Source organism: Rhodococcus sp. IEGM 1372 (assembly GCF_030056835.1).
Taxonomy (GTDB): domain Bacteria; phylum Actinomycetota; class Actinomycetes; order Mycobacteriales; family Mycobacteriaceae; genus Rhodococcoides.
The window spans coordinates 1-57,671 of record NZ_JASHKS010000029.1 but is presented as its reverse complement, the minus strand read 5'-3'; the positions used below and the strand labels follow the sequence as shown (position 1 = coordinate 57,671).

The 57,671-nt window shown below is 65.9% G+C and carries 52 protein-coding genes and 1 pseudogene (1 of these 53 running past the window's edge); 22 read left to right on the top strand and 31 right to left on the bottom strand.

The genetic code is table 11. The features are described from left to right. From QM590_RS19670 to cobM, 16 genes are all read right to left on the bottom strand, one after another. On the bottom strand, positions 1-1,234 hold the 5' portion of the coding sequence (locus tag QM590_RS19670) for an acyl-CoA carboxylase subunit beta (protein WP_269596068.1). The gene continues 311 nt to the left of window position 1, outside the view; 1,234 of the gene's 1,545 nt are visible here — the first part of the coding sequence; it begins with the start codon at positions 1,232-1,234; its stop codon lies beyond the left edge, outside the window. A gap of 3 nt (positions 1,235-1,237) precedes the next feature. Beyond that, positions 1,238-6,346, bottom strand: coding sequence for a polyketide synthase Pks13 (gene pks13, locus QM590_RS19665; RefSeq protein WP_269596069.1), 5,109 nt, complete (start codon positions 6,344-6,346; stop codon positions 1,238-1,240). Positions 6,347-6,389: 43 nt separating this feature from the next. Beyond that, positions 6,390-8,288, bottom strand: a complete 1,899-nt coding sequence (gene fadD32, locus QM590_RS19660) for a long-chain-fatty-acid--AMP ligase FadD32 (RefSeq protein WP_149407724.1) — start codon at positions 8,286-8,288, stop codon at positions 6,390-6,392. Positions 8,289-8,469: 181 nt separating this feature from the next. Next, positions 8,470-9,468, bottom strand: coding sequence for an LLM class F420-dependent oxidoreductase (locus tag QM590_RS19655; protein WP_094687486.1), 999 nt, complete (start codon positions 9,466-9,468; stop codon positions 8,470-8,472). A 207-nt stretch (positions 9,469-9,675) separates the two neighbouring features. After that, positions 9,676-10,629: a cutinase family protein gene (locus QM590_RS19650; protein ID WP_094638929.1), complete on the bottom strand. Its 954-nt coding sequence runs from the start codon at positions 10,627-10,629 to the stop codon at positions 9,676-9,678. A 12-nt stretch (positions 10,630-10,641) separates the two neighbouring features. Further along, complete coding sequence (locus QM590_RS19645; RefSeq protein WP_094671290.1) at positions 10,642-11,190, bottom strand: DUF732 domain-containing protein; 549 nt, start codon at positions 11,188-11,190, stop codon at positions 10,642-10,644. Between the two features lie 83 nt (positions 11,191-11,273). After that, the gene (locus QM590_RS19640) at positions 11,274-13,175 is read right to left on the bottom strand and encodes an alpha/beta hydrolase-fold protein (protein WP_149407722.1); all 1,902 of its coding nucleotides are present in this window, start codon (positions 13,173-13,175) and stop codon (positions 11,274-11,276) included. A gap of 216 nt (positions 13,176-13,391) precedes the next feature. After that, positions 13,392-14,405, bottom strand: a complete 1,014-nt coding sequence (locus tag QM590_RS19635) for an alpha/beta hydrolase (RefSeq protein WP_068054320.1) — start codon at positions 14,403-14,405, stop codon at positions 13,392-13,394. A gap of 327 nt (positions 14,406-14,732) precedes the next feature. Next, the gene (locus tag QM590_RS19630; protein ID WP_176460222.1) at positions 14,733-15,743 is read right to left on the bottom strand and encodes an alpha/beta hydrolase; all 1,011 of its coding nucleotides are present in this window, start codon (positions 15,741-15,743) and stop codon (positions 14,733-14,735) included. Between the two features lie 219 nt (positions 15,744-15,962). Further along, positions 15,963-17,828, bottom strand: a complete 1,866-nt coding sequence (locus QM590_RS19625) for an arabinofuranosyltransferase AftB family protein (protein ID WP_269596070.1) — start codon at positions 17,826-17,828, stop codon at positions 15,963-15,965. After that, on the bottom strand, positions 17,806-18,711 hold the full coding sequence (locus tag QM590_RS19620; RefSeq protein WP_068054311.1) for a decaprenyl-phosphate phosphoribosyltransferase: 906 nt from the start codon (positions 18,709-18,711) through the stop codon (positions 17,806-17,808). Before QM590_RS19620 ends, QM590_RS19625 begins: the two co-directional genes overlap by 23 nt. Beyond that, positions 18,708-19,244, bottom strand: coding sequence for a phosphatase PAP2 family protein (locus tag QM590_RS19615; RefSeq protein WP_052047296.1), 537 nt, complete (start codon positions 19,242-19,244; stop codon positions 18,708-18,710). Before QM590_RS19615 ends, QM590_RS19620 begins: the two co-directional genes overlap by 4 nt. Beyond that, positions 19,222-21,129 (bottom strand): glycosyltransferase, encoded by a 1,908-nt coding sequence (locus tag QM590_RS19610; protein WP_269596071.1) that lies wholly within the window; start codon positions 21,127-21,129, stop codon positions 19,222-19,224. Before QM590_RS19610 ends, QM590_RS19615 begins: the two co-directional genes overlap by 23 nt. After that, the gene (gene glf, locus QM590_RS19605; protein WP_176460223.1) at positions 21,126-22,355 is read right to left on the bottom strand and encodes a UDP-galactopyranose mutase; all 1,230 of its coding nucleotides are present in this window, start codon (positions 22,353-22,355) and stop codon (positions 21,126-21,128) included. The genes QM590_RS19610 and glf overlap by 4 nt, the downstream gene beginning before the upstream one ends. A 67-nt stretch (positions 22,356-22,422) precedes the next feature. Continuing rightward, entirely contained in the window at positions 22,423-23,172 is a 750-nt protein-coding gene (cobF, locus tag QM590_RS19600) for a precorrin-6A synthase (deacetylating) (RefSeq protein ID WP_269596072.1), read from the bottom strand. Next, entirely contained in the window at positions 23,169-23,912 is a 744-nt protein-coding gene (gene cobM / locus QM590_RS19595) for a precorrin-4 C(11)-methyltransferase (RefSeq protein ID WP_094687481.1), read from the bottom strand. The genes cobF and cobM overlap by 4 nt, the downstream gene beginning before the upstream one ends. Positions 23,913-24,129: 217 nt before the next feature. On the opposite strand from cobM, the gene QM590_RS19590 reads away from it, so the two are divergent. After that, positions 24,130-26,364 (top strand): N-acetylmuramoyl-L-alanine amidase, encoded by a 2,235-nt coding sequence (locus tag QM590_RS19590; protein WP_269596073.1) that lies wholly within the window; start codon positions 24,130-24,132, stop codon positions 26,362-26,364. 79 nt (positions 26,365-26,443) lie between these two features. Here the strand turns inward: QM590_RS19590 and QM590_RS19585 are convergent, their stop codons facing one another. Next, entirely contained in the window at positions 26,444-27,280 is an 837-nt protein-coding gene (locus QM590_RS19585; protein ID WP_269596074.1) for an HAD family hydrolase, read from the bottom strand. Between the two features lie 75 nt (positions 27,281-27,355). Between QM590_RS19585 and QM590_RS19580 the strand changes: the two genes are divergently transcribed. The 6 genes from QM590_RS19580 to QM590_RS19555 all read left to right on the top strand — a co-directional run bounded on the left by QM590_RS19580 (position 27,356) and on the right by QM590_RS19555 (position 33,305). Beyond that, a complete protein-coding gene (locus QM590_RS19580) occupies positions 27,356-28,387 on the top strand; it encodes an NADP-dependent oxidoreductase (RefSeq protein WP_269596075.1) in 1,032 nt (343 codons plus the stop codon). 57 nt (positions 28,388-28,444) lie between these two features. Then, positions 28,445-28,957, top strand: a complete 513-nt coding sequence (gene msrA, locus QM590_RS19575; protein ID WP_068054290.1) for a peptide-methionine (S)-S-oxide reductase MsrA — start codon at positions 28,445-28,447, stop codon at positions 28,955-28,957. Between the two features lie 113 nt (positions 28,958-29,070). After that, a complete protein-coding gene (locus QM590_RS19570) occupies positions 29,071-30,342 on the top strand; it encodes a YhgE/Pip domain-containing protein (protein WP_269596098.1) in 1,272 nt (423 codons plus the stop codon). A gap of 19 nt (positions 30,343-30,361) precedes the next feature. Continuing rightward, a complete protein-coding gene (locus QM590_RS19565) occupies positions 30,362-31,105 on the top strand; it encodes a CPBP family intramembrane glutamic endopeptidase (protein WP_269596076.1) in 744 nt (247 codons plus the stop codon). Between the two features lie 5 nt (positions 31,106-31,110). Further along, on the top strand, positions 31,111-31,686 hold the full coding sequence (locus tag QM590_RS19560) for a DinB family protein (RefSeq protein ID WP_269596077.1): 576 nt from the start codon (positions 31,111-31,113) through the stop codon (positions 31,684-31,686). Positions 31,687-31,826: 140 nt separating this feature from the next. Then, the gene (locus tag QM590_RS19555; RefSeq protein WP_269596078.1) at positions 31,827-33,305 is read left to right on the top strand and encodes an HNH endonuclease signature motif containing protein; all 1,479 of its coding nucleotides are present in this window, start codon (positions 31,827-31,829) and stop codon (positions 33,303-33,305) included. Positions 33,306-33,369: 64 nt separating this feature from the next. Here the strand turns inward: QM590_RS19555 and QM590_RS19550 are convergent, their stop codons facing one another. Next, complete coding sequence (locus QM590_RS19550) at positions 33,370-33,984, bottom strand: hypothetical protein (RefSeq protein WP_269596079.1); 615 nt, start codon at positions 33,982-33,984, stop codon at positions 33,370-33,372. A gap of 127 nt (positions 33,985-34,111) precedes the next feature. Here QM590_RS19550 and QM590_RS19545 point away from each other — a divergent pair, with 127 nt between their 5' ends. Both QM590_RS19545 and QM590_RS19540 read left to right on the top strand, forming a co-directional pair. Then, the gene (locus QM590_RS19545) at positions 34,112-34,795 is read left to right on the top strand and encodes a response regulator transcription factor (protein ID WP_269596080.1); all 684 of its coding nucleotides are present in this window, start codon (positions 34,112-34,114) and stop codon (positions 34,793-34,795) included. Continuing rightward, positions 34,792-36,210 carry a sensor histidine kinase gene (locus tag QM590_RS19540; protein WP_269596081.1) on the top strand — a complete coding sequence of 473 codons (1,419 nt, stop codon included), beginning with the start codon at positions 34,792-34,794 and terminating at the stop codon, positions 36,208-36,210. The genes QM590_RS19545 and QM590_RS19540 overlap by 4 nt, the downstream gene beginning before the upstream one ends. On the opposite strand, the pseudogene QM590_RS19535 reads toward QM590_RS19540, so the two are convergent. Continuing rightward, a pseudogene (locus tag QM590_RS19535) lies at positions 36,211-36,697 on the bottom strand (GNAT family N-acetyltransferase). A 9-nt stretch (positions 36,698-36,706) separates the two neighbouring features. Further along, the gene (locus tag QM590_RS19530; RefSeq protein ID WP_068045361.1) at positions 36,707-37,447 is read right to left on the bottom strand and encodes a lysophospholipid acyltransferase family protein; all 741 of its coding nucleotides are present in this window, start codon (positions 37,445-37,447) and stop codon (positions 36,707-36,709) included. An 82-nt stretch (positions 37,448-37,529) separates the two neighbouring features. Here QM590_RS19530 and QM590_RS19525 point away from each other — a divergent pair, with 82 nt between their 5' ends. Continuing rightward, complete coding sequence (locus tag QM590_RS19525; RefSeq protein ID WP_269596083.1) at positions 37,530-38,408, top strand: hypothetical protein; 879 nt, start codon at positions 37,530-37,532, stop codon at positions 38,406-38,408. 7 nt (positions 38,409-38,415) lie between these two features. Here the strand turns inward: QM590_RS19525 and serS are convergent, their stop codons facing one another. Together serS and QM590_RS19515 are read right to left on the bottom strand one after the other, a co-directional pair. Continuing rightward, positions 38,416-39,669 carry a serine--tRNA ligase gene (serS, locus tag QM590_RS19520; RefSeq protein WP_269596084.1) on the bottom strand — a complete coding sequence of 418 codons (1,254 nt, stop codon included), beginning with the start codon at positions 39,667-39,669 and terminating at the stop codon, positions 38,416-38,418. A gap of 11 nt (positions 39,670-39,680) precedes the next feature. Continuing rightward, the gene (locus tag QM590_RS19515; protein WP_269596085.1) at positions 39,681-40,073 is read right to left on the bottom strand and encodes an ankyrin repeat domain-containing protein; all 393 of its coding nucleotides are present in this window, start codon (positions 40,071-40,073) and stop codon (positions 39,681-39,683) included. Between the two features lie 34 nt (positions 40,074-40,107). Here QM590_RS19515 and QM590_RS19510 point away from each other — a divergent pair, with 34 nt between their 5' ends. Both QM590_RS19510 and QM590_RS19505 read left to right on the top strand, forming a co-directional pair. Beyond that, positions 40,108-41,193, top strand: a complete 1,086-nt coding sequence (locus QM590_RS19510; RefSeq protein WP_094638530.1) for a septum formation family protein — start codon at positions 40,108-40,110, stop codon at positions 41,191-41,193. Between the two features lie 13 nt (positions 41,194-41,206). After that, the gene (locus QM590_RS19505; RefSeq protein ID WP_082073870.1) at positions 41,207-41,539 is read left to right on the top strand and encodes a metallopeptidase family protein; all 333 of its coding nucleotides are present in this window, start codon (positions 41,207-41,209) and stop codon (positions 41,537-41,539) included. 167 nt (positions 41,540-41,706) lie between these two features. Here the strand turns inward: QM590_RS19505 and QM590_RS19500 are convergent, their stop codons facing one another. Then, the gene (locus QM590_RS19500) at positions 41,707-42,498 is read right to left on the bottom strand and encodes a CbtA family protein (RefSeq protein ID WP_269596086.1); all 792 of its coding nucleotides are present in this window, start codon (positions 42,496-42,498) and stop codon (positions 41,707-41,709) included. Then, positions 42,489-42,683, bottom strand: a complete 195-nt coding sequence (locus QM590_RS19495) for a CbtB domain-containing protein (protein WP_032396459.1) — start codon at positions 42,681-42,683, stop codon at positions 42,489-42,491. The genes QM590_RS19500 and QM590_RS19495 overlap by 10 nt, the downstream gene beginning before the upstream one ends. A gap of 277 nt (positions 42,684-42,960) precedes the next feature. On the opposite strand from QM590_RS19495, the gene QM590_RS19490 reads away from it, so the two are divergent. From QM590_RS19490 to QM590_RS19475, 4 genes are all read left to right on the top strand, one after another. Next, the gene (locus QM590_RS19490) at positions 42,961-43,527 is read left to right on the top strand and encodes a histidine phosphatase family protein (protein ID WP_269596087.1); all 567 of its coding nucleotides are present in this window, start codon (positions 42,961-42,963) and stop codon (positions 43,525-43,527) included. Positions 43,528-43,615: 88 nt separating this feature from the next. Continuing rightward, on the top strand, positions 43,616-43,927 hold the full coding sequence (locus tag QM590_RS19485) for a PE family protein (protein ID WP_032381057.1): 312 nt from the start codon (positions 43,616-43,618) through the stop codon (positions 43,925-43,927). A gap of 76 nt (positions 43,928-44,003) precedes the next feature. Next, positions 44,004-45,179: a PPE domain-containing protein gene (locus QM590_RS19480; RefSeq protein ID WP_269596088.1), complete on the top strand. Its 1,176-nt coding sequence runs from the start codon at positions 44,004-44,006 to the stop codon at positions 45,177-45,179. Next, positions 45,176-46,000, top strand: a complete 825-nt coding sequence (locus QM590_RS19475) for an ESX secretion-associated protein EspG (protein ID WP_269596089.1) — start codon at positions 45,176-45,178, stop codon at positions 45,998-46,000. Before QM590_RS19480 ends, QM590_RS19475 begins: the two co-directional genes overlap by 4 nt. Here the strand turns inward: QM590_RS19475 and QM590_RS19470 are convergent. The 3 genes from QM590_RS19470 to QM590_RS19460 are packed head-to-tail and all read right to left on the bottom strand — an operon-like array spanning position 45,997 to position 48,323. Beyond that, positions 45,997-46,662: a histidine phosphatase family protein gene (locus QM590_RS19470; protein WP_269596090.1), complete on the bottom strand. Its 666-nt coding sequence runs from the start codon at positions 46,660-46,662 to the stop codon at positions 45,997-45,999. The genes QM590_RS19475 and QM590_RS19470 overlap by 4 nt on opposite strands. Next, positions 46,659-47,591, bottom strand: coding sequence for a prephenate dehydratase (gene pheA, locus QM590_RS19465; protein ID WP_269596091.1), 933 nt, complete (start codon positions 47,589-47,591; stop codon positions 46,659-46,661). Before pheA ends, QM590_RS19470 begins: the two co-directional genes overlap by 4 nt. 24 nt (positions 47,592-47,615) lie before the next feature. Next, positions 47,616-48,323, bottom strand: coding sequence for a hypothetical protein (locus QM590_RS19460; RefSeq protein ID WP_269596092.1), 708 nt, complete (start codon positions 48,321-48,323; stop codon positions 47,616-47,618). 133 nt (positions 48,324-48,456) lie between these two features. On the opposite strand from QM590_RS19460, the gene QM590_RS19455 reads away from it, so the two are divergent. From QM590_RS19455 to QM590_RS19435, 5 genes are all read left to right on the top strand, one after another. Further along, positions 48,457-49,224, top strand: a complete 768-nt coding sequence (locus QM590_RS19455) for a DUF2470 domain-containing protein (RefSeq protein ID WP_269596093.1) — start codon at positions 48,457-48,459, stop codon at positions 49,222-49,224. Positions 49,225-49,257: 33 nt separating this feature from the next. After that, positions 49,258-50,067 carry a CPBP family intramembrane glutamic endopeptidase gene (locus QM590_RS19450; RefSeq protein WP_032396467.1) on the top strand — a complete coding sequence of 270 codons (810 nt, stop codon included), beginning with the start codon at positions 49,258-49,260 and terminating at the stop codon, positions 50,065-50,067. 493 nt (positions 50,068-50,560) lie between these two features. After that, complete coding sequence (locus QM590_RS19445) at positions 50,561-51,817, top strand: LCP family protein (protein WP_411741367.1); 1,257 nt, start codon at positions 50,561-50,563, stop codon at positions 51,815-51,817. A 99-nt stretch (positions 51,818-51,916) separates the two neighbouring features. Beyond that, complete coding sequence (locus QM590_RS19440) at positions 51,917-52,477, top strand: ferritin (protein ID WP_149407697.1); 561 nt, start codon at positions 51,917-51,919, stop codon at positions 52,475-52,477. Between the two features lie 113 nt (positions 52,478-52,590). Further along, on the top strand, positions 52,591-53,145 hold the full coding sequence (locus QM590_RS19435; protein WP_032396487.1) for a ferritin: 555 nt from the start codon (positions 52,591-52,593) through the stop codon (positions 53,143-53,145). 104 nt (positions 53,146-53,249) lie between these two features. Here QM590_RS19435 and QM590_RS19430 read toward each other — a convergent pair whose 3' ends face one another. From QM590_RS19430 to QM590_RS19415, 4 genes are read right to left on the bottom strand one after another with little or no spacing between them, the layout of a single operon-like run. After that, a complete protein-coding gene (locus QM590_RS19430; protein WP_269596095.1) occupies positions 53,250-54,161 on the bottom strand; it encodes a DUF5926 family protein in 912 nt (303 codons plus the stop codon). Between the two features lie 10 nt (positions 54,162-54,171). Next, positions 54,172-54,942, bottom strand: a complete 771-nt coding sequence (locus tag QM590_RS19425) for a glycerophosphodiester phosphodiesterase (RefSeq protein ID WP_269596096.1) — start codon at positions 54,940-54,942, stop codon at positions 54,172-54,174. Further along, complete coding sequence (locus QM590_RS19420; RefSeq protein ID WP_269596097.1) at positions 54,939-56,000, bottom strand: DUF4328 domain-containing protein; 1,062 nt, start codon at positions 55,998-56,000, stop codon at positions 54,939-54,941. Before QM590_RS19420 ends, QM590_RS19425 begins: the two co-directional genes overlap by 4 nt. Beyond that, the gene (locus tag QM590_RS19415; RefSeq protein ID WP_411741366.1) at positions 56,001-56,351 is read right to left on the bottom strand and encodes a rhodanese-like domain-containing protein; all 351 of its coding nucleotides are present in this window, start codon (positions 56,349-56,351) and stop codon (positions 56,001-56,003) included. Between the two features lie 322 nt (positions 56,352-56,673). Here QM590_RS19415 and QM590_RS19410 point away from each other — a divergent pair, with 322 nt between their 5' ends. Further along, entirely contained in the window at positions 56,674-57,600 is a 927-nt protein-coding gene (locus QM590_RS19410) for an LLM class F420-dependent oxidoreductase (protein ID WP_269596101.1), read from the top strand. Positions 57,601-57,671: the final 71 nt, after the last annotated feature.

The window sequence follows — 57,671 nt, the reverse complement described above, 5'->3', positions numbered from 1 at the left end:
GCTTGGAGCCCATCACCGCGTATCCGCCGCCGTACGACTTACGAATCACCACAGTCAGTTTCGGCACCGTCGCTTCGACGAACGAGAAGATGAAGCGGCCACCACGATGGATGACGCCGAGCGTCTCCTGGTCGACGCCCGGCAGGAAGCCGGGTGTGTCGACGAGGAAGATGATCGGAATGTTGTAGGCATCGCTGAGCCGGATGAACCGGGCGCATTTGTCCGCTGCCTTGGCGTCGAGTGCACCGGACAGGTGCATCGGCTGATTGGCGACGATTCCCACCGGCCGGCCGTCGACGCGGGCGAAGCCGGTGATGACGTTCGGTGCCGTCTGGCCCGAGAGTTCGTGGAATTCACCGTCGTCGAAGATGCGCAGGATGATGTCGTGCATGTCGTAACCGGCGTTGTCGGCGTCGGGCATGAACGAGTCGAGCGTGCGATCGGATTCGGTGATCTCCGGCTCGAGCCCCGGGTTGATCACCGGCGACTCTTCCTGGCAGCTCGACGGCATGTAGCTCAGGTAGTTCCGGATCCACTCGAACGCAGCCTTCTCGTCCGCTGCCACGTGGTGCACGTTGCCGTTGACGGCCTGGACGCGCGCACCGCCCAGTTCGTCGAGGCTGACGTCCTCACCGGTGACGGACTTGATGACCTCCGGGCCGGTGACGAACATGTACGCCTCTTCGGTGGCGACCACGATGTCGGTGTTGATCGGCGCGTACACGGCACCGCCGGCACACTTGCCGAGGATCAGGGAGATCTGCGGGCACAGACCGGACAACGCCTCGTGGCGTCGACCCAGCTCGGCGTACCAGGCCAGGGACGTCACCGCGTCCTGCACACGAGCTCCACCGGAGTCGTTGATGCCGACGACCGGGCAGCCCATCTTGATCGCGAAGTCCATGATGCCGGCGACCTTACGACCGAACATCTCGCCGACGGTTCCGCCGAACACTGTCTGATCGTGCGAGAACACGGCGATCGGGCGGCCGTCGACGGTTCCGTGGCCGGTGACGACGCCGTCACTGTAGAGCGCGCCGGGATCGTTCGGGGCCTTCACCAGTGCGCCGATCTCGACGAAGCTGCCGGGATCGAGCAACGAGTTGACGCGATCGCGGGCACTGGGGATGCCCTTCTTCGCGCGCTTCGCTACGCCGATGTCGCCGGCCGGCTCCTTGGCCTGTTCGAGCTTCGTCCGTAGTTCGGCCAGCTTCTCCGCAGTGGTGCCACTCAAGATCTACGCTCCGGTTCTTGCAGACTCGATGTTCTCGAGCGTCTTCGACAAATGGGCCGCAATTTTTCCAATGTACGGCTCGTCGACGACGGCGAGGTGATCGCCTCCGACGTACACGATCTCGAGGTCCTCGACCACCGGTCCCCAGCCGCCGTGCTCTTCGCGGGTGGCGTACGCGGGCTCGAGGGCGATCGCGTCGTCGTGGTACTTGTCGGCCATGTACAGCGTCACGTGCCCGCCGTACTTCTTGAGCTCGGCCGTCTGGATCGCCCGATTGTCGAGCCACGACGTGCGCTGGTGCTCGATGATGCCGCCGGGGATCTTCGCGCCGCTGAGCTTCACCAGATCGGTGATGATGCGGATCTGCCCCTCGTCGTCCGAGTCCACCAACTTGTCGTACGGAATCGGGTAATCGACGTTGTACGTCTTCTTCGCGAACGCCGCGTACCGCTCCCAGCGCTTCCGCACCTCGTCCTTGGTGTCCGGGATCTGTGTGCCGGGCATGACGGTGTCGAGCAGCCCGACGTAGGCGACCTCGATGCCCTCTTCCTCCATCTGCCGCGCCACCTCGTAGGCGAGGATGCCGCCGAGTGACCAGCCGACGAACACGTACGGTCCTTCGGGCTGGATCGCCTTGATCAGCGGCACGTACTCCGCGGCTCGCACGGCGATGGGTCCTTCGACGCGCTCGAGTCCGTACATCGGAGTGCCCGCGGGCAGCTTCCTCAGCAAGGGCTCGTAGGCGACGGTGGAGCTACCGGCCGAGTGGAACGCGAACACCGGTGTGGCGGTGGATCCTTCGGGACGGGCACGCAGATTGCGTACGACGCCGTCGATCTCACCGTCCTCGAGGTGCGGGCGAACCTTGTCTGCGAGCTGCTCGATGGTCTCCGAGTCCAGGACGTCGTCGAAGGTGATCTCGCCGCCTGCCCGCTCGGTCAGACGAGCAGCCAGCTTCTCGGCCGTCTCGTCGTCGAGGATCGGCAGGGTGTTGAAGATGCCCTTGGCCGATTCCTTCGTCACCACAGCCCATGTCGCGAACGTCATCCGCTCGGCATTGTCGCGCGGAGGCACGTCGGACCCAGCAGCCTCGGCGAACGCTTCCTTGCCGCCGAGGTCGGTCTGCGCCGGAGCAACAACCGCCGGGGCAGCAACAGCAGGCGCAGGCTGGTACTCGGCGCTCGGTACCGCAGCGTCGGGTGCCGCAACAGCGGTGTCCAGCGCTTCCTCGCGAGCTGCCGCACCGCTCTCGGCAGCCTGTTCGGCTGCCTTCTCCGCCGCCTGCTTGTCGGCCAGTGCCTGCACCTCGTCGCGGTTCTCGATCGCGTAGCGCAGGTACTTCTCCACCTCACGCAGGTTCGCATCACGCACGGCCTGCAATTGCACTGTGGGAATGTCGAATTCGTACTCCACCCGGTTCTTGATCCGCACGGCGCTGAGTGAATCGAGGCCGAGCTCGATCAGCGGAACCTCGGGCGGCAGATCCTCGGGCGCATAGCCCATGGACTCCGCGACGATGATGGCCAATCGGTCTTCGAGCTTCTGATTGCCGTTGGGATCCCAACGGTCACCGAACGTCTCGACGACCTCCGGCAACTCCTCCATGGGGGACGAGGATCGCTCCTCCACCGCCACAACGGGTTCCGGACGCGCATCACCGGAGGTGACGACGGCCTCGTGCAGCAGGGTGAACGCCGAGCCCTCGTGGGCGTGCACCTGGACCGACGCGCCACCGAGGTGGGAGGTCAACGAGGTGACGACCGTGCCCGCCTTCGGTACCGCAGCATGGGAGACCGAAACACCCAGTGCCACATCGGAGAACACCTGCGATGCAGCGGCCGTGACCAATGCATCGAATGAGGTGACGGCCGAGGCCTGAACTTCCCAGACGTGGCGGCCATCAGGCAAGGCGACGCGCGCACCGGGAACTCGCGCGTTGCCGCTGGAGCTGACCTGCGAATTGAGCCAGAACTCTTTGCGCAGGTACGCGGTACGCGGGATCGGCGCGTACGGGCCGGACTCGAACAGCGTGGCCAGTTCCAGGGCGTGCCCGTGGACGTAGAGCTGCGCCAGAGCGGAGAGGAACGTCTCGGCCTCGTCTTCCTTGCGCTTGAGCGTCGGGATCAGAGTCGAATCGGCAACGCCTGCAGCCCAGGCCGTGGCGGCGACCGACATCAGCGCGACAGGGTTGGGAGCAAGCTCGACGAACGTCGTGTGACCGTCTCCCACAGCGACATTGACGGCCTGAGTGAACCAGACCGGATGACGCATTCCCTTGGTCCAGTACTCGACGCCGTGAATAGCCGCATGCCCGACGCGATAGTGGGCCTCGCGATCGACCGACGAGTAGACGCCGGCAGTGAGTTTGCCTGGTTCGATTCCGGCGAGTTCGGCGGCCAGCTCACCGAGCAGGACATCGACTGCCGCGGTGTGTCCGGCGCCCTTGACGTCGAGCAGGCGGGCCATCTTGCCTGCGGCCTCGGCCATCTCGACGAGGGCCTCGACCTCGGCGCGTGGTCCTCCGACGGTGGTGTGCGTCGGCGCTGCATAGACGCAGGGTTCGACGTTGGGGAATTGATCGGTGAGGGTCTTGACCTCGTCCGGGGTGTACTCGACGAGAGCCATGGCACCCTGCGATGCGGCTCCGAGTCCGTCCTGGCCCTCGGCCAGCAGGCGCGAACGGGCGTAGATGATGCGCACCGCGTCTTCGAGGTTCAGGCCACCGGCAACGTACGCGGCCGCAACCTCGCCCATCGAGTGTCCGATGACGGCCGCCGGCTCGGCACCGTGCGCGCGAAGCGTTGCCGCCAAGGCGATCTGGATGACGAAGATGGCGACCTGGGAGTTCTCGAACTCGTAGGTCTGCGAGTCGTCGAGGATGATCTCGCGGATGGAGTAGCCGGCCTCGTCGACGACCAGGTCGTCGATCTTGTCGATCTCGGCAGCGAACACCGCGTTGGTGCGGTAGAGCCGCGATGCCATCTTGCGGTGCTGCGAACCGAAGCCGGAGAACACCCACACCGCCCCGTTGGACGCGGGCGAATCTGCCGAGAACACACCGGGACCCGGCTTGCCTGCGGCGATGGCGCGCAGTCCGGCGATGGCCTCGGCTGTGGTGGATGCCAGAACCACTGCGCGCGAACGCCCGTGGTTGCGGCGGGCCAAGGTGCGGCCCACGTCGACGAGAGGCGTCGTGCTGCCCTCTTCGGTTTCGAGCCAGTCGGCCAGTTCCGATGCGGCCCGCTTACGACGCGAGGGCAGGGCCGCGGACACAGCGAGAATCACAGTCTCCGAACCTGTTTCAGCGTCGGACAGAATTCCCTCGGCCTCGGCCACCGGATCCGTGGTCTCGACCTCCGACACGACGGGTTCGGGCTCGGGGTCGGCGACGATCGGCAGTTCCTCACCGGCCACATCGGTGAGGCCCTCGACGAGAACGGCTTCCGGATCCACCGCCGCTGGATCGAATGCGTCTGCGGTCTCACCCGGGACGTACTCGCGGACGACGACGTGCGCGTTGGTGCCACCGAATCCGAAGCCGGAGACGCCTGCGACGGCCTTGCCGGTGTACCGCGGCCAGTCGGTGGCCTCCGGGATCACCTTCAGGTGCGCCTTGTCGAAGTCGATGTACGGGTTGGGGCCCACGTAGTTGAGCGAGGCGGGGAGCTTGTTCTGCTGCATCGCCAGGACGACCTTGATCAAACCTGCTGCGCCTGCGGCAGATTCGAGGTGTCCGAAGTTGGTCTTCGCCGATCCCAGCAGGGCAGGCTTGTCGGCGTCGCGACCACGGCCGACCACACGACCGAGAGCGTCGGCCTCGATCGGATCGCCCAGAATGGTTCCGGTGCCGTGCGCTTCGATGTAGTCCACGCCCGACGGGTTGATACCGGCGTCGCGGTAGGCGAAACGTAGCGCGTCGGCCTGTGCGTCCGGGTTCGGTGCCAGCAGACCGTTGGAGCGACCGTCCTGATTGATCGCGGAGCCGGCGATGACGGCAAGCACCTGGTCACCGTCGCGCTCGGCGTCCTCGAGTCGCTTGAGCACGACGAGTCCGCCGCCTTCGGAGCGGATCATGCCGTTCGCGTCGGAGGAGAAGGCCTTGATTCGACCGTCCGGCGCGAGCACACCCGTCTGACCGAATCCGACGGTGATGGGCGGTGCGAGCAGCATGTTGACGCCACCGGCAACGGCAAGATCGGATTCGCCGGTACGCAGACTGCGTACCGCCTGGTGCACGGCGACGAGCGACGACGAGCACGCGGTGTCGACGGCGATCGACGGCCCGCGGAAGTCGTAGAAGTACGACACTCGGTTGGCGACGATGGCGGTGGACGTGCCGGTGAGGGCATACGGGTGCACGGCCGGGTCGCTGACGGCGATCAGCTGGTAGTCGTTGGAGGAGCTGCCGATGAAGACGCCCACCTGGCTGCCCTTGATCGAGCTGGCCGGAATGTGCGCGTGCTCCAACGCTTCCCAGGTCAGTTCCAGCGCGAGCCGCTGCTGCGGATCGACGTTGACGACCTCGTTGGGCGACATCGCGAAGAACTCGGCGTCGAAGGTCTTGACGTCGTCGAGGTAACCGCCCTTGGTCACCGTTGCGGCCACCGCGGCAGCGATGACGGGATCGGAGGTGAATTCCTGCCAGCGGCCGTCGGGCAGATCGGTGATGCCGTCGCGGCCTTCGATCAGCAGCGACCACATCTCTTCGGGAGTCTGTCCGGTACCCGGGAACCGGGAGGACAGGCCCACGATCGCGACGTCGTGCGCATCGCCCGACTGCCCGCCGCTGGTGTAGAACGCGTCGTCCACGGTGCCGACAGGCTCGTCCGGCTCGCCTTCGATGATGATCTTGGCCAGCGAGGCGATGGTGGGGTGCTGATAGACGACGGTGGCGGTCAGCGTGACCCCCACCAGTTCCTCGATCTCGCCGCTCAGTGCGACGGCATCGCGAGAGGACAGACCGAATTCCTCCATCGGGCGGTCGTCGGAGATAGCCGACGCCGGCTGCCCGGTCGCGTCCGCAACCCAGTTGCGCAGCCAGTCCCGCAGCTGCGCAACCGTGAGGTCTCCGCCGTCCACGCGCTCGATTTTGTCTGTCTCTTGTTCAGCCATTACTCACCAAGTCGTATCGGAGGAAGAACGGAGGATGCGTCCGTCAGTCGGGCAGTTCTGCATCCGGGAAGGCCGTCTGCTGGTAACCGCCACGCAGCGTGCCCTCGATGTACGCGGCCTTGCAGGCGCGTCGAGCGATCTTGCCGCTGGACGTGCGCGGAATGGAACCGGCCGGGACGAGCAGGACATCGCGCACGGTGACCCCGTGCCGTGCCGATACTGCGGTACGCACCTCGTCGGCGATCGGAGCCGGGTCTGCCTTGCCCGAGCCGGGTGCACGCTCGGCGACGATCACGAGCTGCTCGGAGCTGTCGTCGGAGTCCTTGGTCAGGGCTGCGCCGCTGAACTCGAACACGATGTCCGGGAGCTGGTTGAGCGGAACAGCGAACGCCGCGACGAAGCCGGGACGCAGTGCCTTGCTGGCTTCCTGGGCCGAGAACTCGAGGTCCTGCGGGTAGTGATTGCGACCGTCGACGATGACGAGGTCCTTGACGCGACCGGTGATGTAGAGCTCGCCGTCATGGTAGACGCCGAAGTCGCCGGTACGCATCCAGTTGCCACCCTCGGGAGCGCCCTCTGCGTGCGAGCCCTCGGAGTTGCGGTGGACGAGCTTGTTGTGGAAGGTCTCCGTGGTCTCGGTCTCGCGGCCCCAGTAACCCTTGCCGATGTTCTCCCCGTGCAACCAGATCTCGCCGACGTGTTCGTCGGCAACCTCGGTGGCGGTCTCGGAGTCGACGATGGCAGCCCACTGGCTGCGCGCGACGGTTCCGGTGGACACCTGTGGGATGGCACCGGGGGCATCGGGGGCGACGACGACGAAGTTGCCTGCGTTGAGCTCGACGCGGTCGACGTAGACGACCTTGGCCTCGTCGGCGTGCTTGCTGGTCGAGACGAACAGGGTCGCCTCCGCCATGCCGTAGGACGGCTTGATCGCGGACTTGGGCAGTCCGTAGGGACCGAACGCCTCGTTGAACTTCTTCATCGACGACGTGGTGACCGGCTCACTGCCGTTGATCAGACCGATGACGTTGGACAGGTCGAGGGGCTCGCCGTTCTTCGGCAATCCACGCTGGGCGGCGTGCTCGAACGCGAAGTTCGGTGCTGCCGCGAACGTGCCTGCGCCGTCGGAGACAGCTGCGAGTTCCTTGATCCAGCGCCAGGGCCGCTGCACGAAGGCGCGCGGGCTCATGATGGTGATGTACTTGCCGCCGAGCGCCGGGAGGATGACGGTCAGCAGGCCCATGTCGTGGAACATCGGCAGCCAGGTGACGCCGCGGGAGTCGTGGTTGATCTCCATGCTGTCGACCATCTGCAGCGCGTTGACGCCCACTGCGCGGTGCGTGATCTCGACGCCGGCCGGCGTCCGCGTCGAACCGGAGGTGTACTGCAGATAGGCGATGTCGTCGAGCCCGGCTTTGGGCTCGACCCACGTCTCACCGACGCTGTCCGGGACGGCGTCGACGGCGATGATCCGGGGACGCTCCGCGGCGGGCAGGGCGCGGAAGAACGCGCGCACACCTGCGGCCGAGTTGCTCGCGGTGAGGATGGCGCTCGGCTTGCAGTCACCGAGGACCGCGTGCAGGCGGTCGGTGTGGCCCGGCTCGTCGGGATCGAACAGCGGCACCGCGATGGTGCCCGCGTAGATCGCACCGAAGAAGGCGATGACGTACTCGAGGCCCTGCGGTGCCAGGATCGCCACTCGATCACCGGGCTGGGTGACCTGCTGCAGGCGAGCCGCGACCGCTTTGAGGCGAGTACCGAACTCGGCCCAGGTCAGCTCGTGAGCCTCGCCGTCACGTTCCCGGGAGTAGTCGACGAACCGGTACGCGAGCGTGTCGGAATTCTCCTGCACGTTCACCTCGACGTGACGGACGAGCGTCTGCCCTTCACCGATGGTGATGTGGCCGTTCTCATCGATGAAATCATCGAACGTGTGGCTCATTACTTCAATCTCCTCCGACACGAATCCGCTGCCACACAGCCTGCGTGACCTGGGCCCGCACCACCGGCTGCGTGCATGCAGACACCGAACAGCGTTTTATGTTACTGACTAGTAGCTCTTACGGTGTCGGTTTGGCACCTGGTTTGAAAGGCCAGCTACATGGTACCGACACGCGCCTGCGTCACTCGCCTTTCAGCAAGTCGACAACCGGCGCGAATGCTTCCATTTGAGTAGGGAAAACCCCGACATAGGACATCGTCGTCCGCGCGCGAACGTTACGGATCTGATCGGCAATTTCCTCGTATGTCCCGAATGCGAGGTACGGAGACGACAGGATGTCCTCGACGGTGAGCTTGACGTCGACGTCCACGTTCGGCGGATAGCCGTTGTCGAGTGCCGCCAGCGCCATCTCGGCCATCTGTTCACGGTCGTCGGTGACCACGATCGTGGTGATGGCCCAGTTCAGTTCGATGTCGTCGAACCGATCGCCCGCGGCGGCGCGAATGAGCTCGACTCGCTCGAGGGTCTTCTCGATGGTCATGCCCGAGAGCAACAGCTTGCCCTCCTTCGAGGTGCTCGGCACCACGGAGATGATGTCGGCATGCTTGGCCGCCAACGCGAGCATCTTCGGACCGCCACCGCCGATGCAGATCGGCGGACGCGGTCCCTGCCGCGGCCGAGGACTGCCCTTGAGACCGGTGATCGTGTAGTGCTTGCCCTCGAAATTGCATTCCTGACCGCGCAGCAGCACGTCGAGAATTTCGAGCGTCTCTTCCAACTTCTCGATGCGCACGCCCGGACGGTCGTACGTGATGCCCGCCTTGTCGTACTCCTCACGCATCCAACCGGCGCCGAGACCGAGTTCGAGCCGCCCGCCCGACAGCACATCGATGGTGGCCGCATCCTTGGCCAGCACCGCGGGATGCCGGAAGCCGTTGGCCAACACAGCGGTGCCGAGCCGAATCTTGTCGGTGGCGACGGCGAGCGCGCCGAGTGCTGCGATGGGACCGACCTGGTTGCCCAGGTGATCGGGAATCATGAAGCTGTCGTAGCCCAGTTCCTCGGCCTGCTGCGCCAGCTTGATGAACTTCCGAGCCCCGCCCTCCTCGGCGTTTCCCTCTCCGCCCGCAGCGAATCGGAATTTACGCGGCCCTGGGGTCGCGGCCTCGGCGGAACTCATCTATTGCTCTCCTCGGAGTGTGGAGCGGTCTTGTTTCGGGTGGCGAGAGCAGCCCGGCCGGGGCCGATCTGCGCAGGTCCAAGGCGCCACTCTAGCCGCTGGCCCGACGCGATCACACCGGCTGGGGGTTTCACGACCCAGGTTTGTGCCCGGCAATAGATCGCCACACGTCGCGTTGTGACGTTTCCGTTATAAAAGCGTCAGCGCTCACGAATGCGGGGGCGTCGGGGCGTTCTCGATCAGTCCGGCGGCCCACGAAGCGGTCCACTGAGTAGCCGTCGTACCGGATTCGTCGACGACAAAACTGTTGTACGACGCATGAACGGGGTTCCCTGCAGCACCGATCAGAATCTGGATGCTCTGCGGAATGTTGCGGAGCGACAATCCATCCGACGGCGACGAGCAGATCAGATCGCCGGGAGCACAGATCTGATTGGTCCGGTCGTCGAGAGCACCGAAGCCACCTTCCCGACGCCCCGTCATCGTGATACCGGGCAGGTCGAGTCCGCCGAGCGCTACCTCGGCACCGACGCCGTCGAGCGGGGCCGGAACATCGGTGCCGGAGACGCCGTCGCGTCGACCGTCGGCGATGAGGGTGACGCCCAGAACACGATCGGCCGAAATGGGACCGTTGCCCGCTCCGATGTCCGCTGCGATGTCGCCGGAGATGACCGCGCCCTGCGAGAAGCCTGCGAGGACGAAATTGGTCAACGGGCAACGCGCGCTGACATCGGTCATCTTCTGCACGGCGACGGCTTTGCCCTGGGTGCGGCTGTTGTTGTAGGACTCCTGGCCGTCCGGCGGCAGCGCGATGGGATTCGAGAACTGCGCCACGTACGGCACGGTGTAGACGTCCGCTCGCGAGCCGGGGAACTGCTCCTGCAACGGACGAGTGACGTTGAGCATCAACGACACCGGGTTGGCCGTCGGGTTGTACGGATCGTCGGTGGCAGACGACTCCCAGGTACCGGGGATGGCGATGACCTGAACGTCGGGGCAATCGGCCGGCTGCGACGTCGGCTCCTCGGGGCCCGGAGGCACCGGAATTCCCGGTTCCTTCGGCAGCCTTCCGGCAAGCAGGTACCAGAGGGCGACGATGATCAGACCGATGATCGCTGCAACGGCGATCACCGGAAGGATTCTGCGCTTACGCTTGGCCATCACCGTGGATCTCTACGGCCTGCAGTAGGTCGCCTGCGCGGCGGCGATGTAGGTCTGAGCCGCCTGCTGAGCCTGCGTCTCGCTCATCTGGGTTCCGGAAGCGCTGGCCTCGACGCCGACGTTCGCCGTGACGAAGGTCGAGATCTCCTCGGCCGTGACGCCCTGCGCCTGCGCGGCACAGATGTAATTGGCCGTCGAGACCGCGATGTCGCCGTTGCCCGCCGGGGTGATGCCCTGCTTCCTCAACTCGTCCAGGAAACTCTGACCGCGGTCGTCGATCTGACTTTCCGTCGGCCCCGGGAAATCGTCCGGCACGGGCTGAGGCTGCTCGGGCGGCGCGGTGGCCGCCTCCCCCGGACTCGTGGTCGGCGCAGCGGTGGTGGTGCTCTCTGCAGCCGACGTCGTCGAACTCGCCTCGGTCGTCGTCTCGACGGCCGAGGTGGTGCTCGTCGGCGCTCCGGTCGCCGTCGAGTCGTCACTCCCGCAGGCCACCAGCATCGAACTCGCCGCAACGGCGAACACACCGAGCGACAGAGTCCTGGTGAGGGAATTACGCGTCATCGATCGAAATCCTTCGGTCGTCGGGTTCGCAGGCGAGAGTACCGCCGCGCTCTGTGAGAACTCTGAGCTGCTGTCGGCAGGTTCTACGGCGCGATCGTGGCAACGCCGTCCTTCAGCGTGATGATGCCGAACTGGAAGTTCTGCTGCTTGCCGCCACCGTCGATGTCGAACTGATCGCTGGTGGGGTAACCGAGCCGGCCGCCCTCGTAGCCGACCGATCCCCACGCGTCGAAGATCGGACCGTACGGAGTGGACCAGGCACCGCTCAGCGGGCTCCAGTAGATGTTGCCCGTCTCGAACTGATTGAAGCGTCCGCCGTCCCTGATCGGACCGAGCTCGTTGGACTTGGGGAACCCGAGAGGTCCACCCTCCCAACCCAATTCGCCGTACTTGCCCAGAATCATGCCCTGCACCGAGTGCACACCGGCCTCGGGCGAGGTGTAGATGGCACCGATCTCGAAGCCCTGCACCGATCCGGGCTTGGTCGGGGTTTCGACCTCGTCGAGCACCGGGTAGCCGAGCGGTCCGCCCTCGTAACCCTGGGCGGCCCACTCGTCGAGCACAGCGCCCTTGACCGCGTGCGCGCCGGTCTGCGGCGTGAAGTAGACCATGCCGTTCTGGAAGGCGTTGAACCGTCCGCGACCGTCGGGAGTACCGATCTCGCCGGTCGTCGGGAAACCGAGAGCACCCTCGGGGCCCCTGTTGCCCTGGTAGATGCCACCGATGGCACCGGCGACGACCTGAGCACCGGTGTCGGGGGTGAAGAAGACCCGGCCGAAGGTGAAGTCCTGTGCGCGTCCGCCTGCCACGTTGTATTCGGCGGTCAAGCACGGGCCGAGCCACGAGTTGGCACCGCTCGCGTTTCCGATCAGACCGGCGGCGCTGCACGCGGGCTTGTCCACCTCGACGCCGAGCGCGGTGGCGAGCTGCGGCCACAGCTGATGCAACTCGAACTGCCAGTACGGCCACGAGTGCGTGCCCGACGGCCGGTAGTTGACCTGAGCGGGGATGCCGAGCTGGTTGAGCTTGGTGGCGAACGTCTGCGAAGTCAGTCGCGACAGAATCTCCAGACCCATACCTGCGTAGTTGGTGCTCACACCAGGAATGGGCGACGGCTGATCGTAGGGTCCGGCCGAGCCGTTGCCGCTCGAGATGTAGAGGCTGACGCCTTCGAGCTTGTCGGCCAGCACGTACGGATCGTGCTGTGCCCACAGCGAGTTCGACGGCGGCCCCCACATGGCGCTGGAGTTGAACCCACCGGCGTCGGTCATCGCGTACTGGATGGCCTGCGGCATACCCAGCGAGGTGGTGCTCAGGATGCCCGAGAGCGATCCGGCGAACTTGAAGAAGCCGGGATTGCGCGCGGCGAGGAACATCGCGGACGTGCCGCCCATCGACAGTCCGACGACGCCGCGGTTGTCGGTGCTGCGCCAGTCGCGCTCGAGAATCGGCGGGAGCTCCTCGGTCAGGAACGTCTCCCACTGGTAGTTCTTGCCGTTGTCCTGATCGACCCAGTCGGAGTAGAAGCTGGATTGGCCGCCGATGGGCAGGACCACGTTGACGTTCTTGTCGGCGAAGTACGACTCGGCGTCGGTCTCGGCCGTCCAGCCGTTCTCCTGATCGGTCGCGCGCAGGCCGTCGAGCATGTACACCTGCGGGAACGTCGCCTGAGGGTTGATGTTCCAGTCACGCGCGAGCAGCAGCTGAACCTGGATGGGCGTTCCCATCGAGGGCGACTGGATCCACAGCGCGACGCGACGATCGGAGAGCCAGTCCACCGAAGTGACGGTGGCACCGGATGTCTGCGTGTAGGCGGGGCCGGCCAGTGCAACAGGGGCCGTCCTGGCGACGGGGGCAGCGGAGGCAACGGTCGTCGTCGCGAAGGGGATCATCAGCGCGGAAGCGACGGTCAATGCTGCTGCCGCTCGCCGAGCCCGTGTACCGGCCGATGTAGTCCGACCGAACCGAACAAGCTCAGTGCGCATGATGGTGACTCTCTTTCGACGTGACATTCGAAGGTCTCCTATCGAGACATGCTTCGTATGTCTTTCTACACGTGCCCGCTGCCGACGAGAAGCAGACGCGCTGTGACTGGTGGTGCAATTGTGAACAGAGGTGCCGCTAACGATCCGCTGGAACAGAAATGCCGCCCGGCGTAGGGACGCGGGCGGCACTTCCGGAAAACATGACGATGGTGAACGTCAGGCGTTCAGCGCTTCCAGGATCTGGCCGCGAGCCTTCCACAGCTCGGCTCCCCAGTACGGCCATGCGTGAATGCCGTTGGACGGGAAGCTGTAAGTGGCCGGGATGCCGAGGGTGTTCATGCGGATCTGGAATGCACGGGTGTTGGCGAGCGAGAGGGCCTCGAGCGCCATGCCGTTGGCGGTGTTGTAGAAATCGATCGGCGCGGCCGGTCGATCGAACTCGCCGGGCAGACCACTGGCGGCCGAGATGTACAGGGACATGCCCTCGAGCCTCGGCGCGAAGACGAACGGGTCGTTACGCAGCCACGCCGGGTTCCAGGGCGGTCCCCACATGGAGTCGACGTTGAAGCGTCCGGCATCGAGCATGGCGACGCGGATGGCCTCGCGCATTCCGGGTGCCGAGATGTTGAGGTAGCCCGAGAGCGAACCGGCGAACTTGAACTGATCGCGGTGGTACGCGGCGAGCGTCAGAGCGGCCGAGCCACCCATGGACAGTCCGAGTACGCCGTTGTTGCTGCGCGAGACGCCGTAGTTCTCGAGGAACGCGGGCAGCTCCTGGGTCAGGAACGTCTCCCACTTGTAGGTGACCTCCTGGCCGTTGAAGTTCGACGAGGTGTACCAGTCGCTGTAAAAGCTCGACTGACCGCCGACGGGCATGACCAGGGTCACGTTGTCGTTGGCGAACTGATCCTGCGCGTTGGTCTCGAACGTCCAGGCGTTGCGATCGTCGCGGGCGCGCAGACCGTCGAGCAGGTAGAGAGCAGCGTTGCCACCGCGGGCCGCCCACTGGACCTGAACCTTGATGGGGCCCATCTCGGACGGAACGATCAGGTCCTCACGGCCACCGGCAGGCGTCTGGTGCACGACGGGAGCAGGCGCTGCAACAGCTACCGCTCCACCGACGACACCGGCTGCGATGGGAAGGACGAGCGCGGCAGCACCGACGCCGAGCAGGCGCTGACGCCAGCGTGAAGACGCCTTCGGGGTTCTGCTGAGGCCGGCAAATCGCATGAATCGTGCTCTCTCTCATCTACGCGGTCTCCGCGACATGCGGCCCCCGGCAATCGAACAGGGCTTTCTGGGTGGCCCCTCGAGGCCAGGGACGATGTGGTCCCGAAAAACTGAGGTTCTGCTGTGAAAACAGGCGAACCGCTCGATGGAGGTTATTCCATCGAGCGGTTCCAAGGCAAAACTGTGATCAGCGTCCCAGTTTCACCTCGACGTTTCCGTGAAACAGGAGACTATCCTGCTCGGCCCCCGCTGAACAGGCCTGAAAAGTCGTGAAGTTTCACGAAGGGCCGAAAAGCGGGCGAAACGACCGAAACGAAGTGTGGCCGGTCAGCCACCGATGTTGGCGCTCAGGTCCGGTGCCATGATGCGGATCTGCTCGCCCCAGTAACCCCACTGGTGGGTACCGACGGCCGGGAACGCATACGTGACGTTGTTGGCGCCGATGCTCGCCATACGGATCTGGAACGCGCGGCTGTTCGCCAAAGCGATGGCCTCGAGGCCCATGCCGTTGGCGGTGTTGTAGTAGTCGATGAAGCTCTGCGGGCGATCGAGTCCGCCGGGCAGACCGCTACCTGCGAACACCCACACGCGGGTTCCGTTGTCGCGCAGACGAGGCGCGAACACGAACGGGTCGTTGCGCAGCCACGCCGGATCCCACGGCGGTCCCCACATCGCGTCGATGTTGTAGCGGCCGGAGTCGAGCAACGCCAGACGCATCGCTTCACGCATGCCGGGAGCAGAGATGTTCAGGTAGCCGGACAGCGAGCCCGCGTAGCTGAACTGGTCCGGGTGGTAGGCGGCGAGCGTCAGAGCAGCCGATCCACCCATGGAGATACCGATGACACCGTTGCGGTTGGGGTTGAAGCCCCAGTTGGCGCGCAGGTTCTCACGCAGGTTCTGCGTCAGGAAGGTCTCCCACTTGTACGTGGTCTGCTGGCCGTTGAAGTTCGACGGTGCGTACCAGTCGGAATAGAAGCTCGACTGTCCGCCGACCGGCTGGACGACGTTGATGTTGTACCCGGCCAGTACGGCACCGGCGTCGGTCTCGTGCTCCCAACCGGAGATGTCGGTGGTGGCCCGCAGCCCGTCGAGGAGGTAGACGACGCGGTCGGTGTTACCGTCCGCGGCGCGCCAGACGCGACTCTTGATCGGACCCATCGACGAGTCCGTCCATACGTCGATGGCATTGCCGTCGAAGGCCGCGTTTGCAGTCGCGCCACCGCCGGCTACAGCCAATCCCAGTGGTAGGACCACTGCCATCAGCATGGACGTGGCGGCGCGGCGTCCCCAGGACCCACCCCGCTTGTCCTCGGACCGGCTCTTCCTTCTACCCAGCATGCACTCGACCTCTCAGCTGCTTCGTCGTCACATCGGTTACGCAATCAACGCTTGATCTCGCAAGTCCATCATGTTTGCCGCCCGACCACACAGGTCGGACGCATACACATCCTCCGCACTTATCGCGCGAAGGACGACCCCCGTTACATGATCGAGATAGCTCATCTTGGCGTCGACACCAATTCGGCGCAACCCGGTGACCTTTTCGTGTTCGGACAACTAATTGTCCGCCTTCAATATCGGGGCCGGAAGATCACATCGTTGTATTTCGTACTTCGGCACCCGATCGAACCGATATCCGGCGTAGAAGAGCGAACGCTTGACATTCCGGACGAACAATTCCTTCGTCAACGGAGCTCGATACGAGGTGAGCAGTTCCTGGGTGTCGGGGCAGGTCAGGGCAACCTGAGCCTCGGTGACCCAGTCCTCGTCCATGTACCAGGGCAGGTACGGATGAACGGCGACGAGGCCGAGATCGGCCACCACCCAGTCCGGATACAGGTTCTTGTCGTGTCCGATCCGGCCGTTCTCGAGCCGCTCGGTGTGCGACGCCAACGGGTACGCCAGCCCCATCTGGTCGATGACCCGCACGTCGAGGCCGACGTTCATGCTGGTCATTCCGAGGTTCAGGAAGAAGACGGTGTGACCGAAGCCACCCTCCGGGATGGGGAGCGGCGGGGGAACGACATCCCAGTACGTGAACTGCGCCGACGGCAACAGCAGGCCGCCGTCCGGAGTGTCCTCGATCGCCTCGACCATCCCACGCATCCGCGGGTAGTCGAGGTAGTCCGAGGCCAGGATCGGGTGGGCGTGCCCGGTGTTGAGCGAGTAGAACGCCCGCTCGTCGACGATGCCACTGCGGCCGACGATCGAACCCTGCGGCATACCCGTCGTATTGGCGGCCACGACGGCCCAGACCACGATGCCGCCCCAGACGAAAAGATCGGCGAAAAATATCGCGGTGGAGCGGTCTGCAGACCACCGTTTCGGAAGGGCGACCGGCAGCACCGAAATCGGCAACAAAAGCGTGAACAATGCCGGCAACAATGTGCGGCCGTGCATGAAATCGCCGCCGACGCGAATCGCGTACAAAGCCAGCAGAAGGCCACTGATCAACACGAAGACGACCACGGCGGTCGGCGTCCGTAGCGCTGCGAGCCAGCCGCCGACGGTGCGGGGCAGGGACAACCGCACTCGGGAGGCCGACAGAACGGCACCGACGACGAGCAGTGCGAGTGGCAGCCACAGCAGGTACGGGCCCACGAGGTTGGACAGGTACTCGAACCCCTGCGACCACTTGGCTCCGCCTGCATCCTTCGACACCGCGGTGTTGGGGTACGGCAGGCCGTAGTAGCCCATCCGCCAGATCTGGTAGAGCACCGGCACGGCTCCGGCGAAAACGAACACTCGGAGCCTGGACAACCAACTCTGCGGGGCCAGGAAGATCATCGCCAGGGCCAGCACCGCCACGATGGACAGTTCCGGACGCACCAGCGGGCCGAGGCCGGCGAAGAACGCCAGCAGCAGCAGCTCGGCGCCACCGCTCCGGCGCTGACCCCAGCGAACCATCAGCAGCCACAGCATCGCCAGCCAGAAGATGACAAGGCAGGTCTCGAGGCCGGACGTCGCGAAGTCGCGGGCAGGAGGAACCGCGATGTAGACCAGGACGCCTGCGGGCAGGAACAGGGTCTTCGACGCAGTACGCCCTCGCAGCACGAACGTGCCGATCATCGCGATGACGACGGCCGCCGTGGACAGTACGAGCGCGATCGTCAGGACGACGTACTCGAGGCGTCCCTCGCTCAGCCAACTGCCTGCGTAGACGAGGTACGTCCAGATGGTGCTGGTGTTGGTCTCGACTCGTTCGCCCGCGTTGAACACCGGTCCGTTGCCGGCCAGCAGGTTGCGGACGGTGCGCAGCACGATCAGCCCGTCGTCGGCGATCCAGCGGCGCTCCCACGCACCCCAGAGGAACAACGCCCCGGTGACCACGGTCCCGATCCAGAAGACGGGCCGGGTGATCGATGCCCGAGCGGAGTTCTCTTCTCGCGCGTCTCGCTGGTCAGGCGAGGTAGACAGCGACACCAACCACTCCGATCCACGCTATGGCGAGTAGCTGGAGAACCCTGTCTCCCAACGCGATCTCTTCGGGTTCGCCTGCCTCGCCGCCATCGACATCCACTGCGTATCGCAGGATTGCGATGGTAAACGGAATCATCGAGATCGCGAACCAGTTGGCGTCCGTGCCCGCGTCTTCCTGGAACGCCCACAGGCCGTAACAGATGACGACGGCCGTTGCCGACAGCGTCCAGACGAATCGCAGGTACGTGGTGGTGTAGTTCTCGAGCGATTTGCGGATCTTCGCTCCGGTGCGTTCGGCGAGCTGCAGCTCGGCGTAGCGCTTACCGGCAGCCATGAACAGCGATCCGAACGCCATGATCAGCAGGAACCACTGCGACAGCGGGATCGACGCGGCGACGCCACCGGCGATCGCGCGCAACAGGAAGCCCGAGGACACGATGCAGATGTCGAGCACGGCCTGGTGCTTGAGACCGAAGCAGTAGGCCAGCTGGATCACGATGTAGACGCCGATGACCAGCGCCAGCTTCCAGTTCGCGAGGAACGAAAGACCGATGGCGAGGGCGAAGGACACCACGGCCATCGCGTAGGCGATGTTGACGGGCAGCACGCCCGCGGCGATCGGCCGGAACCGCTTGGTGGGGTGTGCGCGGTCGGCCTCGACATCGAGGGCGTCGTTGACGAGGTAGACCCCGGACGCGGCGAAGCAGAACACGACGAATGCGAGCGCGACGGACAGCAGTACGTCGGGGTCGGTGACCGAGCCCGCGGCCAGCGGTGCAGCGAGCACCAGGACGTTCTTGACCCACTGACGCGGACGAAGCGCCTTGACGATGCCGTCCGCCAGGTTCTTCGGCGGCGCGCCTACGGGTGCGGCATCCTCGCTCATTTGTCTCCTTCGAACTTCACGACGGCCGCAGCCGTCAACGCGCCGAGTGCAGATCCTGCCAGCACATCGGTGGGGTAATGGACTCCGAGCACCAAGCGCGAGAGCAGCATGGGTGGGACGAGGACCGCCGGTAACGGTAGCCCGGTCACCCGGCCGAGGAGAACCGCGGCGGCTGTGGTGGATGTCGCATGCGAGGACGGAAAGCTCAGCTTGCTGGGCGTCGAGACGTTGATGCGCACGGCCGGATCGTGGGGACGTGGCCGACGCACGATTCGCTTGATGACGATCGACGCGGCGTGGGAGCCCACTGCCCCGACTGCCACCGAGGCCCACTGACGCCGACGCGGCTTGTCCAGCGCAGCACCGATACCGGCGATCGCGACCCAGCCGAGTGCGTGTTCGCCGAAGTGCGACATGCCGCGGGCGACGGTGATAGCGCCGGGGGCACTGCCGACGGTGCTCTGCACCTTCTCGAGGATCCTGACCTCCGTCGGGGCCTCGGTCTGGCCCTTACGCCTGGTAACGAAAGACACGTTCCCACGTTTCCTTACTGGTCAGGTGCGGCACGGCATCGCGATACCGAGCCTTGAGGGCGGGGAATTCGGCCGCCAACTGCTTGCGCAGCGACAGTGCTTCCTTGAGCAGCGCCGCGGCCTGAGCGCGGTCTCGCTTGCGGTAGACGACGCCCCGGCCGTCGGCGGTGGTGACGGTGACGCCGTCGACCTGAGAGAGCAGGAACCAGCGCGCGTCGAGAGTCGGGACGTTGAGCTGTGGGCGGTCGTGATGCTGGGTGTGCGCGGGCTTTGCGTTGTGCAGCAAGCCTTTTGCCAACCGGCTGATCTTGGCGAGCGGGTTGGTCGGCAGCCCGACGGATCCCACTTCCTCACCGGACGCGAGGGGCAGCTCCGTGGAACTGCCCACGACGACGGCGTCGGGAAATTCCTTGCGCAGCGCGTGCACGGTCGGCAGCGCGGTGGGCAGGATCTCGAGGATGTGCTCGGGGCCGGCCAGGAAGTCGCGGATCGCGAGGTTCTGAATGGCGACCGTCGAGTATTCGAGACACAGCAGATGCTTGACCGTGGCCTTGATCGTGTCGAGCACCAGGCCCTTGCCGTCCCCCGGCATGTGCAGCGATGCGACCACGAGGCGATTGCGCAGATGGAAGTACGCCTGCCAGTCGATGGCGTCGTCCTTGTCGCTCCACGCCATGTGCCAGATGGCCGCGCCCGGCAGTGTCACCGTCGGGTAGCCGGCTTCCCGTGCGCGCAAGCCGTATTCGGCGTCGTCCCACTTGATGAACAGCGGCAGTGGCTGCCCCAGTTCCTCGGCGACGACGCGCGGAATCATGCACATCCACCAGCCGTTGTAGTCGACGTCGATGCGGCGGTGCAGCAGCTTGCTGGTGCGCAGCGGGTCCTCGGAGAAGTCGTGGTCGTACTCCACGTTCTGTGCGCCGGTCCACATGAAGTTGCCGCGATCGATCACTTCGCCCATGACGTGCAGGTGGCTGCGCGCCTGCAGGTTGAGCATCTGGCCACCGACGAGCGTGGGGACCTTGGCGAATCGCGACATGGCCAGCGCCCGCAGGATCGAATCGGGCTCGATCTCGATGTCGTCGTCCATGAACAGGATGTGTTGGCACGAGGTGTTGTTCAGTGCCTCGTACATGATGCGGCTGTATCCGCCGGACCCGCCGAGGTTTGCCTGATCGTGGATGGCGAGTCTGCCGCCGAGGGCAGCTGCGGCCTCGTCGAATCCGGGCTCGTCCTTGGCCTTGCGGGTGCCCTGATCGGGCATGATGACGGCCTGGATCACGTCTAGAACCAACGGATCGGAGCCAAGTGCCACAAGCGCTTTGACGGCGTCGGTCGGGCGATTGAACGTGGGGATACCGACCGCGACGGTGGCCTCGCCCGGCGCGTCGATCGGCGCATACCAACCCGCGCTCTCGAGCACCACCTCGGAATCGGAGGTGATGTCGAACCAGATCCAGCCGCCGTCCTCGAACGGACCGAGGTCGATAAGGAACTCCTGTGCCGCATCGCCGTCCACGGCCTCGCGGCCCTCGACGTGGATGCGCGACGCATCGGCCTTGGACCGGTAGACGTCGATTCGGCAGTGTCCGGAGACCTCGACGCGCAGCACCACGGACTTCAGGACGCTGTAGCGCCGCCAGTAGCTGGCCGGGAACGCGTTGAAGTAGGTACAGAACGACACCTCGGACTCGGAGCCGATCGTGACCGAGGTCCGCGAGAGCGAGTGTGCCCGTTTGGCGTTGGTGAGCGCTTCTTCGAGGTACAGCGTGCGCACGTCGAGCGGTTCACCCGAGCGCGGCAGCAATACTCGCTGCAACAGTGACTTGCCGAGAACCGGCGCGGCGTCGGCGATGCCGTCCTCGAGGAGGTGCTTGGCGGTCACTTGTCGCCTGCCAGGGGTGCACCGGTCTCGAAGTGCGGGGCCAGGGTGTTCTCGTACATGTTCAGCGCGCTCGCGATGGCCATGTGCATGTCCAGGTACTGGTAGGTACCGAGTCTGCCACCGAACAGCACTCCGCTTGCGGCGGCTTCGGCCTTGGCGCGGTCGCGGTAGGCCTCGAGCTTCTGCCGATCGTCGGGAGTGTTGATCGGGTAGTACGGCTCGTCGCCGCTCTTGGCGAAGCGGGAGAACTCGCGCATGATGACCGTCTTGTCGGTCGGGTACTGGCGCTCGGGGTGGAAGTGACGGAACTCGTGGATCCGGATGAACGGCACGTCGCCGTCGTTGTAGTTCATCACCGGGGTGCCCTGGAAGTCACCCGTCGGGAGTACCTCGGTCTCGAAATCGATTGTCCGCCAGCCCAGTTCGCCCTCGGAGTAGTCGAAGTAACGGTCCAGCGGGCCGGTGTAGACGATGGGAGCGTCGGGGCTCTCGGCCACGAGCTCGGCCTTGACGTCGAACCAGTCCGTGTTCAACCGGACCTCGATCTTCTCGTCGGCGGCCATCTTCTCGAGCCACGCGGTGTAGCCGTCGACCGGCAGTCCCTCGTAGGTGTCGTTGAAGTAGCGGTTGTCGAACGTGTACCGCACCGGCAACCGGGTGATGTTGCCCGCGGGCAAATTCTTCGGATCGGTCTGCCACTGCTTGGCGGTGTAATCCTTGATGAACGCCTCGTACAGCGGGCGCCCGATCAACGAGATCGCCTTCTCCTCGAAGTTCTGCGCGTCCTTCGAGTCGAACTCGTCGGACTGCTCTTCGATGAGTGCCCGCGCCTCGGCCGGCGAGAAGTACTTGCCGAAGAACTGCGAGATCAGGCCCAGGCCCATCGGGAACTGATACGACTGGCCCTTGTGCAGGGCGAAGACACGGTGCTGGTAGCTCGTGAAATCGGTGAACTGGTTGACGTAGTCCCAGACCCGCTTGTTCGACGTGTGGAACAGATGCGCGCCGTACTTGTGGATCTCGATACCCGTCTCGGGCTCGGCCTCGGAGTACGCGTTGCCGCCCAGGTGGTGCCGCCGATCCAGCACGAGGACACGCTTGCCCAACTGGGACGCCGCCCGCTCCGCCACGGTCAGTCCGAAGAACCCGGATCCGACGACGATGAGGTCGTATCGGCCGGTCACGGAGGCGTCGGAAGAGGTGGTCTCGGGGCTTACAGCAGTCACGGGCAACCAGGGTATCCGACGATCGTGACCGCTCTGCCCCGCCAGGCGTCGGTCGGCCGGTCGGAGGTCAACCGGGCAGGCGTCGAAGCAGGTAGGTGTCCATCACCCAGCCGTGCTGGGACTTGACCTTCTCGCGGGCGCGGCGGATCTCGCCCAGCACGTCGTCGAGCGGACCCGCCACCAGCTTCTCGTCCGCCGTCCCCAGGTTGGCACCCCAGTGGATGCCCCACCCTGCGCCGGTCAGCGCGCTGCAGGCCAGATTGCTGTCGAGCATGACCACGAGGTTGTCGAGACCGGCGGCGACGTCGGCAGCCAGGTTGCGGCCGGTGGTGATGACGATCGGCCCGCCGATGCGGTTGAGCACGAGGCGGTGACTCGCCGCCAGCATCGACACGCTGGAGATGCCGGGTGTGACATCGAACTCGATGTCGCCGCGCAACGCGGCCAGCCGCTCGACGACGCGGATCGTGCTGTCGTAGAGCGCGGGGTCTCCCCAGACGAGGAATCCGACGACGGTGCTGTCGGCGAGGCCGTCGAGCACATCGGCGTAGGCGCGGGCGCGGGCGTCGTGCCAATCGAGGACAGCGGTCTCGTACTGCCGGGGCGATCGGTCGCGTGGCGGGTCGGGCACCTCGATCACCCGGTAGCTACCGCCGTGATGGCGTTCGAGGATCTCCTGCCTGGCTGTTGCGAGATCGCCGACGGAGGCACCCTTGTCCGCGACGATGAACACGTCGACGGCCCGCAGTTTCTCGACGGCCTGGACGGTCACCTGATCCGGGTGTCCACCGCCGATGCCGATCAGATGGATTCTCACGAGCGGTCCCGGCACGCGTCGTACAGGTGGGATTCGGTGACGACGCGTCGAGCCAGGGCTGGCCCCACCAGAATCACCGCCGCCTGTCGTAGGTCGGCGGCCTCGACCTGATCTGCGATGTCGGCCAAAGTGCCGCGCAGGATCAGCTCGTCCGGCTTGCTGGCGTGGAAGACGACGGTGGCGGGGCACTCGGGACCGTAGAACTCGGTCAGTTCGTCGGCGATGATGCGGGTGCGGGTGATCGCCAGGTGCAGCGCGAGCGTCGCCCTGGTGGCGGCGAAGTTCTTCAGCGCCTCGGTATCGGGCATCGCCGTCGAGCGGGCCTGTGCGCGGGTGAGCACCACCGACTGCGTCACTTCCGGAACCGTCAGCTCGACGCCCAGTGCGGCGGCTGCGGCCGCGTAGGCAGGAACGCCCGGGGTGACGTCCCAGGGCACGCCTGCGGCGTCGAGTCGAGCGGACATCTCCGCCAACGCGGAGTAGAGGGACGGATCGCCCGAGCACAGGCGCGCGACGTCCTCGCCGCGCTCGTGGGCAGCGACCAACTCTTCGGTGATGGCGTCGAGGTCGAGCTTCGCGGTGTCGACCAGCCGGGTACCCGCGGAGCAATGTTCGAGGATCGCGTCGTCGATGTAGGTGCCGGCGTAGACGCAGACCGGGCTCGATCGCAGGAGCTCGACGGCTCGCAGCGTGAGCAGGTCGGCAGCGCCCGGTCCGGCTCCGATGAAGTGCACAGTCACAGCTCGAAAGCGTAGGTGGGCAGGAGTGGAGCCTGCGGAACGACCCAGGAGTGCAAGCCCCGACGCGCCGCGCCACTCGAACTTCCCGCCGATGGCTAACTGTCAAGCTAAGGTTTAGCCTTGTGTCTGATGGGACTCATGTTGCTGATGTGATTCATGTTGTTCAGTAGCTGGAGATCCTACGACGCGTACCTACCAACAACCAGGGAGTACCGCCTTGCCGAACCGTCGAACGAAGCCGTCGATCGTTCTCGGTGCTGTCGCACTACTGGCCGTCGCAACCCCCTTTGCGGTCGCAGGCCTCACCGACAGCACGACAACCGGAGTTCGACCGGCCAACGAGACAACCCCGGTCACCGTGCCGACCAAGATCGTCGAGACCGCGCTGAGTTCCGCACCGGACATCGTCATTCCGTTGCAGGAACTCACCGGACTGCCGTTGCCGGATCTGCGGCTCTCCGATCTGAAGTACCTACCGCTGCCGGATTCCATCGTGATCCCGCCGATCGAGATCCCGGACATCCCGGGCCTGACCACGCCCGCGCCGGGCAACGCGACAGCACAGGCACCCGTTCCCCGGGTCGATGCATCCGCGCCGGTCAGTCCCCTGCCCGTGAACCCGGAAGCTGCCGATCCGACCGGCCCACCGCTCGGTGCCGCCGTCAAGGAGATCAAGCAGGACACCCCCTTCAGCATGGTGGCCCTGACCTCCGAGCAGCTCGACGGTGCAGCCGCTCAGGTTCGCCGCCAGCTCGAGGACGGATCCTGGGGCCCGTGGCTCGAGACTGCGCCGGTGGACACCACTGCGAGCGACGCCGTTCCCGCTGCGGAAAAGCAAGGCACCGAACCGATCTTCGTCGGACTGACCAATGCAGTGCAGGTGCTGCTGACGCCGCTGACGAGTAGTGCAGCTCCCGAAAGCTTCGCAACTGCACCGGTTCCCGAGGTTCCGGTCGTCGAGCTGCCTGCTGCCGACGCCCCGGCCGAGGTGCCCGCTGCTGCCGAACAGCCGTTGGGCTACACCCCGGCGTCGTCGAGCACGCCTCTGCGTCAACAGGATCCGGCACCTGTCGATCCCGCGGCACCGGCACCTGCAGTCGAGGCACCTGCAGCAGATCCCGCCCAGCCCGAAGCCGCGCCGGAAGGCACGGTGGATCAGTTGGCTGCTGCGGTCGATGACATCAGTGCCGTACTCATCACCCCCGGCACGTCGCCGGTCGACTCGGCATTGAACGACATCGCCACGCCCGTCGCCGGTGACGCGAGCCCCAAGGTCATCACCCGCGCTCAGTGGGGTGCCGACGAGTCGATCCGTTGCGCCACACCGACTGTCGACGACTTCCTCGGCGGTGCCACCGTGCACCACACCGCAGGCAGCAACGACTACTCCAAGTCCGAATCGGCCGAGATCGTCCGCGCCATCTACGCCTACCACGCGCAGACACTCGGTTGGTGCGACATCGGCTACAACGTCCTCGTCGACAAGTACGGCCAGATCTTCGAGGGCCGCGCGGGCGGCTTGGACAAGCCGGTCCAGGGCGCACACTCGGGCGGGTTCAACGAGAACACGATGGGCATCGCCATGATGGGCGACTACTCCAACGAGGATCCCTCGCAGGAGACCATCGATTCGGTCGGCAAGTTCCTCGGATGGCGACTCGGCAAGGCCGGTCTCGACCCGAAGGGCACCACCACGATGACCTCGGAGGGAACGGATTTCACGTTCGTCGGCCGCGGCCAGAGCGTCGACCTGCCGGTGATCTTCGGCCACCGCGATGTCGGCAACACCGAATGCCCCGGTGACGCCGGATACGCACGACTCGGAGAAATCCGCGACATCGCTGCGGCAAACCTCGGCGGCGGCGGAGATGCCACTCCGGTATCGCCCGACGCTCCCGATACCGCACCCGACACCGCGGTGACCGACCCGGCACCGTCACGCCCGGGCACCGACGCCAGTTCCACTCTGGGCGAGAACATCCCGGCCCTGGTCGCCGAGCTGCAGCGACTGGCGTCGACCAGTCCCGTCGCACAGAAGTGGTTGGAATCGGGCGGAGAAACCGGCTCGCTCGGCGTTCCGGTGAGCGGCCTGGTGCAGGTGAGCGGCGGCCGCGAGAAGGCGCAATTCGCCAACGGCGAGATCATCACCAACATGGCCGGTCAGGCCGTGGCCGTCATCGGCAAGATCTTCCAGCAGTACGTGCAGCAGGGTGGCGTAGACGGCATCCTCGGCCTGCCGATCACCGACGAGTTCCGGGTGCCGGAGGGCTTCCGTACCGACTTCGAGAACGGTTCGCTGATCTTCAACGAGCTCACCGGAATCGTCACCACCGTGATCAAGACGTACAACGACACCTACAACGCGGAGATGCAGAACCCCGTCGCGGCGCCGGTGGAACCGGCTCCTGTGCCTGAGCCTGCTCCCGCACCGGAGCCCGCACCCGCGGGCTGAGTTCCGACAGTCGACTAGGGCCGAGTCACCACGGTGACTCGGCCCTTGTCGTGTTCGGATATGCCGGGAGACCCGAGGGTCACCACCAGCGTTCGAGAACCTGTGCCACTCCGTCTTCTGCGTTGGTGACGGTCACCTCGTTCGCCGCCGCGACGGCAGCGGGATGCGCGTTGCCCATCGCCACGCCCAGTCCCACCATCGACAGCATCGGCACGTCGTTGGGCATATCGCCGAAGGCCACGATGTCCTTGACGTCCACCGACAGCGTCTCGGCGACCTTGGCCAAGCCCGATGCCTTGGTGATGCCCGGTGCCGACAGCTCGATGAGTCCGTTGTCGGTGGAGAACGTCAGGTCGGCTCGACCGGAGATCAGCGGGGACAGGATGTCGGCCATGTGTCCGCTGGTGGAGCCGGACAACCGGATCAGCAGCTTGACGGCCGGAACGTCGACCACGTCGTCCTCGGTCATCTCGACGTTGTCCGGGTTCAGCCAGGCGTGCTCGTATCCCGAGGAGCTGACGAACTGCGGCGTCGCCGAGTCGTGCGCCGTCCGGCCCACTCGCTCGGCGGCCAGTCCGCAGCCGGGCAGCGCGCGATACGCGACGTCGGCCAACCACTGCAGCGTCTCGACCGACAGCGTCTCGGCGCTGAGCACGCGATCGTTGGCGGCGTCGTAGATCACCGCACCGTTGGCGCACACCGACATCGGCGCGTATCCCAGCTGATCGACGACGGGGTGGATCCACCGCGGCGGCCTGCCGGTGGACAGCACGAAGGGAACTCCGTCGGCCACGACGGCCGAGACGGCGCGCTTGGTGCGCTCGGTGACACGTTCGTGCTGGTCGAGCAAGGTGCCGTCGACGTCGCTTGCGACGAGTCGGGGGGCGAGGCGGGTGGTGTTCGGCGCGTTGGTCATCGTGACGTCATTCTGCCCTAGTGTCGAAGTGCCCTGTTTTCGACATGCACGTCTTCGATGTGGAAGGAACGGTAGATGACATCTGTGAACCGTCAGATCCGGCTGGCTCAGCGCCCGGTGGGACGTCCCGACGAATCGACGTGGAACCTCACCGAGGAACCGATTCCCACTCCTGGTGACGGCGAATTCGTCGTCACCGTCGACTATGTCTCTCTCGACCCGGCGATGCGCGGCTGGCTCAACGATGCGCGCTCGTACGTGCCGCCCGTCGGCATCGGCGAGGTGATGCGGGCGCACGCCGTGGGCCGGGTGCTGGAATCTCGCCATCCCGATTATGCAGTCGGAGAGATCGTTTCGGGTTCGTTCGGCGTCACCGAGCATGCACTGTCGGACGGCACGGGGGTGCAGAAGGTCGACGAATCCATCGCGCCTGCTCCCACCTGGCTCGGCGCGCTCGGCTTCCCCGGACTGACGGCGTACTTCGGCCTGATGGACGTCGGCAAGCTCACCGAGGGCGACACCGTGGTGATCTCCGGAGCCGCCGGAGCCGTGGGCAGCATTGCGGGGCAGATCGCGAAAGCCAAGGGAGCCACTGTGATCGGCATTGCCGGTGGACCCGAGAAGTGCGCGTGGCTCACCGAGGAACTGGGCTTCGACGCGGCGATCGACTACAAGAACGAGTCGGTGTACAAGGGTCTGAAGGCGGCCGCACCGAAGGGCATCGACGTGTATTTCGACAACGTCGGCGGCGAAATTCTCGACGCCGCGCTCTCCCGACTGCGCAAGGGAGCGCGAGTGGTGTTGTGCGGAGCCATCTCCGGCTACAACGCGACGGACCCGCAGCCCGGCCCGGCGCATTACCTGTCGCTACTGATCAATCGGGCATCGATGACGGGGTTCATCATCTTCGACTACCTCGATCGCTACCAGGAGGGCATCGACGCGCTGTCCGAACTGCTCACCAGCGGCAAGATGACCGCACGCGAGCAGATCGAGATCGGCGGCGTCCCCGCTTTCGGATCGACCCTGAACCTGCTGTTCGACGGGGCGAACACCGGCAAGCTGGTTCTCGAGGTCGGCGAACGCACCCACGACTCGGAATTATGACGCCGCCTCGTTCGTTGAACCCCACGTATCGACCGATAAAGAAATAGGAGAGCAACGATGTCTGCAGCCACCGAAACCGCCATTCTCGCCGGAGGATGCTTCTGGGGAGCCGAAGAGCTCGTCCGCAAGCTCCCGGGAGTGATCTCGACCCGCGTCGGCTACACCGGCGGCGAGGTCCCCAACGCGACGTACCGAAACCACGGCAATCACGCCGAGGGCCTCGAGGTCGTCTACGACCCCACCCAGACGACATACCGCGATCTGCTGGAGTTCTTCTTCCAGATCCACGACCCCACCACCAAGAACCGTCAGGGCAACGACATCGGAGCCAGCTACCGCTCCGCGATCTTCTACCTGAACGACGAGCAGAAGCGCGTCGCCGAGGACACCATCGCCGACGTCGACGCGTCGGGACTGTGGCCAGGAAAGGTCGTCACCGAGGTGACCCCGGCCGGAGATTTCTGGGAGGCCGAGCCCGAGCACCAGGACTACCTGCAGAAGTACCCCGAGGGATACACCTGCCACTGGGTGCGTCCGGAATGGAAGCTGCCGCGTCGGGCCAACGCCTAGGAGCGGCTGCGCCGCATGTGCGCGTTTACTCGTAGCCTGCTACGAATAAACGCGCACATGGGAGCCGAAGTTGCGACACTGATCCGGTGACCTCCGACAGAACCCCTCGGTCGATGGCCGACGTCCTTCGTTCGCCGCGTTTCTGGCTCGCGCCCATCCTGGTGGTGTCGGCACTGATGTCGTTCCTCGCCGCGCTGTACCTGGGCGGTGTGCTCGACCCCAGGAACAATCTGCACGACCTCCCCATCGCGATCGTCAACCAGGACGAGGGCGACACCCTCGCAGGCGAGCAGCGCAACATCGGCAACGACATCGTCGACGGTCTGCTGCAGAACGTCGATTCGGAGAAGGTCGACTTCCGGGAAGTCGGTCCGGCGCAGGCACAATCACTGCTGTCGACGGCCGAGGCCTACGGTTCCATCGTCATCCCGAGCGATTTCACCAAGAGGATGGGAATCCTCGCTCAGGCGAGTGTGATTCCCGGGGACGTCGAGAAGCCGATCATCACGGTCTACACCAACCCACGTGCCGGCAGTTTCGGGATGTCGCTCGTGACCGGAGTGGCGTCACCGGCATTCGAGTCGGTCAATGAAACTGTGGGACAACAGATCAGCGAACAGGTGCGCCAGCAGCTCGGCGATACTCAGCTCGCCGGTGCGAGTGCCCTCACCCTCGCACAACCGATCGATGTGATCGTTGCCCAATACGATCCTCTGCCCGACGGCACCGGCGGTGGCTTGTCCGCCTTCTACTACGCACTCTTGCTCGTCCTGGCCGGCTTCACCGGAGCGACCATCGTCAGCGCACTCGTCGACGGACTACTCGGGTTCACACCCACGGAGATCGGTCCCAAGTACATCCACCGCGGACCGACCCTGATCAACCGCTTCCAGACGCTGCTCGTGAAATGGCTCGTGATGGTCGTTCTCGCCATGCTGGTGTCTGCCCTGTATCTGCTGATCAGCCATCTGCTCGGCATGCCGATCACCCATGCATGGACCCTGTGGACGTACGGCGCTTTCGCGATCACCGCGGTGGGCGTCACGGCGTTGGCGGTGATGTCTGCGTTCGGCACGGCCGGATTGCTGATCAATCTGATCGTGTTCATCATCCTGGCGTTGCCGTCATCGGGCGGCACCATCCCCCTCGAAGCGAGTCCGCCGATCTTCACCTGGCTCGCGCAGTTCGAGCCGATGCATCAGATCTTCCTCGGCACCCGCTCGATCCTGTATTTCAACGCCTCGCTCGACGCAGGCCTGCAGCACTCGGTGGGCATGACGTCTCTCGGGCTGCTCATCGGACTCGTGTTCGGCGTGGTGTTCACCCGCATCTACGACGGCAAAGGCCTCGACCGAAGCCTCGATTCATCGGGTGCTCACAGCTGACGCCAGTACACTCGGTTCAATGCTTGCTGTGAATACGGCCGGGAGCGTTGAACCCCGACGTGCCTTCCACGCCTACCTCGACGTCGCCATCGTCGTCCTCGTGCTCGTGGGCACCAACCTCATCGCGCACTTCACCACGGTGTGGGCCAGTATCGCGACGGTTCCGATCGCCGCTGTTCTGCTGGTCGTCCTGGCGAACCGACGCGGATTGGGGTGGGCCGAACTGGGACTGTCTCCGAAGCAGTGGAAGACCGGTTCCCTGTACGCACTCGGAGCCGTCGGGGTCGTCCTCACCGTCGTCGCGATCGGCGCGTTGCTGCCACTGACTCGCCCGTTCTTCATGGCCGATCGATACGCAACCGTCTCCGCTGCCATCGTCGCATCGATGATCGTCATCCCCCTGCAGACCGTCATCCCGGAAGAGCTCGCGTTCCGCGGGGTGCTGCACGGCACCTTGGGCCGCATCTATGGGGCGCGGGGTGTGTTCGCTGCAGGGTCTCTGCTGTTCGGTCTGTGGCATATCGCGTCCTCGCTGGGACTGACGGCGGGCAACGTGGGGCTGAGCGGTTTTCTCGGCGGCGGGTTGTTCGGGCAGATCGTCGGCATAGCGCTGGCCGTGGTGGCGACTGCGGCGGCGGGTGTCGTGTTCACGTGGCTGCGTAGTCGTAGCGGCAGTTTGATAGCGCCCATCGCCCTGCACTGGTCGTTGAACGGACTCGGTGCGCTGGCTGCCGCTCTCGTCTGGCACGCGTCGGTGAGCTGAACGGCATGAAGGACGAGCTGCACCAGTATCTGCGGATCGCCCGCGAGAACATGCTGTGGAAGCTCGACGGCCTCACCGAGTACCAGAGACGGCGGCCGATGACGCCGACCGGTACGAACCTGTTGGGTTTGATCAAGCACCTGTCGATCGTCGAATACGGCTACTTCGGCCCCACCTTCGGACGTGAGTTTCCAGCTCGGTTCGCGGAATTGGAGGCAGCGGCCATGGCCCGGCTGAACTCCGACATGTGGGCCACTGCCGACGAATCGACCGAATCCATTGTCGCCCTGTATCGCGAGGCCTGGAAGCACGCAGACAGGACCATCGAAACGAACGACCTCGACACTGTCGGACGCGTCCTGCACTGGCCCGTCGAGAAGCAGGAGGTAACCCTGCATCGCGTGCTCGTGCACCTCGTGGCTGAAACCAACCGGCACGCTGGACATGCGGACATCGTGCGCGAACTCATCGACAACGCCGTAGGCCTACGACTCGGCAACGAGAACATGACCGACGGCGACGCAGCCTGGTGGGCCGCATATCGAGCCGAGCTGGAAACCGCTGCCAGAGATGCTGACTGAGCACATCACCTGACGTCAGGTTCCACCAACGCCTATCACACGCCACCGACAGGTTCTGGACCTCGAATAATTATGCAGGACAATAGTTTTCGATTGCACTATGATTGCCAGTCGAACGCACGTTCGATACACTTGCTTCCATGACCACGGAGATCTGGCAACTGAGCGAGAGCGAACTCCTCGCCGACGCCACCGCGGTCTCCCACCGAATCCAGTTGCTGGAGGCTCGCCGGATTGCTCTCGTCGCCGAGATCGACACCCGCGTGAGCCGGGAGAAGCTCGGCTTCCCCGGACCCGCCGGATGGCTGACCTCCACCACCCTGCTCTCACCGTCCAAAGCAACCAAGATCGTCGCCCTCGGCCGCGGCATGGCTGCGTTTCCCGACATCGCCGACGCCGTCAACACCGGCGTCATGACCATCGACCACGCCGCCCTGATCCTCACCTTCGCCGAAACACCCCCGGAACACCTCCCGGAAAAGGGTCGCGATGCCGCGCGCGCCGCCTTGATCAAAGCTGCGACAGGGCCCGACGCGCGCACCGGCCGGATCCGAGCAGCGATCACCAGACTCGAAGACAGCTTCGGCAGCAAGAAACCACCCGCCGAGAACACCGACCGCAACGAACTCTTCGCCTCCACAACCCTCAACGGGCGGCTGGTACTCAAAGGAGACTTCGATGCTGTCACCGGAGAGAAACTGCTCACTGCCCTCTCCCCGCTGACCGAACCCCACCCCGCCGCCGACGGCAGCCACGACGACCGCAGCCCCGCCAAGCGCAGAGCCGACGCCTTCGGACAGATCCTCGACCAGTACCTCGCCGCGAGCGATCGCCCAATCGAAGGCGGTGAACGCCCGCACCTGAACCTGCACATCCGGTTGCAGGACCTCATCGACCTCCGGAGCTGCGGAGGCGAGGACGACATCACCGACGACGAAACCTCAGGCGCAGCAACAGAATCCGACACCGACACAGCAGATCCGGTCGATATCAACACCGGTGGCCCGATTCACCCCGACTCCGTTGGAGAATCGGGCACCGGAACCGCCCACACCGACAGTGACACCGGTAGTAGCAGTGGCAGTGAAGATGAAGGTCAAGGTGACCGCGGTGCGACCTCTGATCGTGGCGCGTATCGCGACCTGTTCGGCGACGGCACTTCGGTCGGGTGGTTGCCGTGGATGGGACCGCTCTCCCGCAACACTTCTCGCCAGTTGGCGTGTGATTGTGTCCTGACCGCGATCGTGATGGACGAGGACGGCAACCCACTCAACCTCGCCCGCACCGCCCGCACCGTCACCGCCAAACAACGCCGAGCCCTCACCGCCCGCGATCACGGATGCGCATTGCCCGGCTGCGGGAAACCCGCCGCCTGGACCGAAGGGCACCACATCTGGCACTGGGGCGACGGCGGACCCACCGACATGAACAACCTCGTCCTACTGTGCGGGTTCCACCACCGCCTCATGCACCACAGCGACTGGGAAGTGTTCATCGGCACCGACAACCACCCCTGTGGGGGCACCTCCCGCTTGCGGGGGATCATCCCACCCGCAACCGTCGACCCCTACCGACAACCCAGACCATCCCACGCCCGAGCAGGCCCCCACATCGCCTGAACCCGCCCAAAGACCACTCCAGCCCCGCACCGAGAACACCGGTGCGGGGCTGGAGAAGGTTGGATCAGGAACCAGAAGGAGCGACAGGTGGTGCGGGAGGAGTAGCGCCATCTGCCGGAGCCGGGGGTGCAGGCGCAGTCGCGCCGTCTCCCTCAGCACCCGGAGTCGGCGGCGCAGGCGGCGTCGCACCATCAGCCGGAGCAGGCGGCGTCGCACCGTCTTCCGGTGCGCACAGGGCACCCGGTCCACCCTTACCCGGCCCACTCGGACCTGGGCCACCCTCTCCCGGTCCACCCTTGCCCGGACCACCCGCGGGCGGAGCAGGCGGGGTTTCGCCGTTACCCGGAGCAGGCGGCGTCGCATCATCGGACGGGGTGGGAGCCGTCGATCCGTCGCCGGAGTCCGGAGCGGCCGGCACCGCAGGTGCATCCGACCCGCCACCGCCGTCGGTCCGCTCCCCGAGCGTCGACGACGACGCGACCGTGGACACTCCGGGCGAGACGTCCGGCCCGGTGGCAGCAAATACTGCCGACGCGACAAGCGCCCCTACTGCGAGTCCCGCCGCCGCTGTTGCCACCAGTGGCACACGGACCTTCCATCGCTTCGGCTTGTTCTGCTGGGGAGCAGCGGGCTCGGCCGGGTTCGATGCCGCCGGGATCGGCTGGGTCTGATCGTTCACGTTCACTCCTTGTTCGCACTGTCTCGTTCGATTCGTTCTGTCACCGACCCTGCCGCCGCTAGCTGAAGTCACCCTGAAGCCGGGCGTATCTTCAGGATCACTTCAGCTGGTGAGTGACAATCGAGGAATGACATACAGTTCCGCTCCCCGGGTGATGGTGGTGGAGGACTCGCTGCCCATCCGAGAAGCGCTGGTGGCCGCATTCGAGGACGCGGGATTCACCGCCGCGTCCTTGCCCGACGGCGACGGCTTCGAAACCACGATGGCAGGCTTCCGCCCGGACGTGGTGATCCTCGACGTCATGCTGCCCGGTACGCGGGACGGGTTCGCGCTCATCGACGTCGTCCGCCAGAGCAGTGATGCGGGGATCATCATGGTCACCGCGAAGGACCAGCTGCAGGACCGACTGCGCGGTTTGAGCGACGGTGCCGACGACTACGTGGTCAAGCCGTTTCAACTCGACGAGGTGGTTGCCCGAGCGCGATCGGTGCTGCGTAGACGCGGCAGATCCTCGGATGCGATCCAAGTGGGCGATCTACTGGTCGACGAATCCGCCGGCGTCGTCACTCGCGCCGGTCAGGTGCTCGATCTGACGGCGACCGAACTCCGGCTGGCAACCTTCCTCGTCGCGCAGCGCGGTCGTACCGTCTCGAAAACGTCCATCCTCGAATCGGTGTGGGGCTACGGCGCGTACGACGCCAACCTGGTGGAAGTCCACATCAGTGCGTTGCGTCGCAAGATGGAGACCCATGGCCCGCGGTTGATCCACACTGTCCGTGGCCTCGGTTATGCACTGCGAGCGCCGCAGTGAATCACACGCCGACACCCTCGTTGCGCAAGCGCGTGGTCGCCACCGTCGTCGTACTGTTCGCGGTTCTGCTCGTCGTGGTGGGGTTTTCGGTGGATGTCGTTCTGGGACAGCAGCTCCGCCGTGATCTCGATGCGCGACTGACCGATCGAGCGGACCGCGCAGTCGAACTGGTCGAGAGCGGCGTCGGCTCCGAGGATCTGGTGCAGGCGTTGCAGGGCGATGCCATTCGAGTTCGGGTCACCACGTCCGACGGCACGGTCTACGGTGTGCCGGGCGGCGAGGCCCGATCTCGGGACGACAGACCCGGGCCGGCCACACCGCCTCCTGGCCCCTCCGACGCTCCCGCTCCCCCTGGTCCGCCCAATCCCCCTGCCCCACCCTCGGATTCACTGGAGATCACCGAGCCACTACCGGACGGATCAACGCTCTCGCTGCTGGGTGACACCACGGCCATCGCCGATGTTCGGCAGCAACTGCGACTTCTCATGGTGGTCGCCGGAGCCGTGACGCTGTTGTTGGCCGCGGCCGCGCTCACCTATGCGGTGCGGCGCGCACTGTCACCCCTCGACTCGATGACATCGGTTGCGCGCCGAATCACAAACGGCGACAGAGGTAGACGGCTGCTTCCATCCAAGCCGAACACCGATCTGGGGCGAACTGCATCGGCCGTCGACGAGATGCTCGACGCCCTCGAGAACGCCGAGAGCAAAGAGGCTGCTGCAGCGCAGTCGGCGCGTCGTGCAGAGGAGGACATGCGCCGATTCCTGGCCGACGCGGCCCACGAATTGCGCACCCCGGTGGCCGGGATCTCGGCGCTGGCTCAGTCGTTGCAACGCGACGTCGAGCACCGCCCCGATCGGGTCGGCAGGTGGAGCGAACTCCTCGTCGGCGAATCCGCCAGAGCGTCGCGCCTGGTGGGCGACATGCTCGATTCCGTTCGCGCAGAGAACACTTCGGAGCTCGAACTGGCGGACGCGGATCTCACCGACATTGCGCGGCGCACCGTCGAACGCGCGGCACTGCTGTCGCCGCAGGTCCGGTTCGAGGTGGACGCATCGCAATCGGTACCGGTCAGGGTGGACGTGGGCCGCGTCGAGCAAATTCTGTCGAACGTCCTCGACAACGCCGCTCGGTTCACTCCGCCCGGCGGGAGAATCCGAGTGCAGACAGGGGCCGACTCACAGGCGTTCGTCACCGTCGACGACGACGGTCCCGGGGTCGACGAGGCGGACCGTGAGCGCATCTTCGAGCGGCTCGTTCGACTCAACTCCGCGCGTGACCGTTCCTCCGGCGGCGTCGGGCTCGGGTTGTCGATCGCGCGCACGTTGGCGCGAGCACACGGAGGCGAACTCGTCTGTGCCGCAGGGCCTACAGGCGCGAGATTCCGCCTGACACTGCCGAGAGTAGATCGGTAGCTACTCGACGATCAGGTCCATCAGCAGGCTGTCGTGCCAGCCGGTCGGGCCCCTTCTCGTACTTCCGCATGATCCCGACGGGCTCGAAACCGACTGCGCTGTAACAGGCAATCGCTACCGCGTTGTCGGCGGCCGGATCTATCACCATGCGGTGATGACCCAGGTCGACTGTCAAGTATCGCACCAGCGTGCCCACGGCGTCCTTTCCGACGCCGCGACCGTGCACCGCCGGGTCCAGGAAGATGTCGATCGACGCATGCCGGTACATCGGATCGGTCTCTTCACCGTACTGGATCAATCCCACTGTCGCGCGGTCGATTTCGACGACCAATCGATGCTCTTCGGGGTTGTCGAACGGCCAGTTCTCGTCGGCGTCCTCGTCGCCCCACCGCGCGTGCACCTCGGGGGTGTGCAGTATTCGGCGGAGCTCCGGCACGTCCTCGGTGGTGACGGGCCGCAACACGACCCGTTCACCGCGGAGGTTCATCGCACAGTTCTACTCGGCCCGCTTCGCGGCACGGGCCGCGAGGTCTTGGGCGTCGAGCTTGTCCGCTTCTTCGAGAGTCGGTGCGCTGCCGCCCAATCGTGCCGGAACCCAGTACGCGCCCGGCTCGTGGTGGTAGTTCTCCTGCAGTTCCAGCAGCATCTTCTGCATCACCGTACGCAGTTTCTCGGTCAGCTCGTTCGGCGGACCGACCGGAGGCAGCGGCTCACCGACAGCGATCGAGATAGGAGTGTTGGTGCGGCCCAACCGCTTCGGGTATCCCTTGGTCCACACACGCTGCGCGCCCCAGATCACCGTCGGGATGATCGGCACGCCTGCCTCGATGGCCATGCGTGCTGCGCCGGACTTGAATTCCTTGATCTCGAAGCTGCGGCTGATGGTCGCCTCGGGATACACGCCCACTAGCTCGCCGTTGCGCAGGCTCTCCACGGCCGACTTGTACGACTCCGCGCCGGCTCCACGGTCGACAGGGATGTGCCGTAGCGAGCGCATGATCGGGCCGGAGATCTTGTTGTCGAAGACTTCCTTCTTCGCCATGAACCGGATGTAGCGCTTCACCCGTCGCGGCGGCAGCCCGGCGTAGGTGAAGTCCATGTATCCGGTGTGGTTGACGGCGATGACGGCTCCGCCGGTGGCAGGGATGTGTTCCTCGCCCTTGACATCGAATTTCAGGCCCTCGAACGCGAACACTGCACGAGCGATGCCGATGACTGATCGGTAGACGGGTTCCACAGTCCGTTAGCGTAGTCGGTGGACGGGGTAGGAGAGAAGGTCCGCACGATTGCGGTCCGGTAGAGCAACGGGGAGAGATCGAGTGAAGAACAGAGCGGCACCACTGCGACGGAAGCGAGTGACCCGAACCGCGTTGCCGCTGATCGCAATACTCGCTCTGGTCGGAGCCTGCGATTCGGCAGTCGGAATCCCGGCGGAGCAACCCGGCTCGGCCAGCAGCACCACCGAGACACCGAGCGACGACTCACAGGCGGCAACTCCGACCACGGCAGCCCCGACCACCACCACGACCCCACCGATCCCGCCCGGCCCACCCGTCGGCGAGGTTCCCGGAAACCCGGACGCCGCGATGGCGTTGCGACCGTTCGTGGGCGATCTCATCGGCGGCGGAATCGGCGTCGTCACGGCGCGGTGCTGGACGGTTCCGCCCACCGAGATCCCGGCGATGTACGTCGACACCGAGGCCATCCTCGCTGCCGTTGCCACCCCCGGCGTCGACGGCCAGTACGCCGTCACGTGGACCGGCCCCACCGCGACGGTCGGCATCAAGCGCAGTGAGATCGCATCCGACTATGCGTGCCCCACCGTCTACCCCACCGGCACCGCCCCCGTGTTCGACGCGGCAGACGCCGTCTACACCGTCGATCGCTACCTGGGGCGTCTGGCCGGGATTCCGGTGAACCCCAGCGACGTCGAAGAGACCTACCCACTCGTGTGCGACGGCCGTCAGACCTGGGATGCCCTCGGCACCGGCGTTCCCGTTGCCCCGCCGCTGGTGCAGAATCCGAACATCCTGCCCGGCATCACCTCGTTCGATCCCGACAGCGTGTTCGTCACCGGGCAGAACGGCATCTACACCCAGGTCAACGCAGACATCATCGACGGGTCCGGGGCGTACCAGAACCGCACGTTCGTGCTGGCCGTCGGCGGCGAGGGTTACTGCATCGGCGACATCGCCTGAGCCGGTTCTACTTCAAGACATCCGTCCCGACGAAAGGCACCAGCGCCTCGGGGACGCGGACGGTGCCGTCGGCCTGCTGGTGGTTCTCGAGGATCGCGACGATCCAGCGGGTCGTGGCGAGGGTGCCGTTGAGCGTCGCTGCGGTCTGGGGCTTGCCGTTCTCGTCGCGGTACCGCACGCCGAGGCGTCGGGCCTGGAACGTCGTGCAGTTCGAGGTCGAGGTCAGCTCGCGGTAGGCCTGCTGGGTGGGAACCCATGCCTCGCAGTCGAATTTGCGGGCGGCCGAGGAGCCGAGGTCGCCGCCTGCGGTGTCGATGACCCGATAGGGCAACTCGACTGCAGCGAGCATTTCCTTCTCGTACTCCAGCAGCTTCTGGTGTTCGGCCGCTGCATCCTCGGGCTTGATGTAGGAGAACATCTCGATCTTGTCGAACTGGTGGACTCGGATGATGCCGCGGGTGTCCTTGCCATAACTGCCCGCTTCGCGGCGGAAGCACGACGACCAACCGGCGTAGCGCTTCGGGCCGTCGGCGAGGTCGATGATCTCGCCCGAGTGGTAACCCGCGAGAGCAACTTCGGAGGTTCCGACGAGGTAGAGGTCGTCGGCTTCGAGGCGGTAGATCTCGTCCGCGTGCGCGCCGAGGAATCCGGTTCCCGACATGATCTCCGGGCGAACCAGCACCGGCGGGATCATCATCGTGAAGCCGTTCTTGACGGCCTTCTGGGCGGCGAGCTGGAGCAATCCCTGCTGCAGCAATGCGCCGTAGCCGGTCATGAAGTAGAAGCGCGAGCCCGAGACCTTGGCTCCGCGTTCCATGTCGATCAACTTCAGCGACTCACCCAGCTCGAGGTGATCTTTCGGCTCGAAGTCGAACTCCGGGATCTGCCCGACGGTCTCGAGCAGCACGAAGTCGTCCTCGCCGCCTGCGGGCGTGCCGTCCTGAACGATGTTGGAGATCGCGCGGTGGGCCGCGTCGAGGGCTGCGTCGGCCTCGGCTTCGGCGGCCTGGGCGGCCTTGACCTTGGCGGCGAGTTCCGATGCCCCGGCGAGCAGAGCCGGACGGTCCTCGGCGGAGGCCTTACCGACCTGCTTTCCCAGCGCCTTCTGCTCGGCACGCAGCTGATCGCCGGCCAGCACCGCGGCCCGGCGGGATGCGTCGGCACCCAGAAGTGCGTCGACGAGAGCGGGGTCCTCGCCTCGGGTGCGCTGCGAGGCGCGCACTGCGTCGGGATTCTCGCGAAGGAATTTCAGGTCGATCACGAGAACGAACCTTACTTGCCGAGCAACCCCAGATAGTCCTCGCGTCCGAACATCGTGGCGGCATCGATCGCCGACGGGTGGCCGCCGTGCGGATCGGCTCCACCGTCGACGAGCAAGCGCACCACCTCGTCCTCACCTTTGAAGACCGCGCCCGCGAGTGGGGTCTGCCCTTTGTCGTTGGGCTTGTTCACATCGGCACCACGCTCGACCAGCGCTCGCACGGCGTCGGCGTGGCCGTGATACGCGGCGAGCATGACCAGCGTGTCGCCTGATTCGTTGTGCAGATTCACCGGAACGCCCGCGTCCACGTAACTCGCCAGAGCGGTGCCGTCACCGGTGCGGGCCATCGCGAACAGTCGACCGGCGAGCTCGCTGAGGTCGTCGTCACCCGTTGGGTCGCTCATGAGGACCGAACATACTCGGGCATGATGGAGGGCGATGTCCGGATACGAAACAGACCCCCCGACGAGCGAGAAGTCTCGGCGAACACTGTCTGCAACCACAGCTCGACGTGGACTCGCCATGGTTGCGGTCGGTGCGGTGCTGGCCGCCGGGGCGACGGTTTTTCTCTCCGACGGGTTCTCGACACCCGAGAAGATCACCACTCATGCGACGGCCAGTGGGCCTGCGACCGACGGGCCCGTTTCGGCGTCCTCCTTCGGTGCCGCCGACCCTGGTGCCTGCCTGCAGTGGACGCCCACCGACGATCCCGAGACCGATCGGCAGGACCTCGCCGAGGTCTCGTGCGCCGATCCCCATCGCTTCGAGGTGGCTCGTGACATCGACATGAGCGTCTACCCCGGCGTCGAGTTCGGCCCTGCCGCGGCGTATCCCGGTTCCATCCGGTTCAGCGAGTTGCGCGACGAACACTGCGCGGCCGCCGTCGACGACTACGTCGGTGCCAAATTCGATCCGAACGGACGCTTCGGCGTCGGGCTGATGTTCCCCAGCCAGGCCGGATGGGCCAAGGGTGAGCGGACGCTGCGCTGTGGTGTGCAGATGCCGTCGAACACCGGCGCGTTGATGGAGATGACCGGGTCGATTCTCGATCAGGACCAGTCGAAGGTCTGGCCTACCGGAACCTGCATCGGCATCAACCAGAACGTGCCGGCCGATCCGGTGGACTGCGCCGCTCCGCACGCGTACGAGGTGGCGTCGGTGATCAACCTGACGCAGCAGTTCCCCGGCGGGCACCCGTCGGAGGGCGACCAGGATGCGTACCTCGAGCGGACGTGCACCGACGCGGTCAACGGTTACCTCGGCTCGGACACCGCGTTGCGCGACAAGACGCTGACCCTGTTCTGGGACACCATCGACGTCGCGAGCTGGCTGGCCGGAAGTCGCCAGGTGACGTGCTCGGTGGGTGCCGAACTCGATTCCGGCGGTTTCGCGACCATCGTCGGCACCGCCAAGGGCGACATCCTCATCAACGGTGCAGCCCCCGTCCCGCCGCCCTCCGCTCCCGACGGCCGCGCACTGCCGACACCGCTGCCCGGTGCCGCACCGATCACCACCGGAGGGTGACATTCCCACGCACATGACGCGCGTCGACTTCGAGGAAGCAGTGTCCGACGCCCTCGACACTCTGCCGCGTGAGCTCACCGACTTCATGAACAACGTGGTCGTTCTCGTCGAGGAAGAGCACCCGACCGAGGACATCCTCGGACTGTACGAGGGCATCGCACTCACCGAACGTTACGAATACAGCGGCCACCTACCGGACGTCATCACCATCTACCGCAAACCGATCCTCGAGATGGTCGACGACGAAAACGAGGCGCGACGGGAAATTGCGATCACCGTCGCCCACGAAATCGGACATCACTTCGGCATCGACGACGAGCGACTGCATCAACTGGGATTCGGCTGACGGCACTCACTCGTCGCCCGCCCCCCCCGAACGCGTGAATGGACCCTTGCATACGTCTGGGCAGTGCAAGGGTCCATCCACCCGCCCCGGCGTGAGCCGACCACCCCGCGTCGATGGCACTTTGCATACGTCTCAGCCGTGCAATGGTCCATTGACGCGGAGCCGGGCTACGCCGCGACTGTCTCTCGGCGAGTGGGTCGAGCAGCGCGATCGGTGAGGAATGCGAATCCCAATCCCAAGGCCAGCCACAGGGTTGCCTGGGTGGCCAGGGACGACAGTCGGAATTCCCACAGTAGGGTTGCCGGGAAGTCCGCGCCCACCTCGTTGACGGTGGGCAGCAACGCATAACCGATGCCGACCACAACCAGGAACGCCAGCAACGGCGCTCCGACGCGAATCGCCACCGAATGCTGCGACGCCACCGCCTTCGCCGCGTAGACGGCCACCGCGACGGCCAGCAAACCGAGAATCACCGACGCCAACCACAGCCAGGTGCGTTGAGTGATGGTCTCGGGATCTCCGACGGCCGGTGGGTTCGCCGGGTACTTGAAGAACGGCACCGCTTCGATGGCCAACCAGCCCGCACAGGCCCCGACGAGCGCGAGGATCGAGCCCGGCAGTGCGGTGAAGCGTCGCCCGTAGTGCAGTGCCGAGGCGAAGATCGCGCCGAGTGCCAGGCCGGCGAGTCCGGTGGCGAGGAACAGTCCGATGCGTTGTCCGTCTCGACTGACGAGCGCGTCCTCGCCGTGGGAGTGCGCGGCCGCATCGGCGTCGGCGTGATGAGCGTCGGCTCCGGCTGCTTCCTCGATGACGATGGCCGAGTCGATGTGCGGTTCACCGACAACGTAGGCGACTGCTCCGGCGAGCAGGCCTGCGAGAAGTCCGGCGAGCAGACCTCGCACCAGTAGTTGGACGAATGTGCCCTGCAGCGTCGGGCCGTGGGTGTCGGTCAGTGGCATGGCAGGCCCAGCAGATGGCGGCCGTCGTGCATCAACTCGTGCATGTACATGCCACTGCGGGAGATCGCGCCCTGATCGAAACCGACGAGGTAGAGCACGACGAAAGCGAGCAGAATCGTTGCGGCGACGATGACGGCAAGAGCAGCCGACTCCGTCGTATTACTGGGTGCGTGAATGATTGCCATGGTGTCCTCCTGGGATTGTGCGTCCCGTAGTCCCCGCTCGAAAACGGGGACGGCCATGCGATGAACGAGTTTTCTGACTCTCGAATTCGGGCATTTCGCCGACGTCGATCACAGTGGCGCAACCGCTCCGGATTTTCACCGGATTACCTGCGTACATCGCGTATTACCAGCGAACTGTGGCATCGCTCCGGACTCTGTGTCAATCGCTGTCCCGTCCGACTGCAGCTCGATGCCACAAAGCTGCGGTGCCACAAAGCTGCGGTGCCACAATGACGCAGTGACCGCGTCCGTGACCCGACTGATGTTGGTCGCTCACGCGCGAACCGACGCGATGCGCACCGGCCGGTTTCCCGGCGACGAACCACTCGACGACGCGGGCCTGCGCGATCTCGCCGCGGTGACCGACTTTCCCCGCGCCGACCGCGTCCTGTCCGGCCCGGAAGCCCGCTCGATCTCCACCGCGCAGGTGTTCGGAACCGATGTCTCCGTCGAGCCTGCGTTGGCCGACATCGACTACGGCCGGTGGTCCGGTCTCGAGATGACCGATCTGCCCGACGCCGACGCGATGGCCTGGCTGAGCGATCCGGCGTTCGTTCCTCCGGGCGGAGAATCTCTCGACGCGTTGTTCTCTCGCGTCGAGAAGTGGCTGAGCGCAGTTGGATCGACGCCCGGCCGCACTCTGGCGGTGACCTCTCCTGCCGTCGTCCGAGCCGTGGTGGTGATGGTGTTGGACGCCCCGATCCGCTCGTTTTGGCGGGTCGACGTTTCCCCGCTGACGCGCACGTCCGTCAGCCATCGGGGCGGCGTCTGGACTGTCGGCGCGGTGGCCCAGAAGTTCGTCTGAATTTTTCTCGCGTGGAGGGAACCGAACCGAACACGGCGGCGTCTTACCTACCGACAGCGCAAAGTTCTTCGATCAGGGAGCGTGGCTCATGACCGTCATCAAGGTGGATCCGGTGGCCCTGCAGCTCGCTGCCTCCGAACTCGATGCGGTCGCCGCTCGCTTGCAGGCGGCTGTCACTGCGACGGCTATCCCCGTGCGGCCACTGCCGCCCGGTACCGACGAGGTCTCGCTGCTCACCGAACGATTCTTCGGCACCGCGGCCGATACCTTCGGACCTGCTGCAGCGCAGGGTATTTCGGAGTTGCACCGAGCGGCCGAGGAACTGCGGAAACAGGCTGCGGACTACGTGGCCACCGACGACGACACGGCCGGGGGCCTACCCGGCCTACCCGGAATCTGACGCACCGCACTCGACCGCAACGCCAAGACACAACGCTCGAAACGACACGAAGCTCGAACATCATGGGGGCCAGAGGATGACGCTCGGAGTGACAGGTGTGGTGTGGCTGCCACGCACGGCGACGGGAAACTCGACGCGATTGCTCGGGCCGGGACCGGTGCCGTTGCACGTCGCCGGCGGCGCGTGGGGTTCGGTCGCTGCGGCGTTCACCGAGGCATCGGCGAGCATTGCCGCTGTCACCGCGGCTCTGACCGCAGGCTGGGAGGGCGAGTCGGCACTGCTGGCTCAGGCTGCGCTCGGCCGTTTCGCGACCTGGACCGCCGCCACGGCAGTCAAGGCGGCGGCGCTCTCGGTGGAGGCCCCGGCCGCAGGAACCTCGTACGGTGTCGCGTTGGCGACCATGCCCTCGCTCGTCGAAATCGGAGCCGTGCAGGCCGCCAAGGTCACCGCCGCCTCGACGGGTGGCGTGATGAACGGCAGCTACGAGGCTGCCGAGGTGGCCGATCGACTGCTCGACATCCGCGCGGCGATGGTGATGGAGGGCTTCGAGCTGGTCTCCTCGCACCGAATCGTCCAGACGACGTTCGATCACCCGCCGGCCATCGTCTCCGATTCCGGGAGCGGCCTCGGCAAATTCGCCAACGGAGCACTCATGACGTCTCCGGTCCAGGCCGCGATCGGCGGCTTGATGGCCGCGACCCAGAACCCCGGCGTCGCGGCGGCGGCCGGTCAGATCGGTAGTGCTGCCACCTCCATCGCCAGTACCGGCGTCTCGACCGTCGCCACCGCTGCGTCCAACATCGGGTCGAGTGCGTTGTCCGGTGGCGTCGGGGCCGGTGGTGGATTCGCACCCGGTGGTTCGGCATCTCTCGCTGTCGGTCCGGCGTCCACGCGTCCGGTGTCGTTCGGCGGGGCAGGTGGAGCTGCCGGGCTCGGTGGCATCGGCGGTGGCGTCGGAATGCCCGGTTCCGCGTTGGGTCCCGCCGGTGGTGGCTCGATGCAGGCCGGTGCAGGCCAGAGCGGTCCGTCGGCGTTCGGCGCACCCACCTCGGCCGATGCCGGCCTCGCTCAGCGCGGAACGGGCGCGGCAGGCGCTCCTGCCTCCGGCTCGCGCGGGCAGGCCGAGGACGACGAACACGAGACCCCGGACTACCTCAAGCAATTCGAGCACTTCTCCGACGGCCGGACCGTCGCGCCGTCCGTCATCGGCGCGGACCCGACCCTGCCCCACACCAGCGGGAACGGCCGTTGATCGATTTGGGAACCGTGCCGGTGGGCCACACACTGCCGATCGCCGCACTCGGTGTGGACGAGATGGACTTCCTCGTCGAGGAACTGTCGATCACCGAACTACCCGTGGTCCTGGACGTGTTCCCGCGCTTCGACGACGTCGGTGCCCGAGATCGCGCGCTCGAGCACGGGCGCAGCGCACTGAACAACGCCGGCCTGATCACCGACGGCCGCGTCCACCAAGATCTCGAGCAGTGGATGCGAGTTCTCGAACAACCTCACTGGTACGTCTCGGCTCGCGTCTTCGACGTCGAGAACCCAGAGTCCGTTCCGACCACTCGGATCTGCGTTGCATCCGACGATCGGATCACGGTGTCGGCGGTGCGGCGAGACGACGTGGTCACCATCCGCGCCGTCCAGGGTGATCCGGCCCGGGACCTCGCGTCGTCGATCGGCTCGGCCGCGTCGTTCGACCCGGGCAGCATCAACGCGCCAACCGATCTGCTGGCCGAAGCACTCGACGCGGCACCGACCGACGTCGGAGCAACCGCGTCTCGGCTGCGCGGTATCGGCGTAGCGCACGAGCGCGCCGTGGCTCTGGCGTCGGCGATGGCCACCTGCGCCGGCAGAACCGAGATCACCGCCGTCGCCCGTAGGCACGGCACCCGTCACGTGGCCGGAAGACCCGTGGCCCTGTTCGACACCAGAGCCGGACGCATTCTCGCCACCTCGACCCTCGCCGCCGACGGCACGTCGTGGAGCTCACTGACCGGCGCAACGGATCGCAGACTCACCGCTGCCCTGACCGAGTTGATCGCATCGGCCGGTGAGCATCTGCGCTAGCTGATCGGGTTGTCCGCCTTGTTGCTGCCCTTGCCCTCGAACGGCGGCAGGAACGTGCCCCACCTGGCGCAGGACCATCCTCCGTCGGGCAGTGGCAGCAGCTCGACGGTGTGCGTGTTGTCGAGGTGATTGTCGGCAGCGAACGTGCCCTCGACGCCTGCCAGTACCGCCGCAACCAGTCGGATTGCGGCACCGTGACTGACGACGACGACGTCGCCCGCTGTCTCGTCACTCAGATACTGCGCGCGGAGGCCGTCGAGCACCGGGACGTAACGCTCCAACACCGAATGTCCGCTGTCGCCGCCGGGCACGGTTGCCGCCAGATCTCCGGCGTGCCAGCGACTGAAGATATCGGTGAACTCCCGGTGCGCATCCGCATCGTCGCGGTCCTCCAGATCTCCGGCGAAGGTCTCCTGAATTCCCTCGGTCACCACCAAGGGAACCCCGGTCGCTCGTTCGATGTAACCCGCAGTCTGCTTGGCACGCAACGCAACCGAGGACACCAGCACCGCGGGCGGGCGTCCGATCCAGGTCTGCGCATACGCGTCGGCCTGCTGGTGCCCCAGCTCGGTGAGCTCGGCTCCCGGCGGCGAGGTGTCCAGTATCTTTGCGACGTTCGCTGTCGTCTGACCGTGCCGAACCAGAATCAATTTGCCCATCACAGATCACCGCGTCCGGCACGAATGTCTGCGACCCACTGCACGTGTTCGTCGATCGGCGGCGGCACCGAACCGCCCGTTCCTGTTGCGGTGGGCCAGGATCCAAGGAACCGGAGGGGCATCTTGCGGTGGAATGCGGCCAACATCTCCGCGACGAGCGGGTCGTCGATGTGCCCGGCACAGTCGATGAAGAACCTGTACGTTCCGAATCGTGAACGGGTGGGCCGTGATTCGATGAAGGTCAGGTCGATGTTGCGAATTCCGAACTCGGCCAACGCTGCCGGCAGCGTACCCGGATCGTTCGGCGGCTCGAGGACCACCGACGTTCGGTCCGCACCGGTGCGCGCAGGCACCGACTGCGGCGCCGTCACCAGCACGAAACGAGTCCGCGCGCCCTCAACATCGATGACCCCGTCGGCCAACTGCGACAACTTCAAGCGCTCACCGGCGAGCCGCGTCGACACCGCAGCATCGACCATTCCGGCCGCAACATCCTCTGCCGCACCGGCATTGGACGACGCGGACTGCACCACGGCGTCGGGCATGGCGGTCTGCAGCCACTGGCGCACCTGATTGAGCGCGATCGGATAGGCGCTGATCGTGCGGGCCGAGTCGAGGGTGACACCGGGACCACCGAGAATGGTGAAGGCCACCTCGATTTCCGTCTCGGCGACGATCTGCAGCCGGCGACCCTCCGACAACGCGTCGAGCGTCGGTGGGACCGCTCCCTCGATGGAGCTTTCGATGGGGACCACGGCCGCGTCGGCCGCACCCGATCGCACGGCCTCGAGCGCAGCGGGAGGGTTCGACGCCGACACCCGCTCGACCGCCCCGTCCAGACCGACTGCGCCGAAGGTTCCGAGCTTTTCGAACTGCGCCAGCGCCATCTCCGTGAACGTTCCCGATGGGCCGAAGTAAGCGATGCGAGGCACGTCTCGAGGTTACGTTGTGGACGCCTACGAAGCGATCAAACCGACGTCGACGAGCCGGGCGCGGGCGCGGGCGGCGTCGACGATCTCGATTCCGAGCAGCACCTCGCGCACCGCCTCGGCGGCCTCGGGGATGAGAGCTCGCAGTGCGGCGACGTTCGGAGCAGCAAGGGCCGCGGCGATGTCGTCTCCACGGAGCGACGCCACCGTCGCCGCAAGGATCGCGAGCACCTCGTCGCCGGACTCCGCGCGGGCGACGAGGCCCACATCCGCGTGCGAGACCACGGCGAGCACGTCGGCGATGCGCCGAGGGGTGTCTCCGACGCGGATGCCCGGGGTCCGGTGGGCGAGGACGACGGCCTCCGCGGTCTCGGCCACGTCGATCGCGTCGAACATCGGGAAGACGACCAGCGGCGAGGGCAATCGCAGCCCGAGCGCGTCGGCGAGGTGCTCGGCCGGGGCGTCGACGTCGAACCGGACGGCCTCGTAGCCGCAGGTCCTCCCTGCTCGGAGCTCGTCGGGGTCGATGTCGAGGTGCACCACGATGCGTCCGTGGTCGTCCGAGTCGGACAGCGCGAGCAGGGTCGATGCCCGGACGACGGGCGGTCCGTACTCGGCTCCACGCGGAGCTGCGGCCAGCGAGGGGGCGTCGGCGCATATCGGCTGCAGCAGCTCGTGGACGAGCGCGTTCGGGTCGGGTCGGTGGGGCACACCGAGGGTCAGCGGAATCAGCACGCCTTCACGGTAGACCCGGGTCTGGGTCGTTCCGCGGGCTCCACTCCCGCGGACGGTCTTGCGATCCTCGCCACACCACGCTAACTTAGGTTTGCCTCACCTACCTGCCTGACCGATCGCATCGGAGGAGCCCATGCTCGGCGCAACCACCACCGGACCGACCACTGCCGAACGCGTACGCAGTGCCTGCATGCGCGCCGAGGGCGCCGCCCTGGCCATCGACGGCAGCGACCCGGTGATCACGTCCCTGCATCATCTGCGGCCCAACGGCGAGATGATCCTGGCCGTCCCCACCGACTCCCTCGACAACGCGCACACCTGGCAGTCCTCCCGTGCCGGCATCCCCGCCGTCCTCGAACTCACCGATCACGCGCCGCTCGCGCTGCGTGAGCCGGTGCGTTCGCTGGTGTGGCTTCGCGGCGATCTACGCCCGGTCCCGGACTCGCTGATGCGCCCGATGGCCGGAGCGGTGGCCGCCGAACATCCGCATCCCGCTCTCCTCGACGTCGGGCACACCACCTCGCTGATGCGGCTGATCGTCACCTCCGCCGTGGTCGCCGACAGCACCGGAGCCGAGCCCGTCGACGTCGACACGCTGCTGGCAGCCGAACCCGATCCCTTCTGGGAGATGGAGACCAGCTGGCTCGAGCACCTCGACTCCGACCACCCGGACCTGCTCGCCCAATTGGCCCGACGCCTCCCGCCGTCGCTGCGGCAGGGCCGAATCCGGCCGCTCGGCATCGATCGCTACGGCATTCGGCTGCGGATCGAAGGCGAATGCGGCGACAACGACGTCCGGCTGGGATTCGCCCAGCCCGTCCAGGACGTCCTCTCGCTCAGTCGCGCGCTGCGCGTTCTCGCCGGTTGCCCGTTTCTGAACGGACTACGCGCCCGCGGCTGACGTACGTTTCGAGAAACAGGGCAGACTCGTGCGGTGATCGACTTCAAGAGCTGGTTGACGCCACCGCCGCCCGCGAGCACGGCTCCACCGCCCGATGCCCGCGAACGCACCACCATCAAGGTCGAGATCGCGATCGTCCTGCTGGTCACATTCGGGCTGAGCGGTATGAGCAGCATCCTCTCGCTCGTCGAGGACGCGCTGCAGACCGCTGCCCTGTCCGATCAGACCGTGGCGCTGAACTCGTCGCGATCGAGCTTCAGCCTCATCGATCTGCTGTTCCAGCTGCTGAGCATTCTGCGTCTGTGCGCCTGGGGAGCTCTGGGGTTGTACCTGCTGTGGCGAGCCGATCTGGCACCCCGAGCGATCGGGCTGGCCCGGCCGCGGTTGAAGATCGACCTCGGTCACGGCGTCGGACTGGCCGCACTGATCGGATTGCCCGGCCTGGCGCTGTACCTCGTGGGCAACGCCCTCGGATTCAACCTCAACGTCGTTCCCAGCGCCCTCGACGACCACTGGTGGCGCGTCCCGGCACTGATTCTGTACGCGCTGGCCAACTCCGGTGCCGAGGAGATCATCGTCGTGGCGTACCTGATCTCTCGTCTGCGCCGTCTCGGCCTGAGCGAGAACGCGTCGTTGCTGTGCTCGTCGCTGCTGCGCGGCAGCTATCACTTCTATCAGGGCGTTGGCGGTGGGGTCGGAAACTTCCTCATGGGTCTGGTGTTCGGCCGCTACTGGCAGCGCACCGGCAGACTGTGGCCACTACTGATCGCACACGCTCTGATCGACATCGTGGCCTTCGTCGGGTACGCCCTCCTGCGCGAACATCTGTCGTGGCTCCCGTGAATCGGCACGCGAGGAACCCGGGTGTTTCCGTGGCGACGGTTACAGTCGACCCGTGAACGACGATGATCGCTACGGACGGCACGGCGCGCCGGAACGGCGAACGCCGCCCGACCGATCAGCACAGAGTCGTCACAGTCGACCGGACCCAGCGCCAGGACCCGCACCTCGCCCGACCGGGGGCCAACCGCCGCGCCAGCCACCGCCTTCTCAACCACCGCCTCGTCAACCACCACCCGGCCGGCAACCACCCGGCCAACAACCACGAGGCCCGCAACCGCCGAGCCAATCGCGACCACCGCAGCCGCCCCCAGGCCAGGTGCCGCCCGGCCGACAGCCGCCACCCCCTCGCGGATATCGCCCCGGCCAGCCTCCACCGGATCGGGGCCCACGTCAGTACGACCCCGGGCCCCCGCGCCGTCAGGGACCTCCGCCCGAGCGTCCGGCACAACACAGTCCCCGCCCACAAGGTCCGCCGCCGGAGGGCACCGAGTTCATCCGCCGCGACGGCAGGCCCACTGCCGGTCCGGCGCGCTCGGCCGCCGCACAGCAGGCGTGGTCGCAGGCTCCCGAACCCGGATCGGCGAAGTCCGACACACCTTCGCCATCCGAATCGACGCGTCAGTACTCGCGTTCCCAGGAAGTTCCACCGGGCCGCACCGGGTACGCCCCGCGTCAGCAACCGGAGCCGTTCACCGAGGAGCGCAGGCAACCGGCCGCACCGGCGCAGCGGGCTCTGCGTCGACCCGAACCCGTTCGGCCGCAACGTGACTCTCGGCCACCGAAGGTCGCGAAGCCGCGCAAGCGCAGACGCTGGGGTCGACGCTTCCTGATCGTGTTGCTCGTCCTGGTGCTGGGAATCGGCGGCGTCGTCTACTACGTCGACAGCTCGTTGACGCGCGTGGACGCCCTCACCTCGTATCCCGGGCGCATCGGCGACACCCCCGGCACCAACTGGCTTCTCGTCGGCTCGGATTCGCGAGCCGGCCTGACGCCGGAGCAGGAAGCCGCGCTCGCAACCGGCGGCGAGGTGGGCCCGAGCCGCACCGACACGATCATTCTCATCCACATCCCCGAGGGCAGCGGCGCGCCCACGATGGTCAGCCTGCCGCGCGATTCGTATGTGCCGATTCCGGGCAACGGCCAGGACAAGCTCAACGCGGCCTTCGCATTCGGCGGGCCGCCACTGCTGGTCCAGACGGTCGAGGGTGCAACCGGTGTGCACATCGATCATTACGCCGAGATCGGATTCGGCGGCTTCGCCGGGATCGTCGACGCGGTCGGTGGAGTCAACGTGTGCGTGCAGAATGCGATCGACGATCCGTTGGCGGGCATCAACATCGCCGCCGGCTGCCAGGATCTCACCGGAGCCGAGGCGCTCGGATTCGTGAGATCCCGCGCGACGGCATTGGCCGACATCGACCGGATGAACAATCAACGCGCGTTCATGTCCGCCCTCCTGGAAAAGGCAACCAGCGCTTCGACTTTCCTCAACCCGTTCAAGTTGTGGCCGCTGGTGTCCGATACCGCGTCGTCGTTGAGCGTCGACGAGGGAGATCACATCTGGAACCTCGCCGCACTCGCCTGGGCGATGCGCAGCGGTCCGGTGACCACGACGGTTCCTGTCGGCGGATTCCAGGACTCCGACGTCGGAAACGTACTGCTGTGGGACGACACTCGCGCTCCGGCGTTCTTCGACGCCATCGCGCAGGATCGCGAGATACCTCCGGAACTGCTGACCGGCGGGCCCTGACAACCCTGGGTTGTAGGCGGGAGTGGAGCCTGCGGAACGACCCTGGGTTGTAGGCGGGAGTGGAGCCTGCGGAACGACCCTGAATGTAAGTTGTGGACCATGACATCGCCGTCTGCCCAGCCCGCCGCAACACCCGGTACGTCGTTCCACGATTTGCTGCGCGCCCAGGTGCGGCACGAGTTCACTGCATCGCAGCAGTACGTCGCGATCGCGGTGTGGTTCGACCGCAACGATCTGCCGCAGCTGGCCACGCGCTTCTACGCTCAGTCGGCCGAGGAGCGTCGGCACGCGATGATGATGATCCGCTTTCTCATCGACAATCGGCTCGAGGTCGATGCGTCGGGCATCGACGACGTGGTGACGGGATTCCAGTCGGTCGTCGAACCGGTGGAACTGGCGTTGGCCCAGGAGTCGACGGTGACCGAGCAGATCAGCGCGTTGGCGCGTGCTGCCCGGGCCGAGGGCGACTACATCGGCGAGCAGTTCACCCACTGGTTCCTCACCGAGCAGGTCGAGGAGGTGGCGGCGATGCAGAGCCTGCTCAACATCGTCCGCCGAGCCGGATCGAACCTGTTCGACATCGAGCAGTACGTCGCTCGCGAGATCGGTTCCACGGTGATCCGCGCCACCAATGCCCCTAAAGAAGCCGGAAGAGCGTAGTTTGCAGCCCTGCTCAGAGCGGACATTTAGGATCGACTGTATTAGGCAACGTTCGCCTCAATAAGGATCGACTTGGATGACAACGCCCTCTGACCAGGCATATCGTCCTGAGCATGAGCGTAGACATCAAAGAAACCAGCCACACCAAGTTCCACGCACTTCTCCGCGACCAGATTCGCAACGAGTTCAACGCCTCGCAGCAGTACATCGCCACCGCGGTCTACTTCGCGAATGTCGATCTGCCGCAGCTGGCCAAGCACTTCTACGCGCAGTCGGTCGAAGAGCGCAACCACGCGATGATGATCGTGCAGTACTTCCTCGATCGCGACATCACGGTCGAGCTGACCGGCGTCGACGCGTCGAAGTCCGTCTTCACCGATCCGCGTGAGGCCATCGCCCTGGCGCTGGCACAGGAGGAGACCGTCACCGAGCAGATCATCGCTCTGGCGAGCACCGCACGCGAAGAGGGCGACTACCTCGGCGAGCAGTTCATGCAGTGGTTCCTCAAGGAGCAGGTCGAGGAAGTTGCCAGCATGAAGACGCTGCTCAACATCGCCGATCGTGCGGGCCACAACCTGTTCGACCTCGAGCAGTTCGTCGCCCGTGAGATGAACACCAGCGTGACCGCCGACTCGGGCGCACCGACCGTCGCCGGCGGATCGCTCTAGTCACCGCAACTCTGCGCGGATGACGCGCTCATACGGGTGGCCACTCGAACGAGGATTCCTTGTTCGAGTGGCCACCCGTTTCGCGTTCTAGCGCAGAGTGAGTTCTAGCGCAGAGTGACCTGGCGGCCGCGTAGGCCGTCGCGCGAACGCAACTGAGCTGCCGTGAGCGGAGCGTCGACAGCCAGTGCCTCGCTCAGTTTCTCGCCGAATTCCTTTGTGGGCCCTGCCCATTCGGTGGGGTGCATCTCGGGATCGAGATCGAACACCGGCACCAGCACCCCGTGCGTGCGGAACGAACCGGCGTAGCGCGAACCCTCACCCAAGTTCAGATCACCCGCGGCGTGCAGGCGCGCCAGCGCGAGCATCACATCGTCTTCGTTCTCCGGACGAACCCACCGGATGTGCGCCTTGTCGCCTGCATCCACCCACCAGGCCGCGACGACGCCGTCGGCCTCGATCCGCGCCGAGGGCATGATCGCCTGGTTCGCGCGTTCCACGGTTGCAGTCACATCGGCTGCAGGAGTGGCACTTTCGGGGATCCACCAGTTGAAATCCTGATGAACGGTGATCTCGAGCAGCGCGGAGGCGTCGAGCACATCGGTCAACGCGGGCGTGCTGTCGGTGATCTTCGCGGCTTCGAGCGACTCGCCCGCGGACGCGGTGGATGCCCAGCCGAGGGCGCTACTGATATCTGCCGCAACGTCTTTCGACTGATTCTGCACCTGAAGGCCGACGAAGCCCTCGACGGAATCGGCATCTTCGCGCACCAGGGCCGCGACGGCACCGGGTAGCACCGTGGCCAGCGTGATGGTGCGACCGTCCACGGTGATCGGCGCGGTGGCCGTCGCCGACGGGACGAACTCGCGCAGCGCTACCAGGTCGCATTCGGCGGCGAGGCCTTCGAACGGGCGAGCGGACGCCGATTCGATGCTCGCGCGTTCCGCTTCTCGCTGCGCGAGCTTCGCTGCTCGGTTGCTGTCCTGCTTCGGTCCACTGTTTCTTTTGCTCTTACCCACGTCCGAAAACCTACACGTTCTTCGATTCGAGCCAGGCTCGCGTTCGGCCGGGGTGGTTGGTGGCGATCCACCCGACGCCGAGCTCGCGGCACAGGTCCACGTCCTCTTTCTCGTCGACGGTCCACACGTAGCTGGCCCGGCCGGACGCCGCTGCGCGGTCGATGATGGCCGGGTGCTCGCGTAGCGCGCGAATCGACGGGCCGACGGCAGTGGCCCCGACGGTCGTCGCCGCTCCCCCACCGAGGTAGTGCGAGCTGTCGCCGAGGAGCACCGTCGGAAGCATCGGAGCCGACCGCCGTACGCGCCAGACGGCCGAGGGCGCGAACGACATGATGACCGCCCGCGAGTGGTCGGCCGACGCGGGCGCACCGATGCCGAACTTGTGCAGCTCGGCGAGCACCGTGCTTTCGATCAGCGAGCCGTATCGCACGGGATGCTTGGTTTCGATGAAGAGTTTGACCGGCTTGCTGGTCCAGTCCAGGACGAGAGCAATGAGGTCGTGCAACGTCAGAAGTTCGGCGGGTTCGTCGTCGCCGTAGTTCAGTCGGGCGAGATCGGCGAAGTCCATCTCGCTGACGATGCCGGTGCCGTTCGAGGTGCGATCGACGCGACGATCGTGCACGCACACGATATGGCCGTCCCTGGTGAGCCGCACATCGCATTCGACGCCGTCCGCCCCCTCGCGCAGTGCGAGGTCGTAGGCCGCGAGAGTGTGTTCGTTCTTCGCCGCCGACGCACCTCGATGCGCGACGACCAGTGGCCCACGGCGATCGGGACTCACGACGCCGTCACCGTCTCGGATTCGTGTTCGGGCTGCTTCTTCTCTTCGGGCTGCTTCTGCTCGGGCTGGTTCTGTTCGCGCTGGTCCGACTTCGGCGCGGTGCCGGTGGCGATCACCCAGCGGGTCGGACGCGACATTGCGGATCCGCGCAGTGTGCGGCCTTCGAGTCGGCGCATCACGGCCAGGGTCAGCACGGCCGAGACCGCGGCCACCAGTGCCACGAATGCCGACAGCAGAACTCCGTCGGCGCGGGCCTGAAGTGAATCGCGCAGGTTCCACAGCAATTGGACGATGACCAGCGCATTGCTCGCTGCCCAGACAGCCCACCAGATCCGAACCAGTGTCAGTTCGCGGTGCACGTCGGCATCGGCACCGCCGCGGAGACGGACCACCTCGGTGAGGTAGACCCCTGGCATCACGATGCGGACAAGAGGCAGCATCGACAACAGCAGCATCGGGCGCACCGATCGCGGGTCGGTGGAGCCGGCGGCCGTGAAGGCGAGTCTGCGCTGATAGATCAGCCAGCAGGACGAGGTGATCAGCGCGGCCAGACCGATGACGAGCGCGCCGACCTGAGCGAAATACACCAACGCGTCGGACACGGCGAGGGTGATCGGCGAGATCAGTCGCACGCGGTTGTGCAGCAGGATGCCGTACCGGAACACTTCGGCGAACGCGGCGAGCGTCAGCAACATCGCGGTGACGAGGACCAGGTTCTGCGCGTTCGCGGCGTACCGCTCGACGCGACCGACGCGGCGATCGGCCTCGGGATCGCGCGGGATGTCGCGCAATCCCCAGGTGGGCGTCGAGGCGTAGTGCGGCGTCGGGGTCGGTGCTGCGGATTGGCCGCGGTGTGCGGCTTTCGTCGACGAGGTCGCCGGTCGGGCTACCCATCGGAAGTTTCGGGCACCCTGCGCGGGTGCCCTGGTGGACACCGGCGAGAGCAGCACGCCATGGCAGCGGGGGCACCAGGTGCCCGGCCGAGCGCCGACAGCCCAACGGGTGCTGCAGCGGGCACAGACCTGGAACGCCTGAGCGCGCCCCTGCGGTGCCGACATCTAGATGATTCTCGCTTCGTGGGCGTCGTTCTCGCTCTGGATCGGTCGACCAGCGGCCTGCCAGGCGAGCATCCCACCGTCGACGTTGATCGCCTCGTAGCCCACGCGGTTGAGATATTCGACGACGCGAGCCGAGCGACCACCGGCTTTGCAGACCACGTACACCTCGGATTGGTTGTCGATCTCACCGGCGCGGGACGGAATATCGCCCATCGGGATGTGCACTGCGTCCGGAGCGTGTCCGGCCTGCCACTCGTCGTCCTCGCGTACGTCGAGCAGGATGGCCGTCGTAGGGAACGGCACCGGCAGGCGATCGACGGTGACGGCAGGCGGCTGCTCGGGATACGACACACCTCGATCTTGTCACGCGTCCGCGCGGGGCTGCCACCCGTGTCCTCGCGACCGAAGCGGCACCGCGCTATGACCTACGTCACTGCAGTCACAGAAGTTATCCACAGTATCCACAGATCGATCCACAGAATCGGGGTCTGTGCCGGTTTCTATCCACAGGTCAGAGCGTCGAGTCGGTCCCCCGGTGTATCGAGTACCAACTCGGCCTGTGGATCGATGGTGATTTGACACAGCCATCGTCTGCGGTCCCGTGAAGCCGCTGTTTAGGCTGGCGAACATGACTAACCCACCGCAGGTCGTTCCGCAGGCCCCCCTCCCGTCCATCGAGCTACGCGTCTTCACCGAACCGCAACAGGGTGCCACGTACGACGAACTGCTCCGCGTCGCGAAAGCTGCCGAGGAGTTCGGCTACGGCGCATTCTTCCGATCCGACCATTACCTCGCGATGAGCGGCGACGGCGGCCCAGGGCCCACCGACGCGTGGATCACCCTGGCCGGGCTGGCCCGCGAGACCTCGACCATTCGGCTCGGCACCCTCGTCACCTCAGCGACCTTCCGCTTCCCGGGGCCCCTGGCCATCAGCGTCGCCCAGGTCGACGCCATGAGCGGCGGTCGCGTGGACCTCGGTCTCGGTGCCGGCTGGTTCGAGGACGAGCACAAGGCCTACGGCATCCCGTTCCCTCCGCTCGGTGAACGTTTCGACCGGCTCGAGGAGCAACTCGCCGTCATCACCGGACTCTGGGACACCCCCGTCGGCGAGACGTTCTCGCATGACGGCACGCACTACCCCGTCACGAACTCCCCCGCGCTCCCCAAGCCGGTGCAGACGCCGCACCCGCCCATCGTCATCGGCGGCGGAGGCAAGAAGCGCACCCCGGCACTCGCCGCGAAATACGCCGACGAGTTCAACATCCCCTTCGCCTCGCTGGCCGACACCGAGACCCAGTTCGGTCGCGTCCGCGCAGCCTGCACAGCCGCCGACCGCGACCCCGACTCCCTCGTCTACTCCAACGCCCTCGTCCTCTGCTGCGGCCGCACCGAAGAAGAAATCACACGCCGTGCCGCTGCTATCGGCCGCGAGGTATCCGAACTACGCGAGAACGGTGCCGCAGGAAGCCCCGCCGAATTGGTCGACAAAATCGGCGCCTTCGGAGCCATCGGCGCGACACGCGTGTACCTGCAGACCATGGACCTCACCGACCTCGATCACCTCGAACTCGTCGCATCCGAAGTTCTCCCACAGCTCTGACCCCCGCCGAATCCCGCCCGTTATCTTTTAGCTGGTCCTTGAAACCGAGGGCTACGGTCGCCAGACCCGGT

Excerpts from the sequence above, each read along its gene's own strand:
- pks13 (WP_269596069.1), bottom strand. The coding sequence starts at position 6,346 with ATGGCTGAACAAGAGACAGACAAAATCGAGCGCGTGGACGGCGGAGAC.
- fadD32 (WP_149407724.1), bottom strand. The coding sequence starts at position 8,288 with ATGAGCCACACGTTCGATGATTTCATCGATGAGAACGGCCACATCACC.
- QM590_RS19655 (WP_094687486.1), bottom strand. The coding sequence starts at position 9,468 with ATGAGTTCCGCCGAGGCCGCGACCCCAGGGCCGCGTAAATTCCGATTC.
- QM590_RS19650 (WP_094638929.1), bottom strand. The coding sequence starts at position 10,629 with ATGGCCAAGCGTAAGCGCAGAATCCTTCCGGTGATCGCCGTTGCAGCG.
- QM590_RS19645 (WP_094671290.1), bottom strand. The coding sequence starts at position 11,190 with ATGACGCGTAATTCCCTCACCAGGACTCTGTCGCTCGGTGTGTTCGCC.
- QM590_RS19640 (WP_149407722.1), bottom strand. The coding sequence starts at position 13,175 with ATGCGCACTGAGCTTGTTCGGTTCGGTCGGACTACATCGGCCGGTACA.
- QM590_RS19635 (WP_068054320.1), bottom strand. The coding sequence starts at position 14,405 with ATGCGATTTGCCGGCCTCAGCAGAACCCCGAAGGCGTCTTCACGCTGG.
- QM590_RS19630 (WP_176460222.1), bottom strand. The coding sequence starts at position 15,743 with ATGCTGGGTAGAAGGAAGAGCCGGTCCGAGGACAAGCGGGGTGGGTCC.
- QM590_RS19620 (WP_068054311.1), bottom strand. The coding sequence starts at position 18,711 with ATGAGCGAGGATGCCGCACCCGTAGGCGCGCCGCCGAAGAACCTGGCG.
- QM590_RS19585 (WP_269596074.1), bottom strand. The coding sequence starts at position 27,280 with ATGACCAACGCGCCGAACACCACCCGCCTCGCCCCCCGACTCGTCGCA.
- QM590_RS19580 (WP_269596075.1), top strand. The coding sequence starts at position 27,356 with ATGACATCTGTGAACCGTCAGATCCGGCTGGCTCAGCGCCCGGTGGGA.
- msrA (WP_068054290.1), top strand. The coding sequence starts at position 28,445 with ATGTCTGCAGCCACCGAAACCGCCATTCTCGCCGGAGGATGCTTCTGG.
- QM590_RS19570 (WP_269596098.1), top strand. The coding sequence starts at position 29,071 with ATGGCCGACGTCCTTCGTTCGCCGCGTTTCTGGCTCGCGCCCATCCTG.
- QM590_RS19565 (WP_269596076.1), top strand. The coding sequence starts at position 30,362 with ATGCTTGCTGTGAATACGGCCGGGAGCGTTGAACCCCGACGTGCCTTC.
- QM590_RS19560 (WP_269596077.1), top strand. The coding sequence starts at position 31,111 with ATGAAGGACGAGCTGCACCAGTATCTGCGGATCGCCCGCGAGAACATG.
- QM590_RS19555 (WP_269596078.1), top strand. The coding sequence starts at position 31,827 with ATGACCACGGAGATCTGGCAACTGAGCGAGAGCGAACTCCTCGCCGAC.
- QM590_RS19545 (WP_269596080.1), top strand. The coding sequence starts at position 34,112 with ATGACATACAGTTCCGCTCCCCGGGTGATGGTGGTGGAGGACTCGCTG.
- QM590_RS19515 (WP_269596085.1), bottom strand. The coding sequence starts at position 40,073 with ATGAGCGACCCAACGGGTGACGACGACCTCAGCGAGCTCGCCGGTCGA.
- QM590_RS19510 (WP_094638530.1), top strand. The coding sequence starts at position 40,108 with ATGTCCGGATACGAAACAGACCCCCCGACGAGCGAGAAGTCTCGGCGA.
- QM590_RS19505 (WP_082073870.1), top strand. The coding sequence starts at position 41,207 with ATGACGCGCGTCGACTTCGAGGAAGCAGTGTCCGACGCCCTCGACACT.
- QM590_RS19500 (WP_269596086.1), bottom strand. The coding sequence starts at position 42,498 with ATGCCACTGACCGACACCCACGGCCCGACGCTGCAGGGCACATTCGTC.
- QM590_RS19495 (WP_032396459.1), bottom strand. The coding sequence starts at position 42,683 with ATGGCAATCATTCACGCACCCAGTAATACGACGGAGTCGGCTGCTCTT.
- QM590_RS19485 (WP_032381057.1), top strand. The coding sequence starts at position 43,616 with ATGACCGTCATCAAGGTGGATCCGGTGGCCCTGCAGCTCGCTGCCTCC.
- QM590_RS19480 (WP_269596088.1), top strand. The coding sequence starts at position 44,004 with ATGACGCTCGGAGTGACAGGTGTGGTGTGGCTGCCACGCACGGCGACG.
- QM590_RS19455 (WP_269596093.1), top strand. The coding sequence starts at position 48,457 with ATGCTCGGCGCAACCACCACCGGACCGACCACTGCCGAACGCGTACGC.
- QM590_RS19440 (WP_149407697.1), top strand. The coding sequence starts at position 51,917 with ATGACATCGCCGTCTGCCCAGCCCGCCGCAACACCCGGTACGTCGTTC.
- QM590_RS19435 (WP_032396487.1), top strand. The coding sequence starts at position 52,591 with ATGAGCGTAGACATCAAAGAAACCAGCCACACCAAGTTCCACGCACTT.
- QM590_RS19420 (WP_269596097.1), bottom strand. The coding sequence starts at position 56,000 with ATGTCGGCACCGCAGGGGCGCGCTCAGGCGTTCCAGGTCTGTGCCCGC.